General features: G+C 74.6%; 54 protein-coding genes. 25 read left to right on the top strand and 29 right to left on the bottom strand.

What is annotated here, in order from left to right; all coding sequences use genetic code 11:
- Window position 1 precedes the first annotated feature (1 nt).
- Genes ABD126_RS28190 through ABD126_RS28175 form a run of 4 tightly spaced genes read right to left on the bottom strand, consistent with a single transcriptional unit; the run spans window position 2 to window position 5,707 of the window.
- Entirely contained in the window at window positions 2-1,318 is a 1,317-nt protein-coding gene (locus ABD126_RS28190) for a sodium:proton exchanger (RefSeq protein ID WP_343937083.1), read from the bottom strand.
- Between the two features lie 47 nt (window positions 1,319-1,365).
- Window positions 1,366-3,063, bottom strand: a complete 1,698-nt coding sequence (locus ABD126_RS28185) for an ABC transporter ATP-binding protein (RefSeq protein ID WP_343936990.1) — start codon at window positions 3,061-3,063, stop codon at window positions 1,366-1,368.
- Complete coding sequence (locus ABD126_RS28180) at window positions 3,060-4,811, bottom strand: ABC transporter ATP-binding protein (RefSeq protein ID WP_343936989.1); 1,752 nt, start codon at window positions 4,809-4,811, stop codon at window positions 3,060-3,062. The genes ABD126_RS28185 and ABD126_RS28180 overlap by 4 nt, the downstream gene beginning before the upstream one ends.
- Window positions 4,808-5,707, bottom strand: coding sequence for an alpha/beta hydrolase (locus ABD126_RS28175; RefSeq protein ID WP_343936988.1), 900 nt, complete (start codon window positions 5,705-5,707; stop codon window positions 4,808-4,810). The genes ABD126_RS28180 and ABD126_RS28175 overlap by 4 nt, the downstream gene beginning before the upstream one ends.
- 97 nt (window positions 5,708-5,804) lie before the next feature.
- Here ABD126_RS28175 and ABD126_RS28170 point away from each other — a divergent pair, with 97 nt between their 5' ends.
- Together ABD126_RS28170 and ABD126_RS28165 are read left to right on the top strand one after the other, a co-directional pair.
- On the top strand, window positions 5,805-6,833 hold the full coding sequence (locus tag ABD126_RS28170) for a helix-turn-helix domain-containing protein (RefSeq protein WP_343936987.1): 1,029 nt from the start codon (window positions 5,805-5,807) through the stop codon (window positions 6,831-6,833).
- A gap of 48 nt (window positions 6,834-6,881) precedes the next feature.
- Window positions 6,882-8,126 carry a PP2C family protein-serine/threonine phosphatase gene (locus ABD126_RS28165; RefSeq protein ID WP_343936986.1) on the top strand — a complete coding sequence of 415 codons (1,245 nt, stop codon included), beginning with the start codon at window positions 6,882-6,884 and terminating at the stop codon, window positions 8,124-8,126.
- A 189-nt stretch (window positions 8,127-8,315) separates the two neighbouring features.
- Here the strand turns inward: ABD126_RS28165 and ABD126_RS28160 are convergent, their stop codons facing one another.
- On the bottom strand, window positions 8,316-10,925 hold the full coding sequence (locus ABD126_RS28160) for a CHAT domain-containing protein (RefSeq protein WP_343936985.1): 2,610 nt from the start codon (window positions 10,923-10,925) through the stop codon (window positions 8,316-8,318).
- A gap of 74 nt (window positions 10,926-10,999) precedes the next feature.
- Between ABD126_RS28160 and ABD126_RS28155 the strand changes: the two genes are divergently transcribed.
- Window positions 11,000-12,130: a S8 family peptidase gene (locus tag ABD126_RS28155; RefSeq protein ID WP_343936984.1), complete on the top strand. Its 1,131-nt coding sequence runs from the start codon at window positions 11,000-11,002 to the stop codon at window positions 12,128-12,130.
- Here ABD126_RS28155 and ABD126_RS28150 read toward each other — a convergent pair.
- Window positions 12,127-13,272, bottom strand: a complete 1,146-nt coding sequence (locus ABD126_RS28150; protein ID WP_343936983.1) for a glycosyltransferase family 4 protein — start codon at window positions 13,270-13,272, stop codon at window positions 12,127-12,129. The genes ABD126_RS28155 and ABD126_RS28150 overlap by 4 nt on opposite strands.
- A gap of 211 nt (window positions 13,273-13,483) precedes the next feature.
- Here ABD126_RS28150 and ABD126_RS28145 point away from each other — a divergent pair, with 211 nt between their 5' ends.
- The 3 genes from ABD126_RS28145 (at window position 13,484) to ABD126_RS28135 (ending at window position 16,724) form a co-directional block, all read left to right on the top strand.
- Window positions 13,484-14,224, top strand: a complete 741-nt coding sequence (locus ABD126_RS28145; protein WP_343936982.1) for a GAF and ANTAR domain-containing protein — start codon at window positions 13,484-13,486, stop codon at window positions 14,222-14,224.
- 181 nt (window positions 14,225-14,405) lie between these two features.
- Entirely contained in the window at window positions 14,406-15,989 is a 1,584-nt protein-coding gene (locus ABD126_RS28140) for a PP2C family protein-serine/threonine phosphatase (RefSeq protein ID WP_343936981.1), read from the top strand.
- 87 nt (window positions 15,990-16,076) lie between these two features.
- Window positions 16,077-16,724 carry a HemK2/MTQ2 family protein methyltransferase gene (locus ABD126_RS28135; RefSeq protein WP_343936980.1) on the top strand — a complete coding sequence of 216 codons (648 nt, stop codon included), beginning with the start codon at window positions 16,077-16,079 and terminating at the stop codon, window positions 16,722-16,724.
- Window positions 16,725-16,805: 81 nt separating this feature from the next.
- Here the strand turns inward: ABD126_RS28135 and ABD126_RS28130 are convergent, their stop codons facing one another.
- Together ABD126_RS28130 and ABD126_RS28125 are read right to left on the bottom strand one after the other, a co-directional pair.
- Complete coding sequence (locus tag ABD126_RS28130) at window positions 16,806-17,801, bottom strand: iron-containing redox enzyme family protein (protein ID WP_343936979.1); 996 nt, start codon at window positions 17,799-17,801, stop codon at window positions 16,806-16,808.
- On the bottom strand, window positions 17,798-18,850 hold the full coding sequence (locus ABD126_RS28125) for a carboxylate-amine ligase (protein ID WP_425542895.1): 1,053 nt from the start codon (window positions 18,848-18,850) through the stop codon (window positions 17,798-17,800). Before ABD126_RS28125 ends, ABD126_RS28130 begins: the two co-directional genes overlap by 4 nt.
- Window positions 18,851-19,046: 196 nt before the next feature.
- Here ABD126_RS28125 and ABD126_RS28120 point away from each other — a divergent pair, with 196 nt between their 5' ends.
- Window positions 19,047-19,376, top strand: a complete 330-nt coding sequence (locus ABD126_RS28120) for a hypothetical protein (protein ID WP_343936977.1) — start codon at window positions 19,047-19,049, stop codon at window positions 19,374-19,376.
- Window positions 19,373-19,534 (top strand): hypothetical protein, encoded by a 162-nt coding sequence (locus tag ABD126_RS28115; RefSeq protein ID WP_343936976.1) that lies wholly within the window; start codon window positions 19,373-19,375, stop codon window positions 19,532-19,534. Before ABD126_RS28120 ends, ABD126_RS28115 begins: the two co-directional genes overlap by 4 nt.
- A 67-nt stretch (window positions 19,535-19,601) precedes the next feature.
- Here the strand turns inward: ABD126_RS28115 and ABD126_RS28110 are convergent, their stop codons facing one another.
- From ABD126_RS28110 to ABD126_RS28095, 4 genes are all read right to left on the bottom strand, one after another.
- Window positions 19,602-20,039, bottom strand: a complete 438-nt coding sequence (locus ABD126_RS28110) for a hypothetical protein (protein WP_343936975.1) — start codon at window positions 20,037-20,039, stop codon at window positions 19,602-19,604.
- A 5-nt stretch (window positions 20,040-20,044) separates the two neighbouring features.
- A complete protein-coding gene (locus ABD126_RS28105) occupies window positions 20,045-20,527 on the bottom strand; it encodes a hypothetical protein (RefSeq protein WP_343936974.1) in 483 nt (160 codons plus the stop codon).
- A complete protein-coding gene (locus ABD126_RS28100) occupies window positions 20,466-25,124 on the bottom strand; it encodes a hypothetical protein (protein ID WP_343936973.1) in 4,659 nt (1,552 codons plus the stop codon). Before ABD126_RS28100 ends, ABD126_RS28105 begins: the two co-directional genes overlap by 62 nt.
- A gap of 165 nt (window positions 25,125-25,289) precedes the next feature.
- Window positions 25,290-25,982, bottom strand: a complete 693-nt coding sequence (locus ABD126_RS28095) for a MerR family transcriptional regulator (protein WP_343936972.1) — start codon at window positions 25,980-25,982, stop codon at window positions 25,290-25,292.
- A gap of 101 nt (window positions 25,983-26,083) precedes the next feature.
- Between ABD126_RS28095 and ABD126_RS28090 the strand changes: the two genes are divergently transcribed.
- A complete protein-coding gene (locus ABD126_RS28090; protein WP_343936971.1) occupies window positions 26,084-27,283 on the top strand; it encodes an erythromycin esterase family protein in 1,200 nt (399 codons plus the stop codon).
- 79 nt (window positions 27,284-27,362) lie between these two features.
- Complete coding sequence (locus tag ABD126_RS28085) at window positions 27,363-28,043, top strand: SDR family NAD(P)-dependent oxidoreductase (RefSeq protein ID WP_343936970.1); 681 nt, start codon at window positions 27,363-27,365, stop codon at window positions 28,041-28,043.
- Between the two features lie 43 nt (window positions 28,044-28,086).
- On the opposite strand, the gene bdeA is transcribed toward ABD126_RS28085, so the two are convergent.
- A complete protein-coding gene (gene bdeA, locus ABD126_RS28080) occupies window positions 28,087-28,953 on the bottom strand; it encodes a bis(hydroxyethyl) terephthalate hydrolase (RefSeq protein ID WP_343936969.1) in 867 nt (288 codons plus the stop codon).
- Window positions 28,954-29,142: 189 nt separating this feature from the next.
- Window positions 29,143-31,383, bottom strand: a complete 2,241-nt coding sequence (locus tag ABD126_RS28075; RefSeq protein ID WP_343936968.1) for a rhamnogalacturonan lyase family protein — start codon at window positions 31,381-31,383, stop codon at window positions 29,143-29,145.
- A gap of 289 nt (window positions 31,384-31,672) precedes the next feature.
- Here ABD126_RS28075 and ABD126_RS28070 point away from each other — a divergent pair, with 289 nt between their 5' ends.
- Window positions 31,673-32,164: an LppU/SCO3897 family protein gene (locus ABD126_RS28070; RefSeq protein ID WP_343936967.1), complete on the top strand. Its 492-nt coding sequence runs from the start codon at window positions 31,673-31,675 to the stop codon at window positions 32,162-32,164.
- Between the two features lie 109 nt (window positions 32,165-32,273).
- Here the strand turns inward: ABD126_RS28070 and ABD126_RS28065 are convergent, their stop codons facing one another.
- The gene (locus ABD126_RS28065; RefSeq protein WP_343936966.1) at window positions 32,274-33,845 is read right to left on the bottom strand and encodes an ABC-F family ATP-binding cassette domain-containing protein; all 1,572 of its coding nucleotides are present in this window, start codon (window positions 33,843-33,845) and stop codon (window positions 32,274-32,276) included.
- Window positions 33,846-34,102: 257 nt separating this feature from the next.
- Between ABD126_RS28065 and ABD126_RS28060 the strand changes: the two genes are divergently transcribed.
- Genes ABD126_RS28060 through ABD126_RS28050 form a run of 3 tightly spaced genes read left to right on the top strand, consistent with a single transcriptional unit; the run spans window position 34,103 to window position 36,461 of the window.
- On the top strand, window positions 34,103-34,903 hold the full coding sequence (locus ABD126_RS28060; RefSeq protein WP_343936965.1) for an alpha/beta fold hydrolase: 801 nt from the start codon (window positions 34,103-34,105) through the stop codon (window positions 34,901-34,903).
- Window positions 34,900-36,120 (top strand): PP2C family protein-serine/threonine phosphatase, encoded by a 1,221-nt coding sequence (locus tag ABD126_RS28055; RefSeq protein WP_343936964.1) that lies wholly within the window; start codon window positions 34,900-34,902, stop codon window positions 36,118-36,120. Before ABD126_RS28060 ends, ABD126_RS28055 begins: the two co-directional genes overlap by 4 nt.
- The gene (locus ABD126_RS28050) at window positions 36,117-36,461 is read left to right on the top strand and encodes an STAS domain-containing protein (RefSeq protein ID WP_343936963.1); all 345 of its coding nucleotides are present in this window, start codon (window positions 36,117-36,119) and stop codon (window positions 36,459-36,461) included. The genes ABD126_RS28055 and ABD126_RS28050 overlap by 4 nt, the downstream gene beginning before the upstream one ends.
- 108 nt (window positions 36,462-36,569) lie before the next feature.
- Here ABD126_RS28050 and ABD126_RS28045 read toward each other — a convergent pair whose 3' ends face one another.
- Both ABD126_RS28045 and ABD126_RS28040 read right to left on the bottom strand, forming a co-directional pair.
- On the bottom strand, window positions 36,570-37,505 hold the full coding sequence (locus ABD126_RS28045; RefSeq protein WP_343936962.1) for an epimerase: 936 nt from the start codon (window positions 37,503-37,505) through the stop codon (window positions 36,570-36,572).
- Between the two features lie 523 nt (window positions 37,506-38,028).
- Window positions 38,029-38,634 (bottom strand): M23 family metallopeptidase, encoded by a 606-nt coding sequence (locus tag ABD126_RS28040; protein WP_343936961.1) that lies wholly within the window; start codon window positions 38,632-38,634, stop codon window positions 38,029-38,031.
- A gap of 179 nt (window positions 38,635-38,813) precedes the next feature.
- On the opposite strand from ABD126_RS28040, the gene ABD126_RS28035 reads away from it, so the two are divergent.
- Window positions 38,814-39,599, top strand: a complete 786-nt coding sequence (locus tag ABD126_RS28035; RefSeq protein WP_343936960.1) for a hypothetical protein — start codon at window positions 38,814-38,816, stop codon at window positions 39,597-39,599.
- On the top strand, window positions 39,596-40,393 hold the full coding sequence (locus tag ABD126_RS28030) for a DnaJ domain-containing protein (RefSeq protein WP_343936959.1): 798 nt from the start codon (window positions 39,596-39,598) through the stop codon (window positions 40,391-40,393). Before ABD126_RS28035 ends, ABD126_RS28030 begins: the two co-directional genes overlap by 4 nt.
- Here the strand turns inward: ABD126_RS28030 and ABD126_RS28025 are convergent.
- The 3 genes from ABD126_RS28025 to ABD126_RS28015 form a co-directional block, all read right to left on the bottom strand.
- The gene (locus tag ABD126_RS28025; protein WP_343936958.1) at window positions 40,376-40,813 is read right to left on the bottom strand and encodes a DUF2243 domain-containing protein; all 438 of its coding nucleotides are present in this window, start codon (window positions 40,811-40,813) and stop codon (window positions 40,376-40,378) included. The genes ABD126_RS28030 and ABD126_RS28025 overlap by 18 nt on opposite strands.
- A gap of 273 nt (window positions 40,814-41,086) precedes the next feature.
- Window positions 41,087-41,347, bottom strand: coding sequence for a VOC family protein (locus ABD126_RS28020; protein WP_343936957.1), 261 nt, complete (start codon window positions 41,345-41,347; stop codon window positions 41,087-41,089).
- Window positions 41,344-42,192 (bottom strand): sigma-70 family RNA polymerase sigma factor, encoded by an 849-nt coding sequence (locus tag ABD126_RS28015; protein WP_343936956.1) that lies wholly within the window; start codon window positions 42,190-42,192, stop codon window positions 41,344-41,346. The genes ABD126_RS28020 and ABD126_RS28015 overlap by 4 nt, the downstream gene beginning before the upstream one ends.
- Before the next feature lie 86 nt (window positions 42,193-42,278).
- Here ABD126_RS28015 and ABD126_RS28010 point away from each other — a divergent pair, with 86 nt between their 5' ends.
- Both ABD126_RS28010 and ABD126_RS28005 read left to right on the top strand, forming a co-directional pair.
- Window positions 42,279-42,665 (top strand): VOC family protein, encoded by a 387-nt coding sequence (locus tag ABD126_RS28010; protein ID WP_343936955.1) that lies wholly within the window; start codon window positions 42,279-42,281, stop codon window positions 42,663-42,665.
- A 135-nt stretch (window positions 42,666-42,800) separates the two neighbouring features.
- Window positions 42,801-43,319: a hypothetical protein gene (locus ABD126_RS28005; protein WP_343936954.1), complete on the top strand. Its 519-nt coding sequence runs from the start codon at window positions 42,801-42,803 to the stop codon at window positions 43,317-43,319.
- A gap of 1 nt (window position 43,320) precedes the next feature.
- Here the strand turns inward: ABD126_RS28005 and ABD126_RS28000 are convergent, their stop codons facing one another.
- On the bottom strand, window positions 43,321-44,394 hold the full coding sequence (locus tag ABD126_RS28000) for a DUF5937 family protein (protein ID WP_343936953.1): 1,074 nt from the start codon (window positions 44,392-44,394) through the stop codon (window positions 43,321-43,323).
- Window positions 44,395-44,494: 100 nt separating this feature from the next.
- Between ABD126_RS28000 and ABD126_RS27995 the strand changes: the two genes are divergently transcribed.
- Window positions 44,495-45,700, top strand: coding sequence for an MFS transporter (locus ABD126_RS27995; RefSeq protein WP_343936952.1), 1,206 nt, complete (start codon window positions 44,495-44,497; stop codon window positions 45,698-45,700).
- An 8-nt stretch (window positions 45,701-45,708) separates the two neighbouring features.
- Here ABD126_RS27995 and ABD126_RS27990 read toward each other — a convergent pair whose 3' ends face one another.
- Window positions 45,709-45,936 carry a hypothetical protein gene (locus tag ABD126_RS27990; RefSeq protein ID WP_343936951.1) on the bottom strand — a complete coding sequence of 76 codons (228 nt, stop codon included), beginning with the start codon at window positions 45,934-45,936 and terminating at the stop codon, window positions 45,709-45,711.
- Between the two features lie 194 nt (window positions 45,937-46,130).
- On the opposite strand from ABD126_RS27990, the gene ABD126_RS27985 reads away from it, so the two are divergent.
- The 3 genes from ABD126_RS27985 to ABD126_RS27975 all read left to right on the top strand — a co-directional run bounded on the left by ABD126_RS27985 (window position 46,131) and on the right by ABD126_RS27975 (window position 47,012).
- The gene (locus ABD126_RS27985) at window positions 46,131-46,412 is read left to right on the top strand and encodes a hypothetical protein (RefSeq protein ID WP_343936950.1); all 282 of its coding nucleotides are present in this window, start codon (window positions 46,131-46,133) and stop codon (window positions 46,410-46,412) included.
- The gene (locus tag ABD126_RS27980; protein ID WP_343936949.1) at window positions 46,409-46,612 is read left to right on the top strand and encodes a cold-shock protein; all 204 of its coding nucleotides are present in this window, start codon (window positions 46,409-46,411) and stop codon (window positions 46,610-46,612) included. The genes ABD126_RS27985 and ABD126_RS27980 overlap by 4 nt, the downstream gene beginning before the upstream one ends.
- Window positions 46,613-46,817: 205 nt before the next feature.
- Window positions 46,818-47,012 carry a hypothetical protein gene (locus ABD126_RS27975; RefSeq protein ID WP_343936948.1) on the top strand — a complete coding sequence of 65 codons (195 nt, stop codon included), beginning with the start codon at window positions 46,818-46,820 and terminating at the stop codon, window positions 47,010-47,012.
- A 16-nt stretch (window positions 47,013-47,028) separates the two neighbouring features.
- Here ABD126_RS27975 and ABD126_RS27970 read toward each other — a convergent pair whose 3' ends face one another.
- Window positions 47,029-47,349, bottom strand: a complete 321-nt coding sequence (locus tag ABD126_RS27970) for a LuxR C-terminal-related transcriptional regulator (protein WP_343936947.1) — start codon at window positions 47,347-47,349, stop codon at window positions 47,029-47,031.
- A 77-nt stretch (window positions 47,350-47,426) separates the two neighbouring features.
- On the bottom strand, window positions 47,427-47,549 hold the full coding sequence (locus ABD126_RS27965; protein ID WP_343936946.1) for a hypothetical protein: 123 nt from the start codon (window positions 47,547-47,549) through the stop codon (window positions 47,427-47,429).
- Window positions 47,550-47,637: 88 nt separating this feature from the next.
- Between ABD126_RS27965 and ABD126_RS27960 the strand changes: the two genes are divergently transcribed.
- Window positions 47,638-49,041, top strand: a complete 1,404-nt coding sequence (locus ABD126_RS27960) for a serine hydrolase domain-containing protein (RefSeq protein ID WP_343936945.1) — start codon at window positions 47,638-47,640, stop codon at window positions 49,039-49,041.
- Here ABD126_RS27960 and ABD126_RS27955 read toward each other — a convergent pair.
- Genes ABD126_RS27955 through ABD126_RS27945 form a run of 3 tightly spaced genes read right to left on the bottom strand, consistent with a single transcriptional unit; the run spans window position 49,031 to window position 50,299 of the window.
- Window positions 49,031-49,480: a pyridoxamine 5'-phosphate oxidase family protein gene (locus tag ABD126_RS27955; RefSeq protein ID WP_343936944.1), complete on the bottom strand. Its 450-nt coding sequence runs from the start codon at window positions 49,478-49,480 to the stop codon at window positions 49,031-49,033. The genes ABD126_RS27960 and ABD126_RS27955 overlap by 11 nt on opposite strands.
- Complete coding sequence (locus ABD126_RS27950) at window positions 49,477-49,917, bottom strand: iron chaperone (RefSeq protein ID WP_343936943.1); 441 nt, start codon at window positions 49,915-49,917, stop codon at window positions 49,477-49,479. The genes ABD126_RS27955 and ABD126_RS27950 overlap by 4 nt, the downstream gene beginning before the upstream one ends.
- A gap of 43 nt (window positions 49,918-49,960) precedes the next feature.
- Window positions 49,961-50,299, bottom strand: a complete 339-nt coding sequence (locus tag ABD126_RS27945; protein WP_343936942.1) for a VOC family protein — start codon at window positions 50,297-50,299, stop codon at window positions 49,961-49,963.
- A gap of 137 nt (window positions 50,300-50,436) precedes the next feature.
- Between ABD126_RS27945 and ABD126_RS27940 the strand changes: the two genes are divergently transcribed.
- Window positions 50,437-53,190, top strand: coding sequence for an ATP-binding protein (locus tag ABD126_RS27940; RefSeq protein ID WP_343936941.1), 2,754 nt, complete (start codon window positions 50,437-50,439; stop codon window positions 53,188-53,190).
- Between the two features lie 77 nt (window positions 53,191-53,267).
- A complete protein-coding gene (locus ABD126_RS27935; RefSeq protein ID WP_343936940.1) occupies window positions 53,268-53,798 on the top strand; it encodes a GAF domain-containing protein in 531 nt (176 codons plus the stop codon).
- A gap of 73 nt (window positions 53,799-53,871) precedes the next feature.
- On the opposite strand, the gene ABD126_RS27930 is transcribed toward ABD126_RS27935, so the two are convergent.
- The gene (locus ABD126_RS27930; RefSeq protein WP_343936939.1) at window positions 53,872-54,384 is read right to left on the bottom strand and encodes an RNA polymerase sigma factor; all 513 of its coding nucleotides are present in this window, start codon (window positions 54,382-54,384) and stop codon (window positions 53,872-53,874) included.
- A gap of 364 nt (window positions 54,385-54,748) precedes the next feature.
- On the bottom strand, window positions 54,749-55,992 hold a 1,244-nt coding region (locus tag ABD126_RS27925; protein WP_343936938.1), incomplete at its 5' end, for a GAF domain-containing sensor histidine kinase.

Below are 55,992 nucleotides of genomic sequence, written 5' to 3'. Positions count from 1 at the left end.
GTCACCGCCGCCCGGCCGGTTCGGCGTCCAGTTCGGTGAGCCGGGTGGTCAGGCCGTCCCGCACCGTCCGCACGGCCGTGCGCCGGACCGTGATCAACCGGCCGATCGCGAGCACGCCGTAGAGCGCGGACAGCGCCAGGAACACCGTGCGGTTGGCGTCGGCGGACAGGGTGATGCTCGCGACGAACTGGATGGCGAACAGCACCAGCAGACCGGTCGCCCCGAGCGCGGTCACGCCCAGGTCGATCAGGACGGCCACCGCGAACAGCGACTGCGCGGCGGTGATCAGCAGTTCCAGGCGCTGGTTGTCGTCCAGCGGGAGGCCGTGGGTGGTGCCGGAGGACAGGGCGAACACGATCGGGATGGTGCCGACGAGCAGCGTCCACTGGTTGACCTTGCTCGACAGCAGCGTGCCCAGCGACTCGGCCGCTTTCAGCCGGGCGGCGAACAGGCAGGCGACCACCAGTTCGGGTGACTCGCTGGCGATCGGCGCGACCCACTGCACCAGCAGGAACTCGTCCACGCCCAGGGAGTGGCCGGCGGCGACGAGGTTCTCGGCGAAGTGCTCGGCGGTGGCCAGGATGACCAGCCCGGCCGTGCCGAACAGCACCGCGACCAGCGTCCGGCGCGGGGTCTTCGGTCGGCCGCCCACCCACGCGGCGACACCGGTGAGGTCGGGTCGCTCGCGCGGGGCCTTGGCCAGCCGCCACACGTAGGCGGCGAATATGCCGACGAACACCACGGCGTCCACCAGCGACAACGACGACCGCAGCGGGAGCGTGAGCGAGTACAGGGTGGCCAGCCCGAGGAACACGACGTCCACGGCCATCACCGGTTTGAGCGCCACCCGTCCGGGCTTGGTCGTGGCGGTCCGCTTCCGCGCCCGCACCGCCGCGACCGTCGCCACCAACACCACCAACGGCCACCCGAACCCGACCAGGATCCGGTTGGCGCCGGTCATGTTGGCCAGGGCCAGCGAGCACGGGTTCACGCCGCCGTGCTCGCAGGTCCCCTGTTCGGCGTACTGCTGCCCGGCGCGGAACGTGAAGACGAGGTCCACGGCGTACTCGGGCAACACCGCGAGCACCGCCAACACCGCGATGGCCAACCCGGCGCTCAGGTCGACCTGCGCCGCCTCCGCCGCCCACGTGAGCAGGAACGCGGAGGCGACGATCCCCAACCCGAACACGACCACGGCCACCGGCGCGCCGAGCCCGGGGTGCGGCCACCCCAGGTAGTCGGCCGCGCCGAGGTAGGCGCCGGGGGCGGCGGCGGCGCCGACGAGCGCGAGCCGGCCCCGGATCGGACCATCTCCCATGCGCACGGGGGTTCCCCGCGACCGCGCCGGGCAGTCGTCCCACCGGATCAACCGACCGTGGACAGGGCCCAGAAGTCGGCGTACCGGCCGCCCCGGCCCAGCAACTCGTCGTGCGTCCCCTCCTCGACCACCCGGCCGCCGTCGAGGAACACGATCCGGTCGGCCCGCCGCACGGTGCGCAGGCGGTGGGCGACCACGACCACCGTTCGGCCCGCCGCCAGGCGTTCGACGCCCTCGTGCACGGCCGCCTCGTTGACCGGGTCCAGGGCCGAGGTCACCTCGTCCAGCAGGACGATCGGCGCGTCCTTCAGCAACGCGCGGGCGATGGAGACGCGTTGGCGTTCGCCGCCGGACAGCAGCGCGCCGCCCTCGCCGACGTTCGCCGACCACCCGCCGGGCAACCGGTCCACCACCTCGTCCAGCCGGGCCGCCTTCGCCGCCGCGCGGACCTCCGCCTCGGTGGCGTCGGGACGGCCCAGCCGGACGTTGTCCTCGATGGTGCCGTCGAACAGGTAGACGTCCTGGAAGACGATCGCGACCTTCGCCATCAGCACCTCCGGGTCGATCGCCCGCACGTCCACCCCGCCCACGCGCACCGCCCCCGCGTCCACGTCGTGGAAGCGCGCCAGCAGGTGCAGCAGCGTGCTCTTGCCCGCCCCGGACGGGCCGACGACCGCCAGCCGCCGGCCCTCCGGCACCGACAGCGACAGCCCCTCGACCACCGTCCGGTCGCCGTGGCGGAAGGTGACGTCCTCGAAAGCGATGTCGTGGCGGCGCGGCGCCACCGGTCGCGCCGCGGTGGGCAGCGGTCGGGTGGCGAACACCTCGTCCAGCCTGCCCAACTCGGCGAACGCCGCCCGCAGCGCACCGCCGACCTCCGACAGCGCCAGCAACGGGTCCGCGCACCGGGCCGCGAGCACGAGCGTCGCCAGCAGCTCCGCCGCCCCGATCCGCCCGCCCAACGCGAGGTACGCGCCCAGCGCCGCCAAGCCGGTGAACACCGCCTGGACGGTCAGCGCCGACCCGATCACCCCGGGCAGCGCCGAAAGCGCCGACCGGCGGGACGCCGCGTCCAGGCCGCGCAGCGAGTCGTCCAGCAGCCGGAACCGCTCGCCGGTGCGGCCACCGGCCCGCAGCACCGGCTGGGCCTGGAGGTACTCCACGACCCGGGCGGTGGCGTCGTGGTCGCGCGCGGCGCGTTCGGCGTCGGCGGCGACGCTGCGCCGAGCCGTCCACACCTGGACCGCCGCCACGACCGGCACGGCGGCCAGCGCCGCGAGCCCCAACCGCCAGTCCACCACCAGCATCACGCCCACCACCGTCAACGGCGTCACGCAGGCGGAGACGAACGGCGCGAGGAAGTGCGCCGACACGCTCATCGCCCGCAACACGCCCCGCCCGGCCAGCACGGACACCTCACCCACCCGCCCCGGCGTGTACCAGCCGATGGGCAGCCGGGCCAGGTGGTCGCCCAGCCTGCGGTAGACGGCGTGCAGGACCGAGGTCCCGACCCGGAACCCGGCCAGGTCGCTGAGGTAGCGCAGCGCCGCGTACCCCGCGACCGCGGCGGCGAACCCGATCAGCCACGGCCGCGCGTCCCCGCCGCCCAACAGCGCCCGCAGCACCGGGAACAGCAACCCGTACGACAGGCCCTCGACCACGGCGGTCGCCGTCATCAGCGCCACCGTGCGGCGCATCGGTCCGGCGTACTCGTGCCCGAGCACCCGCAGCAACACCCTGATCATCGCTCTCCCCCCACGGCCCGCCGCGCGTGCCAGAACTCCGCGAACTTCCCGCCCCGCGCCACCAGCTCCCGCGGCGTGCCGCGCTCGACCACCGACCCGTTCTCCAGCACCACCACGGTGTCCGCGTCGGCGACGGTCTCCAGCCGGTGGGCGATGACCAGCACCGTCTTCTCGCCCCGCAGGTCGGAAAGCGTCCGGCGGACGGCCTGTTCGGTGCGCGGGTCGGCGAACGCGGTGGCCTCGTCGAGCACCAGGACCGGCGCGTCGGCGAGCAGGGCGCGGGCCAGCGCGAGGCGTTGCGCCTCGCCGCCGGACAGGCCCGCGTCCTCGCCGATCACCGAGTCGTAGCCGCGCGGCAGTTCCACCACCCGGTCGTGGATGCCGGCCCGGCGGGCGGCCTGGACCACGGCCTCGCGGTCGGCGTGCGGCACGGCCAACGCGATGTTGTCCGCGATCGACGCGCGCAGCAGGTGGACGTCCTGGAACACGAACGACACCAGGCGGTTGCGGTCGGCGTCGGCCAGGTCGCGCAGGTCCACCCCGCCGAGGGTGACCGCGCCGCCGGTCGGGTCGAAGAACCGCGGCAGCAGCCGGACCAGCGTGGACTTGCCGCCGCCCGACGGCCCGACCAGCGCGGTGAACGTGCCCGGCTCCAGCACCAGGTCGATCCCGCGCAGCACCTCGCGCCCGTCGTCGTAGCCGAACCGGACCCCGCGCAGCTCCACCCGGTGGCCCCGCGGCGCGACCGGCTGGGCGGGTTCGGGCAGCGGCGGCACGGCGAGCACGTCCCGGATGCGCCCGACCGCCCGGTGCGCGGCCTGCATGTCGTCGAACCCGTGCCCGAGCGCGGCGACCGGCGCGGTCAGCCCGAGCCCGAGCAGCAGGAACGGCAGCAGGTCGGCCGGGGCGAGACTGCCGTCGCCGACCAGGACCGCGCCGCCGGTCAGCACCACCAGCAGCACGAACGGCGGCGACAGCGCCAACTGCATGCCCGCGGCGATCGGCGACACCCCGCGCACCCAACGGCTGAACGTGGTGACGAACTCGTCCGCGGCGGTCCGGAACCGGCGGTGCGCCCGCCCGGCCCCGCCGAACGCCTTGACCACCGCGATGCCCCGCACGAACTCCACGACCGAGTCGGAGATCCGGCCCATCGCGCCGTCGAACTCGGCCTGCTCGCGCTGGCGGGCCGGGGTCATCATCAGCGGCACCAGCGCGATCGCCAGCAGCACCGGGCCGAGGGTGATCAGCGTCAGCCGCCAGTCCACGGTGAACAGGTAGACCAGCGACACCAGCGGCACGACGAACGCCGACACCAGGTCACCGGGCGTGTGGGCGATGAACGGGTGCACCGCGCTCACGTCGTCGCCCACGACCTTGGCCAGCTCGCCGGTGCGCCGCCCGGAGAGCCACCCGATGGGCACCCGGCCCAGCCGGTCGGCCAGGCGGCGGCGGAACGAGAGCTGGACGCGGCCGTCGAGCAGGTGCCCGGCGCCGGCGGAGGCGGCGGTGAACACCAGCCGCACGAACAACCCGGCCGCGCCCGCGACGACCGCGAACCACACCCGGTCGGGGTCGGACGGGCCGGGCTGGAGCAGCAGCCGCCCCAGCTCGACCACCGCGAGCAGCGGCGCCAGCCCCGCGACGGCCCCGATCACCTGGAAGACCGCGACCAGGCCGAACGTGCCCGCGAACGGCCGCAGCAACGCGCCCAGACCCGGCCGGTCCACCGGGTTCGCGGTGCTCATCGGGCGGCCAGCCCGCGGCGCAGCGCGGCACCCAGTTCGGCGATCTGGCGCTGCGAGACCTCGGCCGACAGGATCGCCTGCGACCCGTGGAAGGTCCCCGGCCACTGGTGCAGCTCGACCGACACGCCCGCCTCCAGCAACCGGACCGCGTAGGCGATGTCCTCGTCGCGGTTGGGGCAGAACTCCGCCGAGGCGATGTACGCGGGCGGCAGGCCGGACAGGTCCGTCGCGCGCGCCGGGGCCGCGTACGGCGTGGCCGGCGCGCCGCCCAGGTAGTGCCGCCACGCGGCGGCGACCTTGGAGCGGTCCATCCACGGCGTGGCGGTGAAGTTGCGCGCCGACCACGACTCCTGCCGGTCGTCCAGGCCGGGCTGGTTGAGCAGCTGGAAGCAGATCCGCGGCCCGCCCTCGTCGCGGGCCCGCAACGCCACGGCCGCCGCGAGGCCGCCGCCGGCGCTGTGCCCGCCGACTGCGATCCGCGCCGGGTCCACGCCCAGGTCCGCGGCGTGCTCGACCACCCAGTGCAGCACCGCCCACACGTCGTCCAGGGCGGCGGGGAACGGGTTCTCCGGCGCCAGCCGGTACCCGACCGACACGACCACCGCCCCCGACCGCTGCGCGATCCGCGCGGCCCACGGGTGCTCGGTGTCCACGTCGCCCATGACCCAGCCGCCGCCGTGCAGCCACACGACCGCGCCCTGGGCCAGGCGGGGGCGGTAGACGCGCACCGGCACGTCCGGGTCGGCGGGCACGGTGCGGTCCTCGACCTCCATGTCCGCGAGGTCCGGCGCGGCGACCGAGGTGGCCAACCCGGCGAACTTCGCCCGCCCGGCGACCGGGTCGGCCGGGTCGGTGCGCGGGAACAGCGGGACGAAGGCTTCCAACTCGGGATCCATGCCGTCCATCCTCACGACGGACGCGCGGATGATCATCCGCCACCCGTCGCGCGTGCGACCGTGATCGCGCACCGTTCGGTGCGCCTATCCTGGCGGCATGGAGGCCCTGGCTCAGCGGTTGTCGCAATTGGACACGCACGTGGAGGGCGCTCTGCGGGTGGTGATGTTCTACGACACCCTCATGCGCCGCCGGGTGGACCTGCCGGCGCTGGCGCGGGCGTCGGCCAACCTGGCCGAGTGCGTGACCGGCTTCCGCCTGCACGGCACCGGCGGCGCCACCCGGTTCGCCCCCGACGGCACCCCGGCGGCCACCCCGCCCGCCCCGGCGTCCTCGACCGCCCCCGTCACGCTGGACGGGGAGGAGATCGGGACGGTGTGGCTGGAACGGGCCGGCCCGCCCAACCCGTTGGACGACGTGGTCCTGGACCGGCTGGCCATCGCCGCGGCGGCGGTGGTCGAGCGCTACGGCCCGGCCCGCACCACCATGGCCGACCCCGCGCTGGTGGAGCTGGTGATCAGCCCGGACACCGACGAGCCGGCCCGCGACCGGGCCCTGCGGCTGCTCGGCTTCCCGGCCGACGCGCCGGTCCGGGTCGCCGCCGTCCGCTCCCCCGACCCGCTGGACCGGATCGCCGCCCGCCTGTGCCCGACCCGGCCGGTGAAGGCCGCGCCGGTCGGCGGGGTCGGCGCGATCCTCGCGACCACGCTGGACCCGGCCGGGTTCCCGCCGGGCGTCCGCGCCGGGCTGGGGGCCGCGACGTGCCCGGCGACCTCCTGGCACCAGGCCCGGACCGCCCTGCGCTTCACCACCGCCCGGCAGCCGGTCGTCCACCACGACGACCTGGGCGCGCTCGCCCTGCTGACCCTCGTCCCGCCCGACGCCGCCCGCGCCAACCCCGACGTGGCGAGGCTGGCCGACCTGACCGAGGACGACCTGGAAACCCTGGACGCCTACTGCGCCACCGCGTCCCTGCGCCGCGCCGCGGACCTGCTGCACCTGCACCACACCAGCGTGGCCCGGCGCGTGGAGCTGATCGGCCGGACCTTCGGCGCGGACCTGACCACGCCGACCGGCCTGACCCGCGCCCGGCTGGCCTTGGCCCTTCGCCGCCTGCTGGACGAGTAGTAAGTATCGTCGGGGAACGCACGAGCGGGGACGTGGACGGAGTCGCGGATGGACGTCGGCCGGAGGTCGGAGATGCGGCTGCGCGTCCTGGAGGCGATCACCGACAGCGCGTTGCGGGAACTGGACCTGGACAAGCTGTTCGACGTGCTGCTGGCCAAGGTCCGCGAACTGCTCGCCGTGGACACCGTCACCGCGCTGCTCACCGACCCCGGCGGCTCGCACCTGGTCGCGCGGGCCACCGTCGGCCTGGAGGAAGAGGTCTTCCAAGGGGTCCGGGTGTCGATCGGCATGGGGTTCGCCGGGCGCGTGGCGCAGCTGCGCGAACCGGTGCAGATCTCGAAGGTGGACGAGTCCACCGTGGTCAACCCGCTGCTGTGGAAGCGCGGGTTGCAGGTCCTGCTCGGCGTGCCGATGATCGCCGAGGACCACCTGGTCGGAGTCCTGCACATCGGCAGCACCACCGACCGGCTGTTCACCAAGAACGAGGTGGACCTGCTCCAACTGGTCGCCGACCGGCTCGCGGTCGGGGTGTACGCGCACCGGTCGCGCTCGGAGCAGGCCGCCGCCGCCGTGCTGCAGGCCAGCCTGCTGCCCACGCGCCTGCCGGCCACCGAGGGCTGGGACATGGCGGCGCGGTACGTGCCCGGCGCGGACAGCGGGGTCGGGGGCGACTGGTACGACGTGTTCCAGCTGCCCGGCGGGCGGACCGGCCTGGTCATCGGGGACGTGGTCGGCAGCGGCCTGCCCGCCGCGATCGTGATGGGCCGGCTGCGCAGCGCGTTGCGCGCCTACGCCCTGGAGTTCGAGGACCCGGCGCAGGTCCTCGGTCGCCTGGACCGCAAGGCCGCCCACTTCGAGCACCACAGCATGGCCACGGTCGGCTACGCGGTGATCCACACCGGGACCGGCCGGGTGGACCTGTCCCTGGCCGGCCACCTGCCGCCGGCGCTGGCCGTGCCGGGCGAGCAGGCCCGCTTCCTCGACGCCCCGGTGGACCCGCCGATCGGTTACCGCCTGGCCGAGACCGGCCGCCACACCACCAGCGTCGACCTGCCGGCCGGCGCGCTGGTCGCCCTCTACACCGACGGCCTGGTGGAACGCCGCGACACCGACCTGGACGCCCGCCTGGAACTGCTGCGCCGGTCCGTCGTCCCGAGCGCACCGGAACTGGCCTGCGCCCGCATCATGGCGAACCTGGTGGGCGACCACCCGGCCACCGACGACATCGCCCTCCTGACCGTCCGCCACACCCCGCCCCAGCCACCCGGCGCGGCGGCGGGCGGCCTGCTGTAGCCCGCCCGGATCAGGACGCCGCCGGGGTGCTCGGCGCAGCGGACCGGCTCTCAGCGCGGCGGGCCGGCTCTCAGCGCGGCGGATCGGCGATTGGCGCGGCGGATCGGCAGCCACCGAGCGGGACACCACCGCACCCCGGGTCGGCGGCGGGCGGACTCCTCGCGCGCGCAGAGATCCCGCCGGGTCGGCTCAGCCCGCGCCGAAGCACACGAACCCGACGGCGGCCACGCGGTGCGACGGCGGGCCTTCGTCGGACAGGGCGCGGCGCGCCTCGGCCAGGGCGTGGGCGGGCGGGTGGCCGGCGTCGAGCAGGGCGTGCAAGCGCAGCATCAGGGGGCGGCTGGCTTCGTCCGGCACCGGGACGACCGTGGCCACCAGGGTGGTCGTGCCGAGGGCGAGCAGGACCGACGCCAGGCCCAGCACCTCGTCGCCCGGGTGCACGGCGGACCGGCCGGAGTCGCACGCGGACAGCACGATCCGGCGCGGCGGGCGGGTCAGGCGGGCCAGGTCGTGGGCGGTGAGCGGGCCGTCGGCCAGGCGCAGCTCGGAGAACAGCGGGTTGTCGGCGCGGAACCGGCCGTGGGCGGCGATGTGGCCCAGGGCCGCGCCGTCCAAGGCGGCGACCACGTCGTCCACGCGCGCGTCGGGGCCCGCCAGGTGGCGGGCGGTGGGGTGGCGGCGGGCCAGGGCGGCGGCTTCCGCGGCGGCGTGCGGCAGGTCCGGCCCCGACACCACCACCCGCTCGTCCCCGGCGCCCCGGTCCGCGGTGGTGGCGCGGTGCCACAGGGCGGCGGACGGGGTCACCGACAGCGGGCGGGCGCGGCAGGTCGGCAGGACCGGCCACGGCAGGTCGTGCAGCGGACCGGTCGGCACGACCACCAGCGGCCGGTCGCCGATCGTCGGGAGCAGCGGCGCCACCAGGTCCGCGTCCAGCCGGCGCGCGGTCCGGTCCACCAGCTCGGTGAACCGGCGGTGCGCGCGCGGCTGGTAGGCCAAGTGGCGCAAGGCGAAACGCAGGTCGGCCACCGCCCCGGCCACGCCGTCCAGCGCGCCCAGCGGGTGCAGGCTAGTCCGGCCGTCGGCGACCACCACGGCGTACAGGCGGCCCGCGAGATCCAGGTACTCCACCAGGACCGACGCGCCCAACGCCGCGCTCAAGCGCCGCACGGACGGCAGCGTGTCGGCGTCGGGCGCGACGGCCCCGGCCGCGTGCCGGGCCCGGTTGCGCACCGACCGCTCCAGCTCGGCCTGCCGGCGCAGCAACGGGCGCGGGTCGGTGCTCGTGGCGAGGTCCACCGCGACCTGGCGCAGGCGGGCCAGGTCGGCGGCCAGCTCGGCGTCGTCGGGCGGTCGGGCCGGGCGCAGTCGCGACGCCCACGCCCGGCGGCGTTCCGCCCAGCGCAGCACGGACTCCGGCCGGCCCCGTTCGACGGCGAGCCGCAGCCCCAGCCCGGTCAGCTCGTCGGCGTGCCCGGAGGCGTGCGCGCGCAGCTCGGTGGCGCCCAGGCTCGCGCGGAACCGGTCGAGCACCCGCACCCCGGCCCGCAACGCGGCGTCCGCGCCCCGCCGGTCGCCGTCGCCCAGGCGCAGCAACGCCATCGCGTGCCACGCCCGCGCCCGCACCTCCGCCGGACCGCCCCGCCCGGCCCGGATCGCGACCGTCAACTCCCGCCGCGCCACCGCCCACCGGCCCGTCTCCACCGCCAGCCGCGCCACGATCAGCCGCGCGTCCAGCGCCGCGACCAGCCAGCCCGCCGCCGTCAGCGCGGCCACCGCCCGGGCACCCGACCGCAGCACCGCCGCGTCCCGCTCCCCCAGCGCCCACCGCGCCCGCAGCACCAGGTACGCCGCGAGCGCCGCCCACCCCGGCCGCCCCTGCCGGGCCGCCGAGCGCCGCGCCCGCACCGCCTCCGCCAACGCCGCCGCCGGGTCGCCCTCGACCAGCGCGACCTTCGCCGACAGCAACCGGGCCTGCACCAGGTCCACGGCGTTGCGCCGGCCCGCGTAGTGCGCCACCGCCGCGTCCGCCGCCGCCCGCGCCTCCGCGACCAGCCGCACCGACAGCAGCACCTCGGCGCGTTCCACCGGCAGCAGGCCAGGGTCGGTGCCCGCCGCCCGGTACCGCCGCGCCGCCTCGTCGTAGGCCGCCAGGGCGGCCGGGACGTCACCGCGCACGGACGCGGCCAGGCCCCGGTTCTGGTAGACCATCGCGGTCCGGCCACCGTGGCCGGTGGCGGTGAAGACCTCCTCCGCCCGCCGCAGGTCGTCCTCCGCGCCCCGCCAGTCACCCAGGCGAGCGAGCAGGATCGCCCGGTTGTTGCGGATGGTGGCCTCGATCAGGTCGTCCCCGCCGGACCGCCCCAACGTCTCCAGCGCCGCCGCGAACACCGCCGCCGCGTCCGGGAACCGCCCCACCTCGGTCAGCACCACGGCCCGCTGCATCGCCAGCCGCGCCGCCGCCGGGCCGCTCAGCGCAGGTGTCGCGCGGTCCATCTCGCGCAGCCCCTCGGCCGTCCGGCCGGTCAACGTGAGCACGTAGCCGAGCACCCCGCGCGCCTTGGCCGCGACCTGCGTCAACCGGGCCGCGTCCGCCGACCCGACCGCGGCCCGCAGGTGGCGTTCCGCGTCGGTCAGCCGGCCCACCGACAGCGCCGCGAGCCCCAACGCCTGCTCGGCCACCGCGACCGCCTCGACGTCCCCGCCCGCCGCCGCCCGCGCGGCCTCGGCGAGCGCGCGGGCCCGCGCCGGGTCGCCGAACGCGAGATCTGCGGCGCGGTTCGCCGTGGCCAGTGCTTCCATGGGCGCTACCGGGGTATCAGCGGGCGGCGGCCCGGCATCACCAACCGGTCCACCACGTCCGAAGGAGCCACCGGATGCCCGACTACCGCTACCGGCCCGGCGAACTGCTGGTCCATGCCGACGATTGTGACGCGGTGACCGCGCCCCTGGCCGCAGCCGGCTACCGCGAGGCCGGCGGCGCCGGCCGGACCCGACTGTTCACCGGCGGCCGGACCCCCGTCCCGGACCAGCTCGCCGCCCTGTCGTCCCGGCGCGTGTCCCCGAACCACCTCTACACCAGCGACCGGATCATCTGGGGTTCCCTGCGCCCGAGGTGCACCGAGGACTTCCTGGAGGACCTGCCGCCGCTCCGGTCCGGCGACCGGGTGAAGGTCGGCGTGGTCGACACGGGCATCACCCGCCACGACGGCGCCCCGCACCCCTACCTCGACGGCCGCGTCACCTCCACGCCGGAGGACATCGACCCGGTCGTGCCCGACCGCGACGGCAACCCCACCGGCTCGGACGGCCACGGCACCTTCGTCGCGGGCCTGATCCTCCGGGAGGCCCCGCACGCCGAGGTGATCATGAAAGGCGTGGTGGACAGGAGCACCGGCGACATCGAGGACCTGGCCGTCGCCCACGCCATCACCACGCTGGGCGAGCAGGGCGCGCAGCTGATCAACCTGTCCTTCTCCGGCCACACGTGGGAAGACACGCCGCCCCTGGCCATCGAGGACGCCCTGCTGAGCCTGCCGGACCACGTGGTGGTCGTGGCGGCGGCGGGCAACCGCGGCTCGACCCAGGTCGTGTACCCGGCGGCGCTGACCCTGGGCGAGCACCACGCCGAGGTGGTCGCGGTGGGCGCGGCGCAGGTCGTCGGCAACGACCCGGCGACCGTGGCGACGTTCAGCAACCACGGCCCGTGGGTCTCGGCGTACTCGGACGGGGTGGACCGGACGGGCCCGTACTTCGTCCCGGGCTACCCCACCACCTGCCGCCACGACGACCGCCCGTTCACGGGTTGGGCGCGGTGGAGCGGCACGTCCTTCGCCGCCGCGACGGTGACCGGACGCCTGGCGGCGGTGATGGCGGAGAGCCGGATCACCGCGAGGGAGGCCTGGGCGGCGCTGAAGGACGAACCCGAGGACACCGGGGCGCCGAACAAGATCAGGGTCCACCACGTCAACGGCGAGCAGGTCTGCCCCCTGGTCCGCCCGCGCTAACGAGCCCCCAGCGGGGCGAGGTGCGGGCGGCGGCTGGTGACCGCGGCGTAGACGCGGGTGGTCTTCTCCGCCACGCAGCTCGGGCTGTAGCAGGTCCGGGCGCGGTCGGCGCCGGCGGTGCCGTAGGCGTCGCGCAGGGCCGGGCTGACCAGCAGGCGCCGCACCGCGCGGACCAGGGCGGGGCGGTCGTCGCCCGGCACGACCACACCGGTCACGCCGTCCACCACCAGGTCCGCCGCCCTGCTCGTGGCCGGGGCCACGACCGGCACGCCGCACGCCATCGCCTCCAGCACGCCCGGGCCCGCCGCGGTGCCGACCACCAGGTCCGCCGACCGCAGCAGGCGGGGCAGGGCCCGCTCCGGCAGGTCGGTGGCCAGGCGGACCCGGGAGCGCACGCCGTGGGCGTGGGCGAGCGCGGCGAGCCGGTGCGCCTCCGCGCCCGCGCCCGGGGCACGGCCGCCGACCACCACCAACTCGGCGTCGGGCACCGCGGACAGCGCGCCGACCACCTCGTCCAGGCCCGAGGTCGGGCGGAGCGGGCCCACCGAGACCAGGCGGTGCCGCAGGCGGCGGGTGTCGCCGGGGCCGTCGGGGGTGAAGCGGTCCACGTCGACCATGTCGGGCATGGTGGTCAGGTTCGGCCGGGGCACGCCCATGCGCAGCAGGTCCGCCGGGTCCACGCGGCCGTGGGCCAGCACGTGCGCCGCCTGCCGGACCACCATGCGTTCGAACGCCACCCGCTTCGGGTGCACGGCCACCCCGGTGCGCCGCAGCCGGACGCCCAGGTCGTGGCAGCTCTGCACCACCGGGACGCCCAGCCCGCGCACCGCCAACAGGGCCGCGACCCCCGAGGTCCAGTCGTGGGCGTGCACCACGTCCGGCGGGTCTTCCGACCAGTGCCGCTCCAGCACGCGGACGCACTCGTCCAGGTCGGTCGGCGTTCGCACGCACCCGGGGCGCGACGGCGTGTCCGAGTAGACCGCGACCCGGTGGCCCAGGCTGGACAGCCCTTCGGTCAGGGCCGCCGGCCGGCCCGTCAAGCCGGTCCGCAGGGCCACGACAGCGATGCGCACGGTTTCCACCCCGGTCTCGCTCCGGCGACCGCGGGCGGCGGGGCGGCGGTGGTCGGCGGGAACGGACACCCTGCGGCGAACCGTCCGCGACGCTCGTTCCCGGCCGTCCGCGGTCGTTCGACAGGCTGCCTGTTCAACCCTTGGTCACCGACCGTACCCAGGGGTGAGCGGGTCCGCCACTCAGAGTGCCCGCACCCGACGACGTGGTTGGGACGCCGCGCACGGGTAACCACGGGGCGTACGCGCGAACGCCCGCCGAACCACGGACGGAAGGCGACCCATGGCCGACCACATCCCACCCGGGACCGGGCCGCTGCGCACCGACGGCGCGGACCTGGCGACCCACCTGACCTCCATCGCCCGGCTCCTGCAGCAACAGGGCGGCGAGCAGGACACGATGGACGCCATCGTGCGCGCCGCCGTGGGCACCGTGCCGGGCGCCGAGCACGCCGGGATCATGTCGGTGCTGGGCCGGCGGGAGGTGCGGACCGTCGCCGCGACCGGCGAACTGCCCCACGACGTCGACCAGGTCCAGTACGACACCGGGCAGGGCCCGTGCCTGGCGGCTCTCTACGAGGAGAAGATCGTCTCGGTGCCCGACCTGGCCCACGAGCCCCGGTGGCCCGCGTTCGCGACGCGGGCGGCTCAGCTGGACGTGGGGTCCATGCTGTCGTTCCAGCTGTTCGTGCAGGACGACGACCTCGGCGCGCTCAACCTCTACGCCGCGCGGGCCCACGCGTTCGACGACGAGTCCGAGCACGTCGGCAGCCTGTTCGCCGGGCACTCGGCCATCGCCCTGGCCACCGCCCAGCAACGCGAGCACCTGGGCGAGGCGGTGCGCACCCGCGACTTGATCGGGCAGGCCAAGGGCATCCTGATGGAGCGCCACAAGCTCACCGCCGACCAGGCGTTCGCCGTGCTCGCGCGGGCCAGCCAGCTCACCAACTCCAAGCTGCGCGACATCGCCGAACAGCTCACCCGGACCGGCGAACTCCCGACCCGACCGAGTGACGACCGCTGATCACCTCCCCCGCGGTTGAGAAAGCGATCTCGGGGGTAAGCCGGTGGGGTACAGCGGAGGCGGAGCGAGTGGTGCGGCCGATGTCCCCCGACGTCCCGACCACCGGCCCCGCCCCCGGCCGACGAGCGGACCTCAGGCGGTCCGCGGTCCTCGCCCGACCGTGCCGAACGGTGACCGCACCATGAACGAAGACCACGCCGCCCACGGGCGACCCCCGGACCACGCCGCCGACCGCGCCGCCGAACAGCAACGCAGCCTCGTCCAGGCCTGGCAGCGCTCCGAGCTGTCCACCGAGGAGCTGTGGCTGCGGTACTTCGGGCTGGGCGGCGAGGCCGGGTTCCTCGACGTGGACGCCTACGTGCACGGCCTGGGCGGACTGGCCCCGCTGGAGCGCGACGTGCTCGCCCACGCGGTCAACGAGCGCCTGGACGAGCTGGCCTGGGCGCACCGCGCCGGCTACAGCCGCCCCTACCGCGACAGCACGCCGCGCAGCGAGCCCTTCGCCGCCCTGGTCCGGCTGCTGGAGGGCAGCGAACTGGCCCCGCCGGACCGGCTGCCCGCCGTCGCGGAGGCCGCCGCCAAGGCGCTCGGCGTGACCATCACCGTGCGCCTGGTCGACTACGAGCAGCGCCTGCTGCGCCCCATGGCCTTCCCGGGCCGGCCGACCGGCCCCGCCGAGGCGCTGGAGGACGCGGACACCACCCTGCCCGGCCGCGCCGAGGCGCTGGACGCGGACACCACCCTGCCCGGCCCGACCGAGGCGCTGGAGGTGGACACCACCCTGGCCGGCCGCGCCTACCAGCAGGTGCGGATCTTCCCGGCGGAGGGGCCGGGCGGCCCCCGGCTGTGGGTGCCGCTGCTGGACGGCGCGGAGCGGCTGGGCGTGCTGGAGGTCGAGGTCGAGGACGGGGACGACCTGCACGACCCGGGCCTGCGCACCCAGTGCCGGTGGCTGTCGATGCTGCTCGGCCACCTGGTGACCCTGCTGTCCCAGTACGGCGACGGCGTGGACCGCACGCGACGGCCCGAGAAGCGCACGGTCAACGCCGAACTGATCTGGTCGCTGCTGCCGCCGCTGACCGCGGGCGTGGACAGCTTCGTCGTCTCCGGCGTGCTGGAGCCCCGGCACAGCGTGAGCGGCGACGCGTTCGACTACGCCCTCTCCGAGACCACCGCCACCCTGGTCGTGCTCGACGCCGACGGCCGGGACGTGCGCAGCGGCCTGGTCGCCGCCGCCGCCCTCTCCGCGCACCGCAGCGCCCGCCACGCGGGCCTGGGGCTGGTCGAGCAGGCCCGCACGATGGACGAGACGTTGCGCCGCCAGTTCGGCGGGGACGTCTCGGCCACCGCCGTCCTGGTTGAGCTGGACCTGGCCACCGGTCGGCTGAGCTACCTCAACGCGGGCCACCCCCGCCCGCTGGTGCTGCGCGGCGGGCAGGGCGGCTTCCCGCTGGCCGGGGGCGGTTGCCGCCCGCTCGGGAGCGGGCTGGACGAGGTGGCCGTCGGTGAGGAGGTGCTGCGGCCGGACGACTGGCTGGTGCTCTACACCGACGGCGTCACCGGGGCGAGCGACGCCGGCGGCACACCGTTCGGCGAGCCGCGCCTGGTGGACTTCCTGCGCCGCGAGGCCGCCGCCGGCAACCCGCCCCCGGAGACCGCCCGCCGGCTGGTCAGGGCCGTGCTGGCGCACCAGGGCGGCACGCTGCGCGACGACGCGGCCGTCCTGCTCGCCCGCTGGGCCCACCCGGACCGCATCCTCCCGTGACCGTCCACAGTAGACACTGATGTCACCGGGTCGGGTCCGTCGCCGCCGAGTCCGTTTCGGTCGTCCGGGCTGGGGAACCTTCCGTCCATGTGGCTGTGGAGACCGCCTGGGGTGTACCGCCCGCAGGAGGACACGTGGCTGGCGGCGGAGGCCCTTTCCGTCGCCGGCGTGCCCGAGGGGGCACGGGTGCTGGACGTCTGCACCGGCACCGGGGTGCTGGGCGTCCTGGCAGGACTCGCGGGGGCGCGCGAGGTGACGGCCGTGGACCGCAGCAGACGCGCGGTGGTCGCGGCGTGGTGCAACGCCCGGGTCCGCGGCGTGCCGATCCGCGTGCGGCGCGGCGACTTCGGCGACCTGGTGGGCGCCGGCACGTACGACGTGGTGCTGGCCAACCCGCCCTACGTCCCCGCGCCGAGCACGCCCGAGCGCGGCCGGGCCGTCGCCTGGGACGCCGGGCCGGACGGGCGGTCGGTGCTGGACCGGCTGTGCGCGGTGCTGCCGTTGTTGCTGGCGGACAAGGGGATGGCGTTCATCGTCCACTCCGCACTGGCCGATGAGGACCGGACGCTGCACCAGCTGCGCGGCGGCGGGCTGAAGGCGGCGGTGGTGGCGCGGCGGGTGGTCCCGTTCGGACCGGTGCTGCGCGGGCGGGCGGAGTGGTTGCGCGCCAAGGGTTTCGTCGAACCCGGGCGGGACCAGGAAGAACTCGTGGTGGTGCGGGCGGACGCGGCGTGAGGGCGCCGGGTCCGCACCGCGCGGACCCGGCCCCCGCACCACGTCACCCGGCGCCGCACCGTCACCCGGGGCCGGACCACGTCACAGGGGGCGCAGCAGGGAGCTGTGCCCGGCGTCCCACGCGCCCAGCAGGTGGTCGGCCAGGCGCTGCTCCAGCAGCTCGGTGGCCCGGATGCCGAACACGACCGACCCGGCCAGCGCCGGTTCCCGCGCCACCAGGTCGCCCACCACGTCGTGCCGCATCACCTGCTCGTGCACCGCGTCGGCCTCGATGTGCTCGGTGAAGAACTCGACGCAGTCGGGGTGGGCGTTCATCCGGGTCAGCGCCTTGGCCATGCGGGCGGCGCTGGGCGCGGTGGTGATCTCGGCGGCGGCGAAGTGGCCCACCAGCGCCCCGCGCAGGCCCTGGTGCAGGCCGCACAACGACATCAGGTTGACCGCGGCCAGCATCGGCGCGGGCACGTGCTCCAGGTAGTGCAGGTAGCCGGTGGCCAGGCCCGCGCCGGCGAGCAGCCGGGCGTAGAGCTGGGAGTGCATCCGGTCGCCGCGCCCGCCGCCGAACTCGTCGAACTCCACGGCCACCAGGGCCGCCTTGGCCTTGCCGGACAGGCGCGGGATCACCCACGCGTGCGGGTCGGCCTCCTTGAGGTGGTAGACCGACCGGTGCACGAGGTACTCGCGCATCTGCCACCACTCGCCGCGGTCGCGCAGGAAGTGGCTGACCCCGGCGCCGTCCACCGGTTCCACCAGCAGGTCGTCCAGGGCGTCGGCCAGGTCCACCCGGTCGGCCAGGTCGGCCTCCAGCGCGGCGCGGAACACCCGCTCCAGCTCGGCGCGCAGCCGCAGCAGCTCCGGCTCCCACTCCCACTCGGGTGAGACGTCCCGCCAGCCGCGGTAGTGCAGCTCGTAGAGGACGTGCAGGGCGAGGTGCAGGTCCTCGCCGTACGGGTCGGCGGCGCCGGCCTGCTCCAGCGGCAGGTCGGCGGCCGGCGGGTCGGCGCGCAACGCCTCCACCACCGCGGCGGACACCGGTCCGCGCGCGGCCGGGAGGACGGGGATCTCCAAGGCCAGGGTCACGACGGCGGGTTACCCCCTCCGCCGCCGCCGATGCACGCCCGCGCGAGGGCGTCCACCACAGCGACCAGTCCCCCGGCCGCCGCCCGCCGCTGCAACCGCGCGCCGCCGTCCCCGCGCGGCACGTCCGGCAGCCCGGCGTGCCGGACCAGCGCGGTGACCAGGTCGGTCGCCGGGACCCGCACCCCGCGCCGGGGATCGACGCCCGGACCGTCCAGCCCGTACCGGGCGGCCGTCCACACGGCGGCGGCCAGCACCTGGTCGTCCAGCACCGGACCCTCCCGGCCCGCCGCCAGGTCGGCCAGCGCCCGGTCCACCAGCGCCCGGGTCAGCACGGCCTGCGCCACGGCCGCCTCGACGCACGCGGCGGTGTCGGCCGCCCGCACCTCCACGGTCGGGTACTTCGCGGACAGGCGCGCCAGCCAGAAGCTCATGCCGGCGTCCACCACCACCCCGCAGTCCACCAGGCGCGCCACGGCGGCGTCGTACTCGTCGGCCGACCCGAACCGCGGCGGCACGCCCGAGCCGGGGAACCGGGACTGCTCGACCATGCGCCAACTGCCGAACCCGGTGTCCCGGCCGTGCGCGAACGGCGAGTTCACCGACAGGGCCAGCAGCGTCGGCAGCCACGGGCGCAGGTGGTTCACCACGGCCACGGCGGTGTCCCGGTCCGGCACGCCGACGTGCACGTGGCAGCCGCAGCACTGGTAGTCGGCGACCTGGCCGCCGTAGAGGTCGGTGATCCGCCGGAACCGCTCCTGGTCCCGGCGGGGCGGCGGGGTCGCCCCGAGCACCGGCGCGCCGGCCGGGACGAGCAGCGCGCCCACGTCCCGGGCCGCCCGGTCGAGCGCGCGCTGGCCCGCGGTGAGCTGGTCGGCGAGCTGCCCGGCGGTGGTGCACACGCCGCTGGCGAACTCGACCTGCGTGGCGTGCAGCTCGCCGTGCACCCGCCCGGCGCGCAGGCCGCCCACCCGCGCCAGCACGTCGTCCGCGCACGGCACGGGCCGCCGGGTCTCGGCGTCCACGAGGAGGAACTCCTCCTCCACACCCATCGTCGAACCGGGCCGGTCCAGCACGAGCCTCCTTCGGTCGTCCCCTGACCGGTCGATACCCGGCCCCGCCCGTGACGAACCGCGACCGCCCGTGCGGGTGGGATTGGCGGGTCACCGGCCCGGGAACCCGCCGGGTGCGCCCCGCGGCGCGGGTCCGCGGGGTGGCCCGAGGCGGCGATGGCGGATGAGTTCGGCGATGAGCGTTTCGGAGCTGGTCGACGCGGTGGATCGCGCGATCCGCACCGCGTTGAGCGAGACCTGCCCACCCCACGACCCGGCCACGTGCGCGCGCTCCGCGCACCTCCGCCTGGTCGAGGCGCTCAAGTCCACCCACCAGGGTGACGAAGGCCTGCCGGGAGCGGCTCAGGCGTGCGTGGACGCCGCCTGCGAGCACCTCCGGTACGGCGAACTGCTGGAAGCGCGCATCCTGCTGACCGCCGCGCTCGGCCAACTGGCCCCGAACCGGAGCCCGGCGGGCGGCGCAGCGGCTTCAACCCGGCGGCGGCGGGGTAACCGTCCGGCATGACCGAACCCGGCGACGCGCCGCTGAACCCGGACCCGCCCCCGTCCCCGGGCACCCCGCGCCTGGAGGACCTGGACGTCGAGGTGCCGGCGGTGACCCGCGAGACACCGACCACCCAGGACACCGACGAGGAGGCCGGGACCGTCGAGCCGCCCGACTGAGCCGGTCAGGGGCGGAGCGGGCGATGCTCCGCCCCGACGCCGACGCGCGGGAAGCCGGGCGCTGCCGTCAGCCGCCGGAGGACGCGCCGTCGCGCAGCCAGGACGGCGTGTGCTCCTCCGCGCGCGGGAACAGTTCGAGCTCCCGGGCGTAGGCCTCGGCGGGCGGCGGCGTGCCGAAGTCGGGCAGGTCGGTGCGGTTGTAGTCCACCGAGTACTGGTCCGGGTAGTCGAGGCGGAGGGTGGCCTGGAACCACGTGCCGCGGTCCGGGCGGGCCATGCCGGCGCGCAGCGCGGCGAACCGCTCCTTCACGTCGTCGTCCGGCGGGACCCACCCGTACAGGCCGCCGTTCTCCATGCGCAGCAGGCCGGAGAACGCGACGTACTCGCCCACCGCCGCGTACACGAGCTGGAGGTGGCTCCACCCCGCGGGCAGGTCGAACACCAGCCGTTCGGTGATCCCGGCCAGGACCTCGCCCTGCGCTTCGAGGCTGAGTGGTTCGGTCATGCGCGTCAGTATCCCTCACTCGTGTCGGACAGCCGCGCCCGCAGCCACTCGGGGACGTGCTCCGGGGCGCGCGGGTAGGTGGCCTGGTCGTTCGCCCACGCCTCGACCGGGAGGTCCGGGGACCAGCGCGGGTCGCGGTCGAAGTTGAACAGCACCCGGTACTCCTGCGGCGGGTCCACCGTGTAGCGCAGGGAGAACCACGTGCCGGCGCCCGGCTCGTACATCAGGTCGCGCAGCTCGCGCAGCGCGGGCTCGACCGTCGGCGGCAGGTCCACCGCCACGGCCTGGCCGCCGGGCCGCAGCACGGTCAGCGTCGAGTGTCCGTAGTGGACGTTGCCCCAGTACTTCAGGTCGATGCGGTGCCAGCCCTCCGGGGCCGCCGCGACCAGGTCGAACCCGACCCGGTGCAGCAGCCGTTCGCCTTCCTCACGGGGTTCCCGCCGGTGGCGGGGTGCGGAAGTTGGGGTGTCGGGCCTGTTCGGGGACATTGTGGAATGACCTTCCTTCGGTGCGCACCAGGGGCGGGTTGTCCGTGGACAGCGTCCACCGCGCGTGCAGGGCGTCGGGCGTGTGCCGGTCCGGCGTCTGGCGCTCGGCCCACACGTCGAACCGGTCGACGTTCACGCCCCGTTGCTGGCCCATCTTGGTGAGGTCGTTCTCCATGGCGCGCCAGGAGTCGCTGGTCGGGCGCTCGCTCAGCTTCCAGTTGCTGTTCTCGTAGGCCCACTGCGGCACGTGGTTGATCCGCTCGCCGGGACCACCGGCCTCGTAGGAGACGAGGTGGCCGCCCGCGAACCGGTACCACTTCTGCTCGTTGAGCGGCTTGGACTTCTGGTCCAGCTCGCCGGGCAGGTGGGTGGAGCCGGGGCCCTGGCCGCCGGTCGCGATCTGGCCGACATCGGTCTGGAGCTTGCCGTCGTTGTCGATGCCGCCCTCGCCGCGCCGCGGACCCCAGTGCGCCGCGGCACTGGTGCCGGCGGGCGGGTAGTCGGGCTTGCCGCTGGCCGCGATGGTGTCGCCGTGCTCGTCGGTCCGGTAGAGCTGCCGGGGCTCGCGCGGGTCCATGCCGTGGTTCTCCATGTGCTTCGGCCCCACCGCGTAGATGGTGTTGGGGCGCGGCACGTCCCGTTGGTCGCTCCACGTCCGGCCGGTGCCCAGCTCGGGGTTGAAGCCGTGCTCCTGGTTGCCCGACCACGTGTGCACGTGCGAGAAGTTTCCGTCCCCGTCGGTGTAGAACGTGCCGTGCCAGTCGCCGTTCTTGTCGTACACGTCGTAGCGCGTGTGCCGGTCGAGCGGCCCCTTGAGCGAGAACGGCCCGTCGGTGCGCACGTCGTAGTCCCGGACCGGGTCCGCCGTCGTGTAGTGGCCGTCGGCGTTGCCCGGCGGGTCCCAGTCGACCGCGGCCGGGGCGTTGCCCGAGTCGAACCCGTCGAACCGCTGCGGCGGGTGCACCGGCGCGGGCTCCGCCGGGTCGCGCGGCGGCGGCGCGGTGGCGTCGGGCTCGGGCCCGGACGGCCCGCGGGTGTGCGGCACCGGCGCTTCGTAGACGTGGTTGAAGTTGTGGCCGAGGTCGAGCCGGTACACCGCGCCCGGGACGGGCTTGTCCAGGTCGGGGTTGGTCGGCGCGACGTACGGGTCGGTGCCGAAACCCTTGTTGGGCAGGGAGGTCTCGACGTGGGTGATGTTGCGGTCGGCGTCGGTGTAGAAGACGCCGCGCGGGTTGCCGTCGCTGTCGGTGACGACCATCCGCGAGTTGGGCTGGAGCGGGTCGCCGCCGTTGAAGTCGGACACCCGGGTGCCCGGCGGGACCTCCAACGCCACCTCGGGCAACGGGTCGCCGTTGGGTTGGCGCGGCGGGTCCCAGGTGGTCTGGTGCTGCGGGGTCCGGTCGTAGTCCGGGGAGTCGGTGACGGCCTTGACCGGCTTGGCCATGCGGTCGCGGGCGTCGTCGGCGTCGGTGTGGTTGGTGCGGTGGTGGTCGGGGGTGCCGGGGACGTAGCCGTCCTGGCTTGTCTTGGTTTTTGTGCCGTCGGGGCGGTGGGTTTCCCATTCGCCGTTGGGTGGGATTTTGGGTTGGCGGTTGCCGTCGGGTCCGATTTCGGCGTCGCTGGTGTAGACGCGGCCTTTGCTGTCGGTCCAGGCGGGTTTGGTGGGGGCGAGGACGTCGGCGCCGGTGTGGTGGGACAGGCGGCGGGCGAAGTCGTTGGTGCCGGCGTCGCAGCCGATGAGGCGGATGGGGGTTTTGCCGTCCCAGCCGTTGCGGCGCAGCAGGTCGCCGTATTGCTCGGGGGTGTAGGTGTGGTTGCCGATGCGGGCGCGTCCGTCGGGGGTGATGTGGACGTCGGCGGTGAAGTAGCGGGGGTCGTGGGGGACGCGGTGGGGCAGGTCGCCCATGTCGGGGTCGCCGCGGTGGTGGGAGATGCCCGAGGGGGTGGTCTCACCGTGCCGGGCGTGCGCCTCGTCGATGTCCGGCGTGCGGTCCGGGGTGGTGTCGGGGGTGGTGTCGGGAGTGTTCGGGTTGTCTGTTTTGTCCGGGTTGGTGCTGTCCGGGTGGCTGGTGTCGGGGTCGCGGTGTGGGGGTGTCCACGGCTTGGGGTCGTGGGGCGCGTCGGGACGGCTCTGCGTGTCCGGGCGACTCAGCGTGTGCGGTGCGTCGGGGCGGCCCGGTGCGTTCGACGTGTGCGGCGCGTCGGGGCGGGTTGGGGTGTGTGGCGCGTCCGGGCGGCCGGGTGCGTGGGGCGCGTCGGGGCGGCCTGGGGTGTGGGGGCCGGCGTGGGGTGGTCCGTTGTGGATCGGGCCGGGGCGGTTGTGGGGTGCGCCGGGGGCCGTGGGGCCGTGGTGCGGCGGGTTCGGGCCTGGGCCGGGGCGGGCCGGACCTGCGTGCGGAGGGCCTGCGTGCGGCGGGTTGGCGTGCGGCGGGCCTGCGTTCGGGCGGCCGGGGCCGTTGTTGGCCGGGCCATTGTGCGGCGGGCCGGCATGGCTGGGGCCCGCGTGAGGTGGGCCGGAGTGGCTTGGGCCGGTGTGCGGTGGGTTGGCGTGGCTCGGGCCGGTGTGGGGCGTGCCGGGGTGGCCCGGGCCGGCGTGGCTCGGGGTGGGGCCGGAGTGAGGCGGGCCAGCGTGAGCGGGGCCGGCGTGCGGCGGGCCGGCGTGGCTGGGGGTGGTGTGGCTCGGGGGTGTGTGGTGTGGGGAGGTCGGTGTGCGGGGAGGTTCCGGGGTTCGGGCGTGCGGGATGCCGGAGCCCAGGTCGCCGCGGGTGCCGGGGGTTCCGGTCCAGCCGCCTGTGCCGCCGGGGCGCGGGCCGGCGCCGCCGGGTGCGCCGCTGCCCGGGCTGCTGGGGCCGCCGCCGGGGGTGGTGCCGGGCATGCCGCCGCCGGGTGTGCCGGTGGGGGCACCGCCGGTCGGGCCGGTCGGGTTGTGCGGGCCGGGGCTGGTGGGTGTGTGGGGCTGGTCCGGGCGGGCCGGGGCGTCCGGGGTCGCGGCTGCGGCCGAGGTGTGGTCGTAGCGGGTGGGGGTGGGGGCGTTGGGCGGGTTGCCGGCGTTCGGGCCGCCACCGCTGTACGAACCGCCACCACCGCCGCCGGGCGAGCCGCCGCCGCCAGGACCGCCGCCGGGGCCGCTGCTGTAGCCGCCGGGAGTGCCGCCGCCGCCACCGGGCGCGCCGTTGTAGCCGCCGGGGGTGCCACCGCCGCCGGGCGCACCGGCCTGGCCGCTGGGCGTGCCACCGCCGCCGGGACCGCTGCCGGGGCCGCCGCCGGGGGTGCTGTTGTAGCCGGGGGAAGGCTGGCCGCCGGGGCCGCCTCGGTGCTCGCCCACGGGGGTGCCGCCCGGAGCGGGGCGGTAGTCGCTGCTCGGGGAGTTCCCGCCCGGCCCGCCGCGTGTCTCGCCCACCGGGGAGTTACCGCCCGGGCCGCCGCGGTGCTCGCCCAACCCGCGTGGCTGGTCGGAGTCCGGGCTGTTGCCACCCGGGTCCCGGCCCGGGCGCGGAGTGCCGGTCGGGGTGGTGTCGCCGGGGTCGGTGCGGCCCGGGCGTGGGGTGTCGGTGGGGGTCGGGGTGCTTGCGGTGTTGGTCGTGCCTTCGCCGGGGCGGTTGGACGGGGTGGGAGTGTCGGGGTCGCCGTTGCCGGGACTGTTGCCGTCGCCGGTGCTGTCGCCGTCGCCGGGGCTGGAGCCGTCGCCGTCACCAGAGCCGGTGCCGGTGGAGCCGTTGGGGGTGTCCACGTCGGCCTTGCCGGTCTGGAGGAAACCACCCTTCTTGATGTTCTTCGGGTCCAGCACGTCCAGACCCGTCGCCTTGCCGGCGATCTTGCCCAGGACCTTCATCACCTTCTCGAACACCTCGACCAGACGCTTCAGCATCGGCGAGACCTTCTTGATGGTGTTCAACAAGTCCTGGATGATCTTCGCGATCTTCGCCGCCCACTTCGAGATCGCCGTGACCGCCTGCGCCACGATCACCGGGGTGCCGAACCCCAGCGAGAACACCGCCTCCAACACCCAGGCGATCAGCTTCCCGACCAGATCGGCGATCAGGTCGCGCACCATCTCGCGCACGAACCCGACCACCATGCCCATCATCCCGACGACCGTGCCCACCGTCCCGGCCGCCGACGCCGCACCCGCCAAGGCGTCACCATGCGCCGACGCGTTGGTCAGGTACTGCGCCGCCGCCGCACCACCCCACCCGGCGGTCCCGCGCGCGACGGCAGCCTTGTAGTCCTCGGCGATCGACCCGAACTCCTCGGAAACCTTCCCCCACGTCGCCGCGTACGACTCGATCACCGGCGGATTGCCGGCCAGCCAGTCCAGCATGTCCTTCAACGGCTGAACGTGCTCCATCAGGAACGACGCCGCCGACGACATCAACGTCCCGAACGGATCGATCGCCATCGCCGCCGCATCCGCGGCGAGACCGACCATCCCCAGGCCGGCCTCGATCCAGTTGCCGTCCTTGATCCCGTTGAACGTGTCCATCGCCGACTCCGCGATGGAAACACCGGTCGCCCACCCGTTGTCACCGGTGCCGGCGTTGAACACCCCACCCGGCGCAGCGTCCGGCTGGACCACCAGATCGTTCGACCCCGTCACCGTGCACTCCCCCACCGCGGTCCACCCAGACCGGCCTTCGACAACACCAGGCGTCTTCGACCCTCAGACGCAAAATGACACGAACGGTTCCCCGCCGCGTAACCCGAGCGGCGTAACGATCGTCACAAGACCAGCCTAGTGGGTCCCGACCCGCACGGACACGCGTTACGCCCGGTCGAGCAGGGTCAGGTACGCGTCCAACCGGGCCGCACCGGCGAGGAGGTTCCGGCTGCGCGCGGTCAACCTCACCTGCCACGACGCCAGGAAAGCGGTCAACGCGGCCGGCCCGCCCGCCTCGCGCAGCGACGACAGGAACTGCGCCACCTGGTGCAACGAGTACCCGCCCCGCCGCAACTGCCTCGCGATCTCGGCATCGCGCACGCACTCCGGCCCGTACAACCGGTACTCCGTGACCCGGTCGCGCTCGGGGTGCAGGATTCCGGCGACCTCCCACGTCCGCAGGGTCGCCGGGTGCACCTCCAGCCGCCGCGCCAACTCCCCCACGGTCAACGGGCGGCCGACCGCGACCGGATCGGTGGTGGACAGGCTGTCCAACGCGGTCGCGACCTCGGTCCTGGTGGCGCGTTCGTCCAGCAGCGAGACGTGCGCGCTGTCGACGAGCCGGTAGGCGGACTCCCGGTCGCCCCGGTTGACCGCCCGCATGATCTCCATCGCCCGCTGGTGCCCGTGCCCGCCGCGCAACGCCAGGAAAGCCCGCAACGCCTGCGCGTGCACGGCCGTGTAGCGCCGGTACCCGGTGTCGCTGCGCTCGGCGGGCGGCAGCACGCCCTCGTCCTCGTAGTTGCGGACCGCCTGGGTGGACAGCCCGTGCTCGCGGGCCAGGTCGACCGGCCGCACTTCCACCTCCGTTTGAAGCTTCCGACCACGAAACCCAGCTCAAGTTTCCATCGAAACTTCAACGATAGCGTTCACCCCACAGCCAATCGAAAGGGGTTCTCGTGTCCACTGCCGCACTGGACGGCATCGGCCGACCGCTGGACGACCTCGGCCGCGCGATCGACGACCTGATCGCCTCCCGCACCACGCCGCCGCGGGTGCTGGCGCTCGGCGAACCCACCCACGGGATCAAGGCGTTCCCGTTGCTGCGCAACGAACTCCTCCCCCACCTGGTCGAGCGCGGCTACCGGTCGATCGTGCTGGAGACCGACTTCTTCGCCGCCGCCCTCGTCAACGACCACGTCACCGGCGGCGCGGGGGACGTCGACACCGTCCTGGACACCGGGTTCAGCCACCGCTTCGGCAACGTCCCGGGCAACCGCGAACTGGTCGAGTGGCTCCGCGCCCACAACGCCGAGCGCCCGCCGCACGACCACGTCCGCTTCTACGGCTACGACGCCCCGCTGGAGACCGCCGCCGCGCCCAGCCCGCGCCGAGCGCTGTCCGCCGTCCTCGACCACCTGCCCCCGGCACTGCGCCCGACGACCGACCTCGAACCGCTGCTCGGCGACGACGCCGACTGGACCAACCCGGCCGCCATGTACGAGCCGGCGAAGTCCATCGGCGGCTCGGACCGCGTCCGGGACCTGCGCATCGTCGCCGACGACCTGGCCAGCGCCTTGCGCCGCGCCGCACCCGGTCTGCGCCCCGCCGACCCGGACGCCCACGACCTCGCCGTCGCCCACGCGCGCACCGCCCAGGGCCTGCTGCGCTACCACGCCGCCATGGCCAGTCCGGGACCCGACCGGATCTCCACCCTGCTCAGCCTGCGGGCGGAGATGATGGCCGACAACCTGCTCGCGATCGTCGCCCGTGAGCAGGGCCGCGGCCCGAGCCTGCTCTTCGCCCACAACATGCACGTGATCCGCTCGTCGTCGCGCATGCGGGTCGGCGAGCACCACGCGGACTGGGCCGACGCCGGCGCGCTGGTCGCGCCCGTCCTCGGGGACGGTTACCTGGTCGTGGCGACCGACGCCAACCCGCGCAGCGAACCGGGCACCCTCCAGCACGCCCTGGCCGGCGCGACCACCCGCCGCACCCTGTTCCCGGCGCGGGCCCTGCTCGACGCGCTGCCCCCGGGCACCCGCAAGGGCGACCCGATCGTGCCCGGCCACCTCCCGCTCGACCCGGCCGACCTCGACGGGACCGACGCGGTGATCTTCGTCGCCGACACCGACGGGCGGCGCCACCAGTACTGGTGACCGCGCACCCCTCCCGGTTGAGTTCGCGGCGGTGTCGATCTAGGTTGCGGTGGTCGGACGACACCACAGGGGGTTCGGGATGGGCAGGGGTGTGCTGGTCACCGGCGGCAGCCGGGGCATCGGCGCGGCGATCGCGGCGGCGTTCCGGGACCTCGGCGACGACGTGGTCGCACTGTCCTCGGCGGACGTGGACCTCGCCGACCCGGAGTCGGTCGAGCGGGCCGTGGAGGCGGCCGTCGGGACGCTCGGGAAGATCGACGTCCTGGTCAACAACGCCGGCCTGGTGGAACTGGGCACCGTGACCAACCTGGATTACGCGCAGTGGCAGGCGCTGTGGCGGCGCACGTTCGAGGTGAACGTCTTCGGCGCGGCCAACATGTCCTACTGCGTCGCCCGGCACATGATCGACCAGGGCGTCCGGGGCCGGATCGTCAACGTCGGGTCGCGGGGCGCGTTCCGCGGCGAACCCGGCATGCCCGCCTACGGCGCGAGCAAGGCGGCGCTGCACTCGATGGGCCAGTCGCTGGCCGTCGCGCTCGCCCCGCACGGCATCGCGGTGACGTCGGTGGCCCCCGGTTTCGTCGGCACGGACCGCGTGGCGCACATGGTCGACGACGCGGTCCTCGCGCAGAGCCCGTTCGGGCGGGTGGCCAACCCGGAGGAGGTCGCCGCCGCCGTGGTCTACCTGGCCTCGCCGGAGGCGGAGTGGGCGTCGGGCACCGTGCTGGACCTCAACGGCGCCTCCTACCTGCGGACCTGACCCTCGCCGACCTCCCGCGCGAGGTCGGCGAGGGTGGGACCGGTCAGGAGTGCGGGCAGGTGTCCCGGTACTCCGAGATCGCCGCGGATCGCGGGGCCGGGCAGAGGAACTGCTCGTAGCGGGTGTCGTCGTCGATGAACCGCTTGAGCCACGAGATCGAGTACTTCGCGATCGTCGTGTTGGAGCTGTTCGGGGCGTAGTGGCTCGCGCCCGCGAGTTCCAGGTACGCCTTGTCCAGCGTGGCGGGCAGTCCGGTGTAGAACGGCTCGGCGTGCCGCGACACCGAGGCCACGCTGTCGTCCTCCGCGCCGACGATCAGGGTCGGCACCTGGACCGTGGACCACGTCTTGGTGGTGTTCCACGGGGTCAGCGGGATGGCCGCCTGCAACGTCGGCCGGTCCTTCGCGGCTTCCAGCGAGCCGCCGCCGCCCATCGAGTGGCCCATCACGCCCAGGCGCGTCGCGTCCACGCGGGACCGGACCGAGCTGGCCGTGGTCAGGTGGTCCAGGGCGGCCAGGAGCTGGTCGCCGCGCGCGGCGGGCTGGTCGTAGCGGGACAGGGTGTCGATGATGAACACCACGAAGCCCTGCGAGGCCAGGCGCGGACCCAGCCACGACAGGCTCGACTGGCTCGCGGTGTAGCCCGGCGCGATCGCCACCGCGCCGAACGTGCCGTCCGCCGTGCTGGTCGGGTAGTAGATCGTGCCGCCGCCGAAGCCGCGCACGCTCGCGCTGGACACCGTGGTCTGCGCGGTCGCGTACGGCCCGCGGGAGGCCTCGATGCTCGCGGTGGTCGGGGCCGGGCCGCGTTCGTAGGGGTTCTCGGCCGCGCGGGCCACCGGCGCGGCGGAGACGAGGGCGAGGGCCACGCCTGCGGTCAGGGTGCTGCGCAGCCGGGTCTTCCAGGGCATGGAGAGGCTCTTTTCCTTGTGCGGAAAGGACTTGGCGGAGAGAGTCCTCAGTGGACCTGTGGTCCGCGACGAGTCTGACCGCTTAGCTACTCTCGCGTCAAGTACGCGCCGGAAGAGGGCCGTCTCATTTCGTTGAGCGGCTGAACGAAACCGCCGGCACCCGATCGGGCGCCGGCGGCTCGGTAGAGGTCACCGTGCGTAGTGGACGTCCGGCCAGGGCGGGGTCGCCATGCCGCCGCCGATGTGGAAGCTCGGGTGCGGCGGCTGGTTGTAGGCGGTGTTCTGCCAGGCGATGGCGACCCGGTACATCGGGTCGTGCATCAGGGTCGGGATGCGTCGGTCGGTCTGGTTGGGGGTGGAGTAGATGCGCAGCGCGCGGTTGTCGGTGGTGGGCCAGACGACCTCCTCGCGCCAGTCGCCGAGGATGTCGCCGGACAGCGACGGGTTCGACTTCGTGCCGTTGTTCGAGTGCACGCCCGAGCCGGTGAGCAGCCGGGTGTCGCCGCCGGTCCCGTACTTGTCGACGTGCGTCCCGTCGAGCAGCTCGCGGGTCGGGTCGCCGTCCCACCAGAGCAGGAAGTTCGCCGAGGACGGCTTGCGCCCGACGGTTTGGCCGCGGGTGTCGCGCAACTGCGTGTCCGCGCTGGACCACGACTCCGCGCCGGGGCTCCCCGCGTGCACGTCGGCGGACACGCCACGGCCGTTGTCCCCCGCCGGCGCGGTCTGCCACAGGATCTGGCCGGTGCGGGCGTCGGCGAACCACGAGCCGGGCTGGCTGGAGTTCTCCGAGACCTTGTAGTACTCCAGGCCGGGGCGCGCCGGATCGAGGTCGCCCAGGTGGGCGGCGTCGCCGTGGCCGAAGCGGGTGTTCCACAGGCCGCGCCCGGTGTCGTCGATGGCCGCCGCGCCGTAGACGATCTCGTCGCGGCCGTCGGCGTCCACGTCGCCGATGGTCAGCGAGTGGTTGCCCTGCCCGGCGTACGTGCCGTTGCCGGCGGCGTTGGAGTCGAACGTCCACCGCTTGACCAGCCGCCCGTCCCGGAAGTCCCAGGCCGCGATGACCGCTCGGGTGTAGTAGCCGCGGGCCATGACGAGACTGGGTCGCGCGCCGTCGAGGTAGGCGGTGCCGGCCAGGAAGCGGTCCACCCGGTTGCCGTAACCGTCACCCCAGGAGGCCACGTTCCCCCGCGGCGGGTCGTAGTCCACCGTGGACATCGCCGCGCCGGTCAGGCCGTTGAACATGGTCAGGAACTCCGGGCCGGACAGGACGTAGCCGTCGGAGTTGCGGTGGTCGGCGGAGGCGTTGCCGATGACCGTGCCGCGGCCGTCGCGGGTGCCGTCGGCGGTCTTCATGGCGATCTCGGCGCGGCCGTCGCCGTCGTAGTCGTAGACCTGGAACTGGGTGTAGTGCGCGCCGGACCGGACGTTGCGGCCGAGGTCGATGCGCCACAGGCGGGTGCCGTCGAGGCGGTAGGCGTCGATGTGGGTGTTGCCGGTGACGCCGGCCTGCGAGTTGTCCTTGGCGTTGTCGGGGTACCACTTGAGGAAGATCTCGTACTGGCCGTCGCCGTCCACGTCGCCGACGCTGGCGTCGTTGGCGCTGTAGGCGGTGGCCGGGGGTTGGATCGGCACGTCGAGGTAGCCGGAGCCGAAGGACAGCGAGGCCCGGGAGGCGGGTTGCTCGGCGCCGTTGACGACGGCGCGGACCGTGTAGGAGGCGCCGATCGGCCCGCCGGCGTCGAGGTGGTTGGTGGAGGCGGTGATCGGGGCGGGGTTGAGCTTCGTGCCACCTCGGTAGACGTTGAAGGCGACGTTCTGCGGGTCGCCGGCGAGCAGCCGCCAGCTGACCAGGTTGCCGCTGCCCGACCGCACGCTGACCACGCCCCGGTCCAGCCGCTCGACTTGCCTGCGCCCGGTGGGGTCGCCCGGCGCCGGCCCCGGGTCAGTCGTGGTCGTCGTGGTAGTGGTCGTGGTGGTCGTCGTCGTGGCGGTGGTCGTGGTCGTGGTTGGGCCTGTTCCGCCGTCACAGGTGGTGCCGTTGAGCGTGAAGGACGCCGGCGTGCCGACTTCCGTGCCGGTGGTGGTCCCGTTGAACCCGAAGGACGCCGTGCCGCCCGTGGGGATCGCCCGGTTCCAGTCCACATTGGACGCGGTGACGTCGGCCCCGGAAGCCGCGAAGGTCGCGTTCCACCCCTGGCTGAAGCGTTCCGAGCCGGGGAAGCTCCAGGCCAGGCGCCACCCGTCGACCGGGTCGCCGAGGTTGGTGATGGTGACGTTGGCGGAGAACCCGCCCTGCCACCTGTTCTGCACGACGTAGTCGACCGAGCAGCCGGGCGCGGCCGAAGCCACCCCGGCGACCACCAGTCCACCCGTCACCGCGCTGATCGCCGCAGCGGCGGCGATCGCCCGCATTCGGATCGTGGAGAGCACCGTTGCTCCTTCGCTGTCCGAATTCTGGGAGCGCTCCCAGAATAGCGCCGGGACACCCCTTGCCCGGTCGCGGACCATGACAGCACCGGCGGGATGACGCGGTCAAGGGTTCGGCCGGTTCACCGAGGTCAGCGGGGTAAACGCTTTCCCCCGGCTGCGTGCCGCGCCGACCTCGATCGGCGACGCAACGCCGGTGCGGTGCCGTGCGTCTACCGCTCGCCCGTGATCGATCGTGGTCGGTCCGGGCCGCGCGGCGGGGCGCCGGGCGGTGTGGGACGGGAGGTTCGGGTTGGTCGCCAAGATCGGGATCGCGGTCGTCGGGGTGGTGGTCCTCGTGTTCGGGGGGCTGTGGGTGTACGCGGTGTCGCAGTCGCCGAGCCCCGGCGACTGCCTGGAGCCCGTGAGCACCTCGGGCGGCCGGGGTGAGCTGGAGAAGGTGGACTGCTCCGCGTCGAGCGCCGTGTACGTGGTGGTGGACCGGGGGTCGGCCGCGCGGGCGGACCACCCGTGCCCGGACGGGGACTACCACGTCGACCGCGGCCGGTCGCGCAAGATCAGCCGCAAGACGTACACGTGCGCGATGCTGCGGGTGAAGGAGGGCGACTGCCTGGTGGTCCACGACTTCAGCGACGGCCGCGCGTACGGGAAGGCCGACTGCGCGAGCGCGCCGCACCGGGTGGCCCGGGTGGTGTCGGGCAAGGCCGACCGCGCGCAGTGCGACGCGACCCACAAGCCGCTGGTCTACAGCACCCCGGCGACGACCGTGTGCCTCACGGCGTGAGGCCGACCGCACCGGTGCCGCCCGGCTGTCCGCCCACCGGTCAGCACCCGCACCGGGTCTTCCCCCAGCTCGGCGTGACCTCGCGCACCGAGCTGGGGGACGCGGTGCGTCAGGCCGGGGTCAGCGTGCCGTCGGCCAGGTGCAGCCGGCGGGTGACGCCGATGTTGTCCAGGAAGCGTTCGTCGTGGCTGACCACGACGAACGCGCCCCGGTAGGCGTTGAGCGCGCTCTCCAGCCGGCCCACGCTGACCAGGTCCAGGTTGTTGGTCGGCTCGTCCAGCAGGAGCAGGTGCGGGGCGGGCTCGGCGAACAGGACGCAGGCCAGGGTCGCCCGGAGCCGTTCGCCGCCGGAGAGCGCGCCCACCGGCAGGTGGACCCGGTCGCCCCGGAACAGGAACTGGGCGAGCAGGTGCAGGCGGCGTTCGGCGGACAGGCCCGGGGCCGAGGTCGCCAGGTTGTCCAGGATGCTGCGGTCCGGGTCGAGCAGGTCCAGGCGCTGGGACAGGTATGCGACCCGGTCGCCGGTGTCGAGCAGGCGCAGCAGGGTGGACTTGCCGGCCCCGTTCCCACCGGTCAGCGCGATGCGTTCGGGGCCCCGGATGGTCAGGTTCAGACCCTCGAAGATCGTGCGCGTGCCGTGGTGGGCTACCAGGCCTTCGCCGTGGAAGACCGTGCGGCCGGCCGGGACGGTGGTCGCCGGGAGGACCAGGGTGATGACCTGCTCGTCGGGGAGGTTCCGGCCGGCTTCGTCCAATTTGGACTGTGCTTCGGCCACGCGGTCGGCGTGGGTCTCGGCCGACTTGGCGGCTGTCTTCTCCGCGTTGCGCTTCATGGTGCCGGCGAAGATCTTCGGCAGGCCGGCGTCACCGAGGTTTCGGGCGGCGTTGCTCGCGCGGCGGGCCGCGCGTTCCCGGGCCTGTTGCTGTTGGGCCTTCTCGCGCCTGACCTCCTGCTCGGCGTTGCGGACCGCGCGTTCGGCGGCTTCGCGTTCCACCTGGACGGCTTGCTCGTAGTCGGTGAAGCCGCCGCCGTGCAGGCGCAATTCGCCCCGGTCCAGTTCGGCGATGCGGTCCACCCGGTCCAGCAGTTCGCGGTCGTGGCTGACGACCAGGACGCAGCCGTTCCAGGCGTCGAGGACCGCGTGGAGGCGGGTGCGGGCGGCGCGGTCGAGGTTGTTGGTGGGTTCGTCGAGCAGGAGGACGTCCGGTTGCCCGAGCAGCTGCGCGGCCAGGCCGAGCGAGACGACCTGGCCGCCGCTGAGCGTGTCGAGGGTGCGGGTGAGGGCGAGGTCGCCGAGGCCCAGGCGGTCGAGGTGGGCGCGGGTGCGTTCCTCGATGTCCCAGTCGTTGCCGATGGTGGTGAAGTGCTCTTCGGACGCGTCGCCGGACTCGATGGCGTGCAGGGCGGTGAGGACGTGGTCGATGCCCAGGACCTGCGCGACGGTGAGGTCGGTGGCCGTCGGCAGGTGCTGGGGCAGGTAGCCGAGCTGGCCGCGGACGGTGACCGTGCCCGAGGTGGGGCGCAGGTCGCCCGCGATCAGGCGGAGCAGCGTGCTCTTGCCCGCGCCGTTGGGGGCGACCAGGCCGGTGCGCCCGGCGGGAACGGTGAACGACAGGTCGTCGAACACCGGGGTGTCGTCGGGCCAGGCGAAGGACAGGGCGGTGCATACGATGCAAGACATGGGTGAGAAGACCTTCGGGCGAACGTGGTCAGGGGAGGACTGCGCGGACCACGGCGGTCGTGCTCTGCGCACGCGCGGTGGTCTGCGGGGCCGGGTAGTCACCCGGAGACGTCGAGCTCGCCTGCCACTTCTGGGTCTCCCTGGTTGTCGTTCTCGGTCCAGTTTAGCGGGTTGGGTGGTGACGTCCGGGGATTGCGCTGTCGGTGCACGTCACCGCTGATCGGCCCGAACCGCCCGGAAGTGGCAGGATCGACCCGGTGGACGTGCTCAGCAGGAACAACGTGGTCGTCACCGGCCTGGACAGCGGCCCGACCGTGGTGCTCGCGCACGGCTTCGGCTGCGACCAGAACATGTGGCGGCTCGTCGTCCCCCGGCTGGCCGAGCGGTGCCGGGTGGTGCTGTTCGACCACACCGGGTGCGGGCGGTCGGACGTGTCGGCGTGGAGCGCCGAGCGCTACGAGCGCCTCGACGGGTACGCCGAGGACGTCCTGGAGCTGTGCCGCGAGCTGGACCTGCGGGACGTCGTGCTGGTCGGGCACTCGGTCAGCGCCATGGTCGCCGTGCTGGCCGCCACCCGCGAGCCGGACCGGTTCGCGCGGCTCGTGCTGGTCACGCCGTCGCCCCGCTACCTCGACGACGGCGACTACCGGGGCGGGTTCAGCCGCGCCGACATCGACGAGCTGCTCGCCGCCCTGGAGTCGAACTACCTGGGCTGGTCGGCCACGATGGCGCCGGTGATCATGGGCAACCCGGACCGCCCGGAGCTGGGCGAGGAGCTGAGGAACAGCTTCTGCCGCACCGACCCCGCCATCGCGCGGGTGTTCGCGCGCGCCACGTTCCTCTCCGACAACCGGGCCGACCTCGCGCGGGTCACCGTGCCGACGTTGATCCTCCAGTGCGCCCACGACGCCATCGCGCCGCCGGAGGTGGGCCGGTTCACCCACGAGCAGATCCCCGGCAGCACCCTGGTGACGCTCGACGCCACCGGGCACTGCCCGCAGCTGTCCGCGCCGCAGGCCACGGCCGAGGCGATCCTCGCCTTCCTGAGCGCCCGATGATGTGCGAGGCCGACGACCACGCCGAGACCGGGTCGGCGTTCTCGGCGCTGCTGGAGGACAGCGCGGAGGACCTCTACGACAACGCCCCGTGCGGGTACCTGTCGACGCTGCTGGACGGCACGATCGCCAAGATCAACGCGACGCTGCTGGGCTGGCTCGGCTACGGGCGCGCCGAGGTGGTCGGCCGGCGGACCTTCCCCGACCTGCTCACCGTCGGCGGCCGGATCTACTACGAGACCCACTTCGCGCCGCTGCTGCGCATGCAGGGCGAACTGGGCGGGGTCGCGCTGGAGCTGAAGGCGGCCGACGGGACCCGGCTGCCGGTGCTGGTCACCTCGACGGTCAAGACCGGCGGGGACGGGCAGGCGCAGCTGATCCGCACCACCGTGTTCGACGCCCGCGACCGGCGCGCCTACGAGCAGGAGCTGCTGCGGGCCCGGGAGCAGGCCGAACGCGAGCGGGACCGGGCGCAGCAACTGGCCCGGACCCTCCAGCGGACCCTGCTGCCGCCGGAGCTGCCGGCGGTGCCCGGCGTGGAGGTCGCGGCGTACTACCACCCGGCGTCGACCGACCAGGTGGGCGGTGACTTCTACGACCTGTTCCCGCTCGGCGCCGGCACGTGGGGGTTCTTCCTCGGCGACGTGTCGGGCAAGGGCGCGGACGCGGCCGTGGTGACCTCGCTGGTGCGCTACACGCTGCGCGCGGCGGCCGTGCACGACCCGCACCCGACCGCCGTGCTGGACAGCCTGAACACCGTGCTGACCCACAAGTACAACGGGACCAACCCGAGGTTCTGCACCGTCGTGCACGGCCGCATCCGCCCCGACGGCGACGGCGCGGCGGTCACGCTGGCCACCGGCGGGCACCCGCCGGCGTTGCTGGTCCGCGCCGACGGCACGTCGTCGTTGCTGGAGATCCCGGGCGGGCAGCTGGTCGGGGCGCTGCCCGACGCGCACTTCGCCGCCGTGGACGTGCGCTTGGGCCCGGGTGACACCATGCTGCTCTACACCGACGGCCTGACCGAGGCCCGCGCCCGCGCGGGCGCCCGGTACAGCGAGGAACAGTTGCGCGACGACCTGGGCGCCCTGGCGCCGACCACCGCGCCGGCCGTGATCGCCGCCGCCACCCGCCTGCTCGCGGGCTTCGGCAAGGGCGTCGAGGACGACACGGCCCTGCTGGCGCTCAGCGTCCCGTCCCCCGGGAGCACCGAACCGTGACCGACTTCTCCGCCGCCACCAGCACCACCTCGACCGGCCCGGTCCTGACCGTGCGCGGCGACCTGGACGCGAACACCGCGCCCGCGGTCCTGGAGCAGCTCAAGGGCCTGACCATCGCCGGCGGCCAGTTGCTGGTCGTGGACCTGGCCCGGATGGGCTTCTGCGACTCCAGCGGCATCTCCACCCTCATCGCCGCCCGCAACGTCGCGGGCGCGGCGGGGGCGTCGATCGCCCTGGTGTGCGTGCCGGCCCAGCTCACCCGCATCCTGGACCTGATCGGCCTGACCAGCCTGTTCCCGACCTACCCCAGCGCCACCGAAGCCGTCGCCGCTCACACGTGACGGACGGGGGTCGGACCGTCTGGCGTCGCGGAGGCCGCCCGGTCGCCGCACATGGCGTCCATCGGCGAGCGGTGGCCGGTGCCGGCCGCGAGGGGTTGCGGGTGTTCGTCAGCGGCCTGTGGCCGTGGTGCCCCGGCGCACCAGGTCGCGGGCGGCGTGCGCCCAGGTCGGGTGGCGGAACGTGAAACCGGCGTCCAGCAGGCGGGTCGGCACCACGCGGCGGCTCTTGAGCAGCAGTTCGGTGTCCGAGCGGATCGCCCACGCGCCGAGTTCGGCCATCCACTTCGTCGCGGGCAGCCCGAGCGGCATCCCGCACGCGGCCCGCAGTTCGCGCATGAAGTCCTTCTGCGGCAACGGGTTCGGGGCGGCCAGGTTGACCGGCCCGGTCAGTTCCCCGTCGAGCAGGAATTCGACGGCCCGCACGAAGTCCTCTTCGTGCAGCCAGGACACGTACTGCGCGCCGCCGGCCACCGGCCCGCCCAGCCCGAGCCGCGCCATGTTCCGCAGCACGGTGAACGCGCCGCCCGGTTCGGTGCTCATCACGATGGCCGTGCGCAGGGCCACTTTGCGGGTCCGCGGCGTCTCGGCGCGTTCTTGCGCGGCCTCCCACTCGCGGGCGATGCGGACGCTGTAGGCCCAGTAGTCGGGCACATCCGGTTCGTCGCCCCCGATCCGGCCGGTGATCTCGTCGTTCGGCGCGTCGAACCGGTGGGCGTAGATGGTCGCGGTGCTCATTTGCAGCCAAACCCCGGGCGGCCGGCCCACGGCCGCGATCGCCTCGCCGACGGCGGTCGCCGAGTCGACCCGGGAAGCCATCATCTCCCGCAGGTTCTCGGGCGTGTACCGACAACTCACGCTGCGCCCGGCGAGGTTGATCACGGCGTCCGCCCCGTCGACCTCCCGCACCCACTCCCCCGGCGTCCGCCCGTCCCACCGCACACCACTGCCCCGCCCCACCACGACCACGTCGTGCCCGGCTCGTGCCAGCGCCCGCGTCAGGAAGCGCCCGACGTGCCCCGACCCACCCGGTATGACGATCTTCACGCCGACCCCCTTTTTGAACGTGTTCAAAATCAGCGTACACCCGCGCTCCGCTACGGTTGGCGGTACCGGCCAAGGGGGGAAGAGGGCTGAAGGCGCGACATCCCCGAGTTGAGCCTGCGCGGCGCGTTGCACCTGCTCGGCCGGCACGACCAGCCGGTGCTGGAACGGCTGAACACCGCGCTGGGCGGCGCGATACCGCCCCGCCGCGACGGCCTCCTCCCGGCGCAGCACCACCGCCCGCTCCCCCAGCACCGCACTCCACCGCGCCGGCACCCCGCGCCGGCACGCGGACCTGGTGCTGGCCGCGGTGCTGGCGCGACCGGCCACGGTCCGGCGCGGGGCCGACCGGGTGATCGGGACCCGGCGACCGCACCCCGGGCGCTCGCGGCGGGAGATCGGCCGGGCTTCGTCGGCGGTCCCGCCGTACCCGCGGGCTTCGTCGGCGACCGCGCCGTGCCCGCGGGTGCGGAAAAGGCCGGGGTGTGGCCGCGCGGCCACACCCCGGCTCCCCCTTGCGGCTCTGTCAGCAGGCGTTCTTGCTCTCGACGACGTCACCCGGGTTGTGCGCCTTGCCGTTGAAGTACGGCTTGACGCCCTTGCCGCCCTTGGTGACGGTGTAGTGCAGGTGCGCGTTGCCCTTGGCCTGGCCGGTGTCGCCGACGTAGCCCAGCAACTGGCCCTGCTTGACCTTCTGCCCGTTCTTGACCTTGGGCTTGCCGGTCATGTGGAAGTAGTACGTCTTGTAGCCGCCGCCCATGTCCATGGACACGCCCCAGCCCTGCCGGCTGCCGTACTTGGCCTCGATCACCTTGCCGGAGGCGGCGGCGAGGACCGGCTGGCCCTTGGTCTTGCCGCCGACGCGCCAGAAGTCCCGGCTGTGCGTGTTGGGCCAGTGGCCGTTGTACGTCGTGCCCTTCCACTTCTGGCCGCACTTGAACGGCGCCTGGAACTTCGGCGCCGCCGCGAGTTCGGCGTCGGTCAGGGTGGTCTCCTCCAGCACGGTCTCGCCCAGCCCGAAGTCGTCGCCGGCGGCCACCGGCTCCCCGGCCCACGCCGGCGCGGCGAGCATGACCCCCGCCCCCACGACCGCCGCGGTGGTCACGGCCAATTTCCGGAAGAACGTCTTCACCACAATCCCCCTGTTCGGTTGCGGAACAACGCCCCGAACGGTGCCGGGCCGACCGTGTGGAAACCCTGTGGCGACCTGGACGCCCGGCTCGGCCCGTGGTCCGTCAAACAACGGTGTGGCCCGGTGGCGCTCCCACTACGATGGGCCGCCGATCATGGTCAGCACGTTGGAGGACACGGGTGAACGACCGCTTACCGATGCGACCCGAGCGCGGGACGCCGGCCAAGCCCGAGGGCGGGACGCCGGCGCGGCCCGGCCCGCGGTCACCGGCCCACCGGACGGCGGACGGGTCCGGCCCGGTGCACACCGCGGGCAGCCTGAACTTCACCGAGTCCGTCGGCACCCGCGAAGAGGTGTGGGACCGGCTCGGACCCAAGATCCAGGAGCGGGTCAACGCGCGGATCGGCCGTGTGGTCGAGTGGTGGGCCACCGACGTCAACGGCCGCAACGCCGCCGCCGTGCTCGGCACGCAGGCGTTCGTCACCGTCGAGCCGACGGTCAACGCCGCCGGCAACCCCGCGCACGAGATCCGGACGCTCAAGCTGGACGAGTCGACGTTCCGCCGCGCCACCGTCAACGCCGCCGCGACCCCGCCCGCACCGGCCGGCCGCGCGTCGTCGGGACCCGGTTCGGGCCCCGGCAGCGGGCCCGGCGCGCCGACCACCCCGCTGACCAGGCGGCTCGACGGCGGCATGACCGGGTTCCTGGGCAACCTGCCGGCGCGTGCCCAGCAACTGCTCCAAGAGCCGTTCCTGACCGACGACGGCGAGCTGTGGCACGACTTCTACTACTTCCGCACCGGGTCGCCGCACGCGCTGAACGGCAGCACCCTGCGGGTCTGGTGCTACCTGGCCAACCGCCGGTACGTCACCTTCGCCGCCGGCACCGGGCACGGCTACCGCTACGACACCGGCCCGCGGTCGTGGGAAGTGACCTGTTGGCGGGCCGAGGTCGTGGGCCGGTGACCGGTCCCTCCCTGCGCGACCTCGACGGGCACAACCCGTACGCGCTGCTCGGCGTCGAGCCGAAGGCGACGCGGGCGCAGATCGTCGCGGCCCACCGGCAGCAGGTCCTGCTCGTGCACCCGGACCGGCCGGGCGGCAGCGAGTACGAGACGAAGCTGCTGCACATCGCGAAGGACGTCCTGCTCGACCCGCGCCGCCGCGCCGAGTTCGACGCGACGCTGGAGTCCGGCACCAGCACGTCCGGCACCGGCACGTCAGGCACCGGCACTTCGGGGACCGGCACGAGCGCGTGGGACCGCGAAGACCACGAGGACCGCCACGAGGAACCGGCTCCGGCGGACTCGCTCTGGGAGAGCGAGGAGGTCGTCGTCGGCGTCGAGCCGCCGGACCGGGACGACCGGCACTGGGACGACCGGGCCTGGGACGACCGGGCCTGGGACGACCGGGCCGAGCCGGCGTGGGACGACGCGACGTGGGACAACACCCCGCCCCGCCACGACCCGCCGTACTGGACGCCCCAACCACCGCCTCCTCCGCAGTGGCAGCCGCCGCCGTATTGGCAACCGCCGCAGTGGCAGCCGCGTCGCCGGGCGGTCTCCGCGCTGCCGATCGTGGCCCTGGTCCTCGCCACGGTGTGCTCGTGCGCGCCGCTCGGCGTGATCCTCGGCTTCGCCGCCCTGCGCAACCCGAAGGGCACCGCCGACCGGGTCATCGCCCGGATCGCCATCTCGATCGGCACGATCTCGACGTTGTTGTTCCTGTACTACCTGTCGAAGTCAGCGACCAACCCGTGAGCCGGCACGGGCCACCAGCGACCCGACCACGACCAGCACCGCGCCGAGCACCAGGAACCCGATGTCGTAGGCGAGCTGGTCGGGCCCGTGCCGCACGTGGTGGACGCCGAGCACCAGGTGGTCCACCACGCCTTCGACCAGGTTGAACACGCCCCACCCGACGAGCACCCCGCCCCACAGCTGCCCGCCGGACAGCCGCGGGGCGCGGTTGAGCAGGGCCACGCCGGCCAGCACGAGCAGCAGGCACAGCAGGTGGAAAAACCCGTCGCCGACCATGTTGACGTGCAGGTTCTCCGGGGTGGTCGGCGGGTGCCAGCCGGAGAGCATGTGGTGCCAGCCGAGGATCTGGTGGGCGACGATCCCGTCGACGAACCCCCCGATCCCGAGCCCGAGCACCACCGCGGGCGTCCTGATCGACATACCGTCGGGGTAGCCTGCGCGCCCCCCGCGAAACTCGACCGTTCGGACCGCTCCCGCCTTCCTCGAACGTGTGACCGAGGCCACCGCCGAGCGGGAACAGGGCCGGGCGGCGGGTCGTTGTAGGGACCGGGTCGGTGCGGTCCGTGTCCCCCGGGCCTCATCTCAAAGCCTTCGCGGAATACCGTCCGGCTGGAGCCGCGTCGTGCCACTCGCCGAGAGGCGACCGCCGCACCGACCCCCTCGTACGCTGGTGGGGCGTTGTTCGAGACTCGTTCAGCGGACCGGGCGGGTGAAGCGGAGCAGCGCGCCGGACGGGTGCAGGAAGGCGCAGTCGCGGGTGCCGTCGGGGCGCGTGATCGGTTCCTGCATCACCTCCGCGCCCGCCGCCTCCAGGTGCCCGAACGTGGCGTCGCAGTCGTCGGTCACGAAGACCACGCCGCACGTGCCCGTCACGCCCGGCACGTCCCGGTAGGCGGCGAACACGTCGTCCAGGTCGTGGACGGTCAGGGTGCACGTGACGGACCCGGGCGTCATGCGCGGTCCTCGTCGCCGGTTCGCAGGTGCACGACCTCCAGGTCCGGGTCGGGTTCGGTGTCGATGGCGATCCGGGTGATCCGGTCGCCCACCACGGTGAACGCGAACACCGCCGCCACCCGTCCCCGGTGCGACCACACCGCCGCTGGCACGCCGTCCACCAGCGCGACCCGCGCGGCCCGCGCCCGCCCGGAGAAGAACGCCGCCACCGCCTCGGCCCCGTGGATCTCGCCGACCTCGGCGTCCGGGTCCAGCACCGCGAGCAGCCCCGCGAAGTCACCGCCGCGCGCGGCGGCCAGGAACGCCGCCACCACCTCCCGCTTGCGCGAGCGCGCGGCGGCGGAGTTCTCGGCCGCGCCGCGCACCCGTCGCCGCGCCCGGCTGGCCAGCTGCCGGGTCGCCGCCGGCGAGCGGTCCAGGACGGCGGCGATCTCGTCGAACGGCACGGCGAACACGTCGTGCAGCACGAACGCCAGCCGCTCGGCCGGGGCGAGGGTGTCCAGCACGACGGTCAGCGCGACGCCCACCGAGTCGGCCAGCAGCGCCTCGTCCTCCGGGTCGGCCGGCCGGGGACCCGCGGCCGGTTCGGGTGGCAGCGCGCCGGTCGGGTCCTCCCGCCGGGACCCGCGGGCCTTGAGCATGTTCAGGCACACGCGGGCGACGACCGTGGTCAGCCAGCCGCCCGGGTTCTCCACCTGCCCGGTGTCCGCGCGGCTGACCCGCACCCACGCCTCCTGCACCGCGTCCTCCGCCTCGGCGGGCGACCCGAGCATCCGGTGGGCCACCGCGCGCAACCGGACCCGGTGCTCGGCGAACCGCTCGCTCAGCCAGTCCTGCTCGACCATCTGTCACATCCCTCCGACCCGACCTGTCATACCGACTGACCGGCGGAACCACGCCGATGTGACAACAACAGGAGAAGATCGTGCCAATGCGGATGAGTGCCGTCATGCTCGGCGTCGAGGACCTGGACCGCGCCCGGAGGTTCTACGTCGAGGGCCTGGGCTGCGAGGTCGAGAAGGACACGCGGGGGTTCGTCGCGCTGAGCGCGGGCGACGGCGCCCCGCAGCTGGCCCTCTACGAGTGGGGCGCGGCGGCGCGGGACGCGGGCGTGCCCGCCGAGGGCTCGGGGTTCCGCGGCGTCTCGTTCCACGTCAACCCCGACACCCGGGCGGCGGTGGACGAGTTGATCGGCAGGGCGGTGGCGGCGGGCGGCAGCGTGGTCCGCGAGGCCGCGCCCGCCGACTGGGGCGGCTACTTCGGGTACGTCAGCGACCCGGACGGCTACCTGTGGAAGGTCACCACGTACGGCTCGTGACCTCGCGCGGGCGACCGGGTCGGTCCGCGCCGGCCCGGTCGCCCGCGATCCGCCCGTGCGGGTGGTTTAGGGGCGGTCGCGGTTGTCGGTGGGCACTCCTTTGACGGTTTGGACTTGTCGTTCGAGGGAGTTCTCATGCACAGCCGTGCTTTGGTCGCCGTCGTCGCGTGTGCCGCAGCGTTCCAGGGGCCGGTCGCGCTGGCCGACGGTCCCGGCGGGACCATCAGTTGCGGGACGACGCCGGAGGATCGCGTGACGTCGCGCGGGGAGACGCAGGTTCGATCGCAGTCCTGGTTGGACGAGCGCGTGCCGTACAGCCAGAACGCCTGCCACCGCAACGCCTACGGCGACTACCGCACCGACTGCTCCGGGTACGTCTCGATGGCGTGGGGCCTGACCCACTCGCGCACCACGGTCACCCTCCGCGAGGTCGCGACCGCGATTCCCCACGCCGACCTGCAACCCGGTGACGCGCTGGCCAACGACAACCACGCGGCCCTGTTCGTGCGGTGGGCCGACGAAGGCCGGACCGAGCCCGTGGTGCGGGAACAGACGGGTCCCGACGGCCAGCCGCCGGTGGAACGCAAGTGGACCGCCGACACGGCCGCCGGTTACACGGCCTTGCGCTACTACAAGGTCGTCGAGGGCGCGTGACTCAGCGCAGCACGGCGGACAGCAGGTCCGTGCCCAAAGTGGACACCGCGCCCTGGTCCAGGGTGTAGCGGACGTAACGGCCCTCGCGTCGGGTGGTCAACAGACCCGCCTCGCGCAGGACCGCCAGGTGCCGGGACACCTCGGGCGGGGTCAACTCCCAGGTGTGGGCCAGTTCGCCGGTCGTGTGCGGGGCTCGGGCCAGGGTTCTGAGCAGGCGCAGCCGGACCGGGTGGGACAGCGCCTCCAGGCGGCGGGTGACCGTGGACAGGGACACCGGGGCCGTCGGGTCCGCCACCGGGTACTGCACGACCGGCTGCCACCCGGGCGCGTGGACCACGACCAGGTGCGGACGGTTGAAGACGCTCGGGATGAACGTGACCGTGCTGCCCGAAGTCGCCTTGTCCTGCAACTTGTCCACGACGATGCGGTCACCGTCCGGTGCCGCGGTCACCGCCCCGGACACCGCCGTCAGCGCCGCCCCGATCCCCTGCCGCCGCACCAGGTCGTTCTTCACCCGCAGGTCGGCCTCCAGCCGCGCGGCGACACCCGTCCACGCCGCGTCGAAGAAAGCCTCGGCGCACCGCTCCAGGGTCCGCCGGACCCGGGTCCGCACGGCCGCCGGGTCGGTGAGCAGCCGTTCCGCGAAGGCCTCGTGCCGCGGACCCCGCGCCGCGGCCACCTCCAGAGCGCGGTCACGCGCGACCGGGTCGGTGAGCGGCGACGGGACCGGCGAGCGGAACCGGGTTCCGCCGCACGTCGTCACCAGCGCGGCGGTCGCGTACGTCTCGTCGGGGATCCGGTCCACGTCGTCCAGCTCCTCGGCGAGGGTCGGCCGGGGCCGGGCCGGCAACAGGAAGTCCGCCTGCGACGACCGCCACAGCACCTCCGCCTCCCGCAACCGCTCGGCCTGCTCCGGCGCCAACCCGGCCCACACGTCCCCCGCCCAGCCGGCGAGCGCCGGGTGGTGCCCCGGCTCGGCCAGCACGTGCAGCATCGCGGTCAGCTCGGCCAGCGGCGACGCGGCGAACCGCACCCGCTCACCCGGCGGCCCGCACAGGTCGATCCTCAAGGTCACCCGCCCATCATCACCGCACACCGCACCGCCACCGCCGTCGGTTGACGGGATGCGTCAACCGACGTGCCCGCGGCCACCACCCGCCAGCACCGTGGTCGCCGTGACCAGGATCCAGCCCGCCGCGCTCGTCCGCGCCTCCGGCGGCCCCCGCTACGCCGTCGCCCTCGCCGTGGACGCCCTCGGCACCGGCCTGCTGCGCCCGTTCCTGCTGCTCTACGGGGTGGTGGCGCTCGGCCTGTCCGCACCGGCCACCGGCATCGCCATGACCGTCGGGGTCGTCGTCGGCCTGGTGTGCGTGCCCGGCGTGGGCCGGTGGCTGGACCGGGGCGCGCGCAGCACGGTCGTGGCCGCGTCGATGCTGGTCCGGGTGCTGGGCGTGGCGCTGCTGGTGGCCACCCCGACCGGGAACGTGTGGCTGTTCGCCACCGCCGCGCTCGTCCTGGGCGTCGGCAACCAGGCCTGGCCGGCCGCCCACGCCGCGCTCGTGGCCACCATCGCCCACGGCCGCGAACGCGACGCCGCCCTGGCCGCCGGCCGTTCCCTGCGCAACGCGGGCCTGGGCGTGGGCGCGCTGGTGGCGACGGTGTGCCTGGCCGGCGGGCCCGCGGCGCTGCGGGCGCTGGCGGTCGCCACCGGGGTCGCCTACCTCGTCGCCGCCGCCCTGGCGCGGTCGGTCCACGTGCGCGCGGACGTGGGCGCCGCGACGCGGGAGGACGGCCCCGCGCCCAGGATGCCCGCGCTGCTGGCCGCCAACGTCGTGTACGTGTTCTGCCTCAACGTCCCGGAGATCGCCCTGCCCCTGGTGCTGGTGACGCAGTTGGGCGCGTCGCCGGTGTGGTCGGCGGCGATCTTCGTGGCCAACACCGTCCTGGTGGTCACCCTCCAGGTGCCGATCACGGTGGCGATGGCCCGCTTCTCCCGCCGCACCGCCCTGGCGCTGGCCGGCGTGGTGCTCACCGCGTCCTACCTGGGGTTTCTCGCCGCGACCTCGCTGGAGGGCGGCTGGGCGGCGGCGGCCGTCGCGGCGGTGTCCGTGGTGTGCACCCTCGGCGAGATCGGCTACGCGGGCAGCGCCACCGCCCTGGTCACGCACCTGGCCCCACCACAGGCGCTGGGCCGCACCCTCGCCCGGTTCGAGCTGTCCACCGGCTTCGGCCTGGCCGTCTCCCCCGCCGTCATCACCGGTCTGGCGCCGCACGGCCCCGCCGCCCTGTGGGGCACCCTCGCCGCCGCGACCCTCGCCTCCGCCGCGGCGGTGCGCGCGGACGCCGGCGACCGCGCCGCGCGGCTGCGCTCCAGCGCCTGACCGGCGGTTCAGCGGTTGGACGAGGGGAACCTGCCGCCGCTGCTGCCCAGCGCGATCAGCTCGGTGTACTGGTCCTGCCACGAGCGCTCGGTGGTGAGCAGGTCGGCCAGGCGCTGCGCCCAGGCCGCGTCGATCGGCGCGGGCCGTTCGGTCAGGTGGTGCTCGGTCTCCGCGCGGGCTTTGAGCCACTCGGACAGCGTGGGGTCGAGGGCGGGGCCACTGGCGTCGTCCGGCATGCGCCCGACTGTACTGCGCCGACCGCACCCGTGCGCGGACCACTTGGGGTACAGTCGGCCGGGTTGGGCACGAGATGCCGGCACCCCGCCGTTGCGGTCCCCAACCCAATCCGGTCCGCACGACGTCGACCGGAGACGGGAGCACCGGCTTGCCGCCGGATCACCTGTACGCCCCCGCCCCGCCCCCTTCCTCCTTGTCCGCACCCGGACGGCCGCACCGGTCCCGCGTCGCCGGCGGGAGCTTCGCCGCCGCGCGGACCGCCGCCGACGAGGCCGAGGCCGTGCAGCGCACGCGTGCCGCGCTGACCGTGGCCGGGCACTCGCTCGACCCGGGCGACTGCGTCGAGCTGCTGTCCATGCTGGGCCTGCCCGATCCCGAGACGCGCTTCCGCGCCGCCACCCGGGACCGGCACACGAACCGCTCGCCCTTGGACGTGCCCGACACGTCCCCCATCGCGCAAGGAGCACGTCCATGACACAAGGAACCGTGAAGTGGTTCAGCGGGGCCAAGGGTTTCGGCTTCATCACCCCGGCCGGCGGCGGAGCGGACCTGTTCCTGCACCACTCCGAGATCCAGGGCTACGACTTCCACGGCCTGCCGGACAACCAGGCGGTCGAGTTCGAGGTCGGCGAGGGTCGCAAGGGACCGCACGCCACCGCGGTGCGCGTGCTCTGAGCACACCGGTCGCGGGCGGGGACCCCTCCGCCCGCGACTCCGGCCGCCGCACGACGCTGTGCGACGAATCGGCCGGAGGAATTCACCCGACCGATTCCCGGAGAAATCCCGGAAAAGCGCCGCGGGTGTAGACTCCGCTTATCCGGCCACGGTGGAATTCCGGTTTTCACGGCACCACGCCGGCGTCTCCGACAGCGGGTCCGCCATGCCGACCAAGAGCACGCGCCCCTCCTCCCACGGCCTCGTCACGCCCTCGGCGAGCGCGGTGCTGCGGGAACCCCCGACCTTCGACCACGACCTCGACCGGGCCACCGGCGAAGGCTGGGCCAGGACGCCCAAACCCGGTCTGCGGATCCGCCCCGACGGGCTGCTCGACCGCACCCGGGACGATCGCGCCTGAACGCCCGCCGGACGCGTCAGCGCTCGGCCGGCCCGGCTTCGTAGCCCGCGACCACCGGCTGCGCCCGGTCGCGCGCGCACAACTTGGCCACCAGGTGGCCGATGTGCGTCTTCACCGCGTGCCGGCTCAGGTGCAGGGCCTGCTCGATCTCGCCGTTGGACAGCCCGCGCGTGATCAGCGCCAGCACCTCCCGCTCGCGGGGCGTCACCCCGTCCAGTGACCGCCGCGCGGGGTGACGCAGGAACTCGCTGATCAGCCGCCGGGTCACCGTCGGCGCGAGCAGCGCCTCACCGGCCGCGACCGTGCGCACGGCGTCGAGCAGCCGGGCCGGCGGCACGTCCTTGAGCAGGATCCCGCTCGCGCCCGCCCGCGGGGTCGCCTAGACCGCCTCGTCCAGGTCGAACGTGGTCAGGATCAGCACCTTCGGCGCGTCGGGCGACGCGGTCGGGCGCCGGGTGTGGCGATCCCGTCCAGGTCGGGCATCCGGACGTCCACCTTCGCCGCCACGGCGTCGACCGCCACCGAACCCCTCTTCAAGCCCACCACCGTAAGCGCCGGCGGCGGCGCCGAACCTCGGACCACGGTCCGATGCCGAAGCCCCGCCACCCGACCGACACTTCGGGCCGTGTTCACGTCGATCCTGACCGCGCTGGCCCTCTCGGCAGCGACCCTCACCGTCCCCACCGTCCCCACCGGCACCGACATGGCGGCGGTGGTCCGGCAGTACCAGGAGGAAGCCGCACTGCCCGGCGTCGCGGTGGCCGTGACCCACGGCGACAAGGTGCTGCACGCCGCCGGCTACGGCCGCACCCCCGACGGCGAGTCCGTCACCGAGCACACCGTCATGCCGGTGGCCTCGGTGAGCAAGTCCTTCACCGCGCTGGCCGTGGTGCAACTCGTGGAACGCGGGAGGATCCGCCTGGACGACCCGGTGCGGACCCACCTGCCGGAGTTCACGATGGCCGACCCGCGCGCCGCGCGGATCACCGTCCGCCACCTGCTCGACCAGACCTCGGGCATGTCGGACACCACGTTCCGCTCGTTCAGCGGCCCGAAGGCGCACACCCTGCGCGAGGCCGTCGAGTCCATGCGGGACGCCACCCTGGCGTCGGACCCCGGCACGAAGCACGAGTACCACAACCCGAACTTCCAGGTCGCGGCGCGGCTGGTCGAGGTGGTGGCCGGCGTGCCGTTCGAGGACCACCTGCGCGCCAACGTCTTCGCCCCGCTGGGCATGAGCCGCAGCAGCACCGCCAACACCGAACGCGACCTGCCGCCGTCCGGCCGGGGACACCTCAAGGTCCTCGGCGTCCCCGTCGCCCTGCCCGAACCGCCGGCGTTCGGCAACGGCTCCGGCGGCGTCCTGAGCACCGCCCACGACATGGCGGCCTGGCTGATCGCCCAGAACAACCGGGGTCGCGGTCCACACGGGACGATCGCCACCCCGGAGAGCATCGCCCGGACCCACACACCCGCGTCGGGGGACTACGCGTTGGGCTGGTTCGTCGGCACCACACCCGCCGGCGCGCCCCTGATCGCCCACGGCGGCGACCTGTTCACCTCGACCGCCTACCAGGCGCTGCTCCCCGCGTCGGGCCACGGCGTCGCCGTCATGGCCAACACCGGGATGCGCCACGGCGACGCCCAGGCGCTCGGCGCACGGATCATCGCCCTGCTCGAAGGCCGCCGACCGGACCCGGTCACCGATCTGTTCACAGTGGACGCGGTGCTCCTGGCGCCGACCCTCGCGGTCGGGGCGCTCGCGGTTCGCGGTGTGGCGCGGGCGAGGCGGTGGGCGGGGAAGCGCTCGTCGCTCCCCCTGGCAGCGGCGAGACTGCTCCCCCTGCTCCTGCCCCTCCTGCTCCTGCTCACCGTCCACCGCGTGGTCGGCTTCCTCTACCGGGGCCGGGACGTCGCCCGGCTCCAGGTCCCGTACCTCTACCCGACCTTCACGGTGTTGCTGGCCATCGCCGCGCTCGGCGGTGTGGCGGTGGCCGTGGCCAGGGCTTTCGCCCTGCTCAAACGCTGAGCCACGCGCCGTCGACCATCAGGTCGCGGCCGGCGATCTCGTTGGCCTCCCGCCACGCCTGGACCAGGTGCGGGCGGATGCGGAAGTACGGGTAGTCGCGTTGCGCGCGCGGGTCGAACCCGGTCTTCGCGGCGAACTCGTCGGCGACCTCCGGGCTCACCTCGACCTCCTCGGCGGTGCCCTCGACCAGCACCACGTCCCGGGTGGGGCCGAGGGTGAGCCGGACCCGCCCGACGGCCCGGAGGTTGCGGGCCGTCGGGGTCGTCGCGGCCGTCGAGACCAGCAGCGTCTCGCCGTCCCACAGGTAGGACAGCGGGACCAGGTAGGGCGAACCGGCCGGGCCGGCGGTCGCCACCCACGCGTCGACGTCGTTCTCCAGCCGGCGCAGCGTGTCGTTCCGGCGCTGCGCCGGCGGGCGGGGCGGTGCGGCGACGGTCATGCCACGGCCCGCCGCAGCAGCTCGCCGATGCGGGTCTCGTCCGCCTCGGTCAGCGTGGTCAGGGCGAAGGAGGCGGCCCACATGCTGCCGTCGTCCAGCGTGGCGTTGTCGGTGAAGCCCAGGGTCGCGTAGCGGGACTTGAACTTGCCGGCGTTCTGGAAGAAGCAGACGACCTTGCCGTCCCGGGCGTAGGCGGGCATGCCGTAGTACAGCTTCGGGGTGAGGATCGGCGCGTGGGCCTTGACCAGGGCGTGGACCCGTTCGGCCAGGGCGCGGTCGCCCTCGGGCATCTCGGCGATCTTGGCCAGCACGTCGGCTTCCAGGTCGGCGGCGGTGGCCTTGGCGCCCCGGCGGGCGGTCTTCTTCAGGTCGCGGGCGTGCTCCTTCATCGCGGCGCGCTCTTCGGCGGTGAAGGTGGGGGCGGTCTTGGTGGCCATGATCAGGTCTCCTGTCGGGTGGGTGGGTCGGGGTGGGCGAGGGTCAGCGGTCCTGGAGGATGCCGAGCACGTTGCCGTCGGGGTCGGTGAAGGTGGCGACCAGGCGACCGCCGCCGACGTCGCTCACCGGGTCCTTCACGGTCGCGCCGGCGGCGGTGACCTCGGCGAGGGTGGCCTCGATGTCGGCGACGTGCCAGTAGGCCACCGGCGAGGTCATGCCCTGCGGGCCGCCGCCCGGGACCAGGCCGATGTGCTGGCCGGCCACGTCGAAGCCGACGTAGTAGGGCTCGTCCACCTGCGGCGACGCGCCGATCAGGGCGGTGTAGACGGCCTTGGCGGCGGTCAGGTCGGACACGGGGTGCAGGACGGTCTTGACGCTCACGATCACTCCTGGTGGGGGTTTTCCGTGGCCGGTGTTGGCCACGGGAGAACTTTCTCCCGGATCGCGGCCACGGACATCCGTGGTGACCACGGAGTCGACCACGTAACCGCTCCACGCAATCAGGCAGGATGTCCTCCGTGGACGCTCAAGCAGGGATTTCAACCAGGGAGGCGGAGGTGCTGTCCCTGCTCGGGGAGCACCTGAGCAACGCCGAGATCGGCGCGCGGCTGTTCATCTCGGTGCGCACGGTCGAGACCCACGTGTCGTCCCTGCTGCGCAAGCTCGGCGCGTCGGACCGGCGGGCGCTGGCCGGGCTCGCCGTGGAGTGGGGGCGGGTGGCCCGCGGCGGCCGGGTCGCGCCCGCGTTGCCGTCGCCGGTCACGTCGTTCGTCGGCCGCGCGCGGGAGCGGGCGTTGCTGGCCGAGGCGGTCACCACGCAGCGGCAGGTCAGCGCGGTCGGGCCGGGCGGGGTGGGCAAGACGCGGCTCGCGCTCGCGGTCGCGGCGGACACGGCGGGCGAGTTCGGCGACGGGGTGTGGTTCGCCGACCTGGTGCCGGTGACCGACCCGGCGATGGTCGGGGCGGCGGTCGCGGCGGCCGTCGGCGTGGGCGAGCAGCCCGGCCGCAGCCTGGACGACTCGGTGATCGCCACGCTGGCCGACCGGCGGGCGCTGCTCGTGCTGGACAACTGCGAGCACGTGCGCGACGGCGTCGCGCCCTTCCTGGAGCGGATGCTCGGGTCCTGCCCGCGGGTGACCGTGCTGGCGACCAGCCGCGCGCGGCTGATGGTGCCGTTCGAGCGGGTGCAGCCGATCCCGCCGCTGTCGCTGTCCGGCGACGCCGAGTCCGACGCGGTCGCCCTGTTCCTGGACCGCGCGGCGGCGGTCGGCTGGCCGGTGCCGCCGGAGCAGCGCGGGCTGGCCGCCGAGGTGTGCCGGGGCCTGGACGGGGTGGCGCTGGCGATCGAACTGGCCGCCGCCCGGCTGCCCACGCTGGGCCTGGACGGCCTCACCGACACGCTGTCCGACCAGTTGCGCCTGCTCAGCGGCGGCGCGCGGGCCGACGACCGGCACCAGTCGGTGCGCGCCACGCTGGAGTGGAGCCACGCCCTGCTCGACCCGGCCGACCGCACGCTGCTGCGCCGGGTCTCGGTGTTCGTGGCCCCGTTCACGGCGGGCGCCGCCGCGCGGGTCGCCGGGTTCGCGCCGCTGGACCCGGCGGCCGTGACCGACGGGCTGGCCCGGCTCACCGAGCACAGCCTGCTCACCGTCGTCCCGGCCGCCGGCGGCACCCGCTACCGGACGCTGGAGAGCATCCGCCAGTTCGGCGCGGAGCGGCTGGCCGAGGCGGGCGAGGCGGACGAGGCCCGGTCCCGGCACCTGGCCTGGTGCGCGGCGACCGCCGCCGACCTGGTGGCCGACGCCGCGCCGGACACCGGGGCGTGGCGGGCGCGGTTCGACACCGCCGCCGACGACGTGCGCGCCGCCCTGGGCTGGGCCGCCGCCGAACCCGCGCACCGGGCCGGGGCGCACGCCCTGGCGCTGGACCTGGCCGCGGCGGCGTTCCGCCGGACCCTGCTCGGCGAGGCGCAGCAGCGCTACGAGCAGGCCGCGGCGCTGGCCGACGACCCCGCCCCGGCGCTGCGGGAGGCGGCGGCGGTCGCCGGGTGCCGGATGCGCGGCGAGGACATGCACCGGCTGCACCGCGCCGCCGCCGCGGGAGCGTCGGCCGCCGGGGACACCGCCGGCGCGGCCCGCGACCTGGCGGGCGCCGCCGCCGGCGCGTACCGGTTCGCCCGCGCGTTCACCCACCCGCCGCAGGACGAGGCCGCCGACCTGCTCGCCGAGGCCCGCGAACTGGCCGGCGCCGACCCGGCGGCGACGGCGGCGATCGCGTTGGCCGAGTGCGGCGTGCTGGGCGCCGGGTCGGCGCTGCCGGAGGCGTTGACCCGCGCGGAACGGGCCGTCGAGCTGGCGCGGCGCACCGGTGACCCGCTGGCCGAGAGCGCGGCGCTGGACGCCCTCACCGCGACCCTGTGCTGGGCCGGCGACGCGGTCGCCACGGCCGCCACCACCCGGCGGCGCGTCGGGCTGGCCCTCCCGGACACCCCGGCCGGCGCGCTGGAACGGGTCAACGCCCTGGCCGAGGCCGCCGAGGTGGCCGTGGGCGTCGGCGACCTGGCCGGGGCGCGCCGCTGGGGCCGGCAGCTGCGCGACCTGCCGCTGCTGGCCGAGCGCGGCGACTTCGCCACGTCCCGCCTGCTGGTGGCCGACGCCCTGGTCGGCGACGCCGCGGCGGTGCTGGACGGCAGCACGCGGTTCCTGGACGCGTGGGAACGGGCGGGCCGGCCGCACGCGCCCGACCTGGCCACGGCGGCGGCTGCCGTCGCGATGGTCCACGGGCTGCGCGGCGACGACTCGCGGGACCGGTGGCGGGCCGTCGTCACCGACCTGGGCGTGACCCCGCGGGACAGCGCCGGGTACCGGGCGGTGTTCGACACGATCGTCCTGCTGCACCACGGGCGGACGGCGGAGGCGGCCGAGCGGACGGCGGCGGACCCGGGCGCGTTCGACGAGCAGGTCCTGTGGGTGTGGCGCGACTGGTACCTGGCCCTGCGCGCCGAGGCCGCGGCCCTGACCGGCTCGCCCGAGGCCCGCGACCGCATCGCCGCCGCACGGTCGGCGGTGGCCGGGAACGCGTTGGCCGCCGCCTTCCTGGACCGCGCGGAGGCCGTGCTCGACGGCGACGAGTCCCGGCTGCTCGCGGCGGCGAAGGCCTTCCAGCGCGCCGGGTGCCCCTACCAGGAGGCCCGGACGCTGGTCCTGCTCGGCGGTGGCCACGCCACCGCCGGGGCCCGCGCCCTGGCCGACCTGGGGCTCGGCGTCGGGTAGTCCGTCTGCTGGTCCGACCGGGAGATACCCGCGTTCACGGCTCGACCGCGCCGCGAGCCGGGCCGTACGGTCGAGCGATGGCGGAGCTGACGACCGCGCTGGCCGGGGCGGTCACGGTCGAGGACGTGCAACGCGTCCTGCGCACAACCGTGCGGACCGCCCTGGCCGCCCACGGCGCGACGGTCGTGCTGCTCGACGGCGACCAGTGCTACTACGCCGACGAGGACTCGATGAGTCCACTGTGGAAGGGCCAGCGCTTCCCGGCCGCGAGCTGCATCAGCGGCTGGGCGATGGAGCACCGGCAGGCGGTGGCGATCCACAACGTCCGCACCGACCCGCGCATCCCCCAGGCCGCCTACCGGCCGACGTTCGTGCGCAGCCTCCTGATCGCCCCGATCCTGCGCCCGAGCACCGTGGGCGCCCTGGGCGCGTACTGGGCCACCCGCCACCACGCCACCGACCACGAGGTCGGCACGCTGGAGGCCATCGCCGCCGCCGCCGGCGAGGCCTTCGACCGATTCCTCTGTGGACGTCCCCCGAACGACCGTGAAACCGTTGGAACACAAGCGGACCGCCGCGCTCGGCGGGGTACGGGCCTCGTGGGATGACAGTCCACGGTGGACCTTGTACTCCTCTCGACCGGACTCGTCCTCGGATCTCCCCCTCGACCGGGGCTCGTCCTCAGAGGTGCCGGGGCGTGCCGCGCGCCGGGTCCACGTGCCCGATCCGCCGCCGGGCCTTGGCGCGTGCCGAGCGCAGGGCGTCGCGCACGTCGGCCACGTCGATCCCGGTGCGGGCGGCGATGTCGCGGTGCCCCCAGCCGTGGCCCGCGAGGTGCAGCACGCCCAGGTCCAGCCGGTCCAGGGTGCGGCAGCGCGACAGCAGCCAGGCCGCGTGCAGCCGGTCGACCACCTCGTCGGCGTGGTCGGCCTGCTCACCGGGCAGCAGGCGCGCGTTGCGGTGCACCCGGTCCTCCACCTCGCGGCGGCGCAGGGTCGCCGAGCAGCGCCGCCACATGATGGTGTCCAGCAGCGCGTCGAACCCGGACTGGTGCAGCGCCGGGATGTCCATGACCTGCACGAACGCGTCGTGCACCAGGTCTTCGGCCTGTTCGGCCAGGCCCATCCGGGCGGCCAGCAGCACCAGTCGGCGGTGGCGGCGGACGCACAGCGCCCAGGCCTGCTCGGCGGTCAACCAGGGGCAGGGCTCCGACCGCTCCCGACGGGAACGGTCCGGTGGGCCGAGCGGCGCCACGTCCCCAGTCCTCCCGGTTCGTCACGCGCCCGTGCCCGGGGTGCTGGGAAGGGGACACCCGGGTGCGCCGCGGAGGGATGTGACGGCTGTGCCCGTCCACGTGCGGTGGTGTCCCCTTCCGTCGGCACGGCGCTCCCTGTCACACCGTGCCCGCGCCCGCGGGGCGGGACCGTTCCAGCATGACCGCCCTGGTGCGGGCGTTCCAGGGTTGCGCTTGCGACGCCGTCGGTGACTGGCCTGTTCGCGTGGTTCCGGCGGTCGGGTTCTGTGAACGGCGGTCCGGAAAGGACGGTCGTGCGCGCGGTCAGGGCAGGTCCACGTGCCACGTCACGCGGGTGCCGCCGCCCGGCTCCGGCACGACCGTGGACGTGCCGCCCCAGCGCTTGGCGCGGTCCTCCAGGTTGCGCAGGCCGCTGCGGGCCACCTGGTCGGGGATGCCGTCGCCGTCGTCCACCACGGTGACGGTCAACTGGTCCGCGGCCTCGACCGTCACGGTCAACGACCCGGCGCGGGCGTGGCGGACGACGTTGCTCACCGCCTCGCGGACCACCGCCTCGACGTCCTCCGCCATGTCGTCGGGCACGGAGTTGTCCACGGTGCCGGTCATCCGCACCGCCGGGGTCAGCGCGGTGGGCTCGGTCAGCTCGGAGACCAGGTCGAGCAGCCGCCGCCGCAGGCCCGGCACGTCGTCGCCGGCCTGGAGGTCGAAGATGGACGTCCGGATCTCCAGCACGGTCTCGTCCAGCTGCTTGACGGCCTTCTCGACGCGTTCCCGCACCCGCGGTTGCTGGATGGAGCCCAGCGCGCCCTGGAGGCTCATGCCGGTGGCGAACAGCCGTTGGATGACGTGGTCGTGCAGGTCGCGGGCGATGCGGTCGCGGTCCTCCAGCAGGTCCACCAGCCGCCGCGCCCGCTGGTTCTCGGCGAACTCCAGCGCCACCGCGGCCTGGTCGGCGAACGAGGCCAGCAGCGGCACCTGGTCCAGGCCGAACTGGGCGCTGCCCTTCTCCCGCGCCACCACCAGCACACCGGTCACCGTCGCCCCGGTCCGCAGCGGCACCGCCACCCCCGGGCCGACGTCCACGGCCCGCCCCCACAGCCGGCCCTCCAGGTCGTCGATCATCAGCGGCGTCGCCGAGGACACCACCTCGCCGACGAACGAGCCCGCCACCGGCAGCTCCGCCCCGACCAGCTCCTCCACGTCCGAGCCGCCGCCCGCCGCGACCCGCAGGACGCCGTCCTCGACCAGCACCAGCAGCGACACCGCCGCCGCCGACAGCTCCCGGGTGCGCTGCGTGATCAGCCGCAGGGCGTCCTCGGGCGACGCGCCGCCCAGCAGGACGCTGTTGACCTCGGCCGTGGCCTCCAGCCACCGCTCCCTCATCCGCGACCGCTCGAACAGGCGCGCGTTCTCGATCGCCACACCCGCCGCCGCCGCGAGCGCCGACAGCACCACCTCGTCATCGGCGGTGAAGTCCGCGCCGTCGACCTTCTCGGTCATGTAGAGGTTGCCGAACACCTCGTCCCGGACGCGCACCGGCACACCCA

Origin of the sequence: Saccharothrix mutabilis subsp. mutabilis (genome assembly GCF_039521145.1) — a bacterium.
Lineage (GTDB): Bacteria > Actinomycetota > Actinomycetes > Mycobacteriales > Pseudonocardiaceae > Actinosynnema > Actinosynnema mutabilis.
The sequence above is the reverse complement of the archived record's forward strand: the minus strand, read 5'-3'. Positions and strand labels throughout refer to the sequence as shown.

Bases quoted from the DNA above. Each gene is read 5' to 3' on its own strand.
- ABD126_RS28190 (WP_343937083.1), bottom strand. From the start codon at position 1,318: ATGGGAGATGGTCCGATCCGGGGCCGGCTCGCGCTCGTCGGCGCCGCC.
- ABD126_RS28185 (WP_343936990.1), bottom strand. From the start codon at position 3,063: ATGATCAGGGTGTTGCTGCGGGTGCTCGGGCACGAGTACGCCGGACCG.
- ABD126_RS28180 (WP_343936989.1), bottom strand. From the start codon at position 4,811: ATGAGCACCGCGAACCCGGTGGACCGGCCGGGTCTGGGCGCGTTGCTG.
- ABD126_RS28175 (WP_343936988.1), bottom strand. From the start codon at position 5,707: ATGGATCCCGAGTTGGAAGCCTTCGTCCCGCTGTTCCCGCGCACCGAC.
- ABD126_RS28170 (WP_343936987.1), top strand. From the start codon at position 5,805: ATGGAGGCCCTGGCTCAGCGGTTGTCGCAATTGGACACGCACGTGGAG.
- ABD126_RS28165 (WP_343936986.1), top strand. From the start codon at position 6,882: ATGGACGTCGGCCGGAGGTCGGAGATGCGGCTGCGCGTCCTGGAGGCG.
- ABD126_RS28160 (WP_343936985.1), bottom strand. From the start codon at position 10,925: ATGGAAGCACTGGCCACGGCGAACCGCGCCGCAGATCTCGCGTTCGGC.
- ABD126_RS28155 (WP_343936984.1), top strand. From the start codon at position 11,000: ATGCCCGACTACCGCTACCGGCCCGGCGAACTGCTGGTCCATGCCGAC.
- ABD126_RS28145 (WP_343936982.1), top strand. From the start codon at position 13,484: ATGGCCGACCACATCCCACCCGGGACCGGGCCGCTGCGCACCGACGGC.
- ABD126_RS28140 (WP_343936981.1), top strand. From the start codon at position 14,406: ATGAACGAAGACCACGCCGCCCACGGGCGACCCCCGGACCACGCCGCC.
- ABD126_RS28135 (WP_343936980.1), top strand. From the start codon at position 16,077: ATGTGGCTGTGGAGACCGCCTGGGGTGTACCGCCCGCAGGAGGACACG.
- ABD126_RS28125 (WP_425542895.1), bottom strand. From the start codon at position 18,850: ATGGGTGTGGAGGAGGAGTTCCTCCTCGTGGACGCCGAGACCCGGCGG.
- ABD126_RS28120 (WP_343936977.1), top strand. From the start codon at position 19,047: ATGAGCGTTTCGGAGCTGGTCGACGCGGTGGATCGCGCGATCCGCACC.
- ABD126_RS28115 (WP_343936976.1), top strand. From the start codon at position 19,373: ATGACCGAACCCGGCGACGCGCCGCTGAACCCGGACCCGCCCCCGTCC.
- ABD126_RS28110 (WP_343936975.1), bottom strand. From the start codon at position 20,039: ATGACCGAACCACTCAGCCTCGAAGCGCAGGGCGAGGTCCTGGCCGGG.
- ABD126_RS28105 (WP_343936974.1), bottom strand. From the start codon at position 20,527: ATGTCCCCGAACAGGCCCGACACCCCAACTTCCGCACCCCGCCACCGG.
- ABD126_RS28085 (WP_343936970.1), top strand. From the start codon at position 27,363: ATGGGCAGGGGTGTGCTGGTCACCGGCGGCAGCCGGGGCATCGGCGCG.
- bdeA (WP_343936969.1), bottom strand. From the start codon at position 28,953: ATGCCCTGGAAGACCCGGCTGCGCAGCACCCTGACCGCAGGCGTGGCC.
- ABD126_RS28065 (WP_343936966.1), bottom strand. From the start codon at position 33,845: ATGTCTTGCATCGTATGCACCGCCCTGTCCTTCGCCTGGCCCGACGAC.
- ABD126_RS28055 (WP_343936964.1), top strand. From the start codon at position 34,900: ATGATGTGCGAGGCCGACGACCACGCCGAGACCGGGTCGGCGTTCTCG.
- ABD126_RS28025 (WP_343936958.1), bottom strand. From the start codon at position 40,813: ATGTCGATCAGGACGCCCGCGGTGGTGCTCGGGCTCGGGATCGGGGGG.
- ABD126_RS28020 (WP_343936957.1), bottom strand. From the start codon at position 41,347: ATGACGCCCGGGTCCGTCACGTGCACCCTGACCGTCCACGACCTGGAC.
- ABD126_RS28015 (WP_343936956.1), bottom strand. From the start codon at position 42,192: ATGGTCGAGCAGGACTGGCTGAGCGAGCGGTTCGCCGAGCACCGGGTC.
- ABD126_RS28010 (WP_343936955.1), top strand. From the start codon at position 42,279: ATGCGGATGAGTGCCGTCATGCTCGGCGTCGAGGACCTGGACCGCGCC.
- ABD126_RS28005 (WP_343936954.1), top strand. From the start codon at position 42,801: ATGCACAGCCGTGCTTTGGTCGCCGTCGTCGCGTGTGCCGCAGCGTTC.
- ABD126_RS27990 (WP_343936951.1), bottom strand. From the start codon at position 45,936: ATGCCGGACGACGCCAGTGGCCCCGCCCTCGACCCCACGCTGTCCGAG.
- ABD126_RS27980 (WP_343936949.1), top strand. From the start codon at position 46,409: ATGACACAAGGAACCGTGAAGTGGTTCAGCGGGGCCAAGGGTTTCGGC.
- ABD126_RS27975 (WP_343936948.1), top strand. From the start codon at position 46,818: ATGCCGACCAAGAGCACGCGCCCCTCCTCCCACGGCCTCGTCACGCCC.
- ABD126_RS27955 (WP_343936944.1), bottom strand. From the start codon at position 49,480: ATGACCGTCGCCGCACCGCCCCGCCCGCCGGCGCAGCGCCGGAACGAC.
- ABD126_RS27950 (WP_343936943.1), bottom strand. From the start codon at position 49,917: ATGGCCACCAAGACCGCCCCCACCTTCACCGCCGAAGAGCGCGCCGCG.
- ABD126_RS27935 (WP_343936940.1), top strand. From the start codon at position 53,268: ATGGCGGAGCTGACGACCGCGCTGGCCGGGGCGGTCACGGTCGAGGAC.